Genomic DNA, 57,671 nt, shown 5'->3' with positions numbered 1-57,671 from the left:
GATTCGCAAAGGCGGTAAAGGCAGTCCGTTAGAACGGGTGAGCTGGGAGGAAGCCATTCAATATACGGCGGAGCGCTTACAGGCCATCATCAAGGAATACGGACCGGATACAGTGATGGGCGCCGGTTCGGCGCGCGGTCCCGGAAATGAAGCAGGGTATATTACACAGAAATTTATGCGTGCCTGCATCGGCACGAACAATGTGGATCACTGCGCACGCATTTGTCATGCCGCTTCCGTAACGGGCTTGCGCGCTTCCATTGGTGAAGGAGCCATGTCCGTCAGTGTACCGGAAATTGAAGATGCAGAGGTTATTTTTAACATTGGCTATAATGCGGCGACATCGCATCCCATTGTGGCCAGACGCGTGGTGAAAGCCAAGGCTAAGGGGGCAAAAATTATTTGTGTGGATCCGCAGATTACGGAAACGGCACGCATTGCAGACATTCATTTGCAAATTAAAGGCGGTACGAATTTGGCGCTCCTCAATGCCATGGCGTACACGATGATTGAAGAAGGCTTAGTGGACGAAGCGTTTGTAAAGGCGCACACGGAAGGCTTTGAAGACTATGCGAATGCGCTCGGTGGCTATGCGCCGGAAGCGATGGCAGACATTATCGGCGTACCGGCAGAGTTGATACGCCGGGCAGCACGGTTATTTGCATCATCAAAGCACACCGTTACGTTGTGGGGTATGGGCATTACGCAATTTGCTCAAGGTGTGGACAGCGTGATTGCCTGCTCCAATTTATCACTACTTACCGGTAACTACGGCCATCGAGCTACCGGCGTAGGTCCGGTGCGAGGACAAAATAATGTGCAAGGCACCTGCGATATGGGCGTATTGCCGGATGTGTATCCCGGATATCAACGGGTAGACGATCCGAAGGCACGGGCTAAATTTGAAAAGGCCTGGGGTGTTACCTTGCCGACCACACCGGGGTTGCCGTTGACGTTGGTGCCGGAGAAAATTCTTCGTGAAACCGATCCGAAAAAGCAAATTCATGCCTATTATATTGTAGGCGAAGACCCGGCCCAGTCGGATCCGGATTTAACGGAGATTCGCGAAGCACTCAGCGCCTGCGATTTCGTGGTGGTTCAAGATATTTTTATGAATAAGACGGCGGAGTTTGCCGATGTAGTGCTGCCGGCGACGGCTTGGGGCGAACATGATGCGGTATATAGTAGTTGTGACCGTGGCTTTCAGCGGGTGCGCAAAGCAATCGAACCGGTAGGTGAAGCTTGGCCGGATTGGAAAATTCAGTGCGCCATAGCTACTGCGATGGGCTACCCGATGAGCTATGATTCGACGAAGGAAATTTGGGATGAAATGCGCAGCCTGTCACCTAAATTCTACGGTGCAACCTATGAAAAAATGGACGCCCTCGGCGGCGTGCAGTGGCCTTGCGTTGATCCTTCCATGGAGGATAGGGGCACGGAATATCTTCATGAAGGCGGCACTTTTGCTACCGAAAACGGCAAGGGACGCTTGCTCTTTGCGCCGTATAAACCGGTGCATGAAGAGGTGGACAGCGAGTACCCGCTATCCCTGTGTACCGTTCGCGAGGTAGGTCATTATTCGGTGCGCACCATGACGGGGAACTGTCGTATGCTGAGCAAGCTGGAGGATGAACCGGGATGGATTGCCATGAACCCCGCAGATTGTAAGCGACTGGGCATTACGACCGGCGATTTAGTGTATGTGCATTCACGGCGCGGCAAAACCATCACACGGTGTTTAGCTACCGAGCGTGCCAAGGAAGGGGCTACTTATATGACCTATCAATGGTGGGTCGGTGCGTGTAATGAATTGACTATCGGCATGTTGGACCCGAAGAGCCGCACGCCGGAATATAAATATTGTGCCGTTCGTGTGGAAGCCATCGCCGATCAAGCGGCCGCGGAAGCCAAGGTAAGCGAGTACTATGAACGCTTGCGGACGCGCATGGGGATTACCGTAAACGACAAAAACGCAAAGGCGACTGCGAAAACAGACACCGCCGGAGCAGCCAATGGTACCATGGCAACAGCACATGCAAAAGCAGCCATGGCAACAACACAGGCAAAGGCAGCTATGGCAACAGCAGTGACAATGAATCCGGCGAAAGAAAGGGAGGTACGTTCGTTATGAATTATTTTGTAAAGGGAAATCCCATGCTATGCATCGGTTGTCGCACCTGCATGGTAGCTTGTGTAGTCGCGCATGAAGGCCCGTCTATCTTTACTGTGCATCCCGATGAGGCAAGCTTTCAACCGCGCATTAAGGTAGTGAAAACGAAAACGATGACAAAGACGGTGCAATGCCATCAATGTGAAAATGCGCCATGTGCTGCGGTTTGTCCGACAGGGGCGTTACATAAGGATGCGCACCATATTGCCTTTGAAAGCGAGCAGTGTATCGGCTGCAAGCAATGTGTGATGGCCTGTCCTTTTGGCGCCATTACTATGGCAGCGCCTGATGAAAAGGGACGGCGTGTGGCGCATAAGTGTGATTTGTGCACGTCAACGGCAGAAGAAGCACCGGCCTGTGTGTCGCATTGCCCTACAGAGGCCCTTACCTTTTATACGGAGGACGTACAGCAGCAGAGCCTAACGGACAAACAAGTTCGCTCCGTACGAGCGGCTTCTCGGGTTGCCGGAAAGGAGGGAGTCTAATGAACGCCTTTGTATACTGTGATACATCGCTTTGCATTGGCTGCGGTATGTGTGAACGGCGGTGTATTATGAGTCATGAACAGCTGAGCATCAAGGAAGTTACGTTAGATGAACCGACGCAGCGGCAGCGGTGCAAGAGCTTTCGCCGAGAGGATGTGAAGGGTGTCCTTCACTGTCGTCACTGTGAAAATGCGCCGTGCATGGCAGCGTGTCCGGTAGGAGCTATCGAGCGACGTACCTGGAACGAAGATGAGAAGGGGCATGGGCAAAGCGGCATCATCGTCAATGAAGACACATGCATCGGCTGCAAGGAGTGCGTGTTGGCCTGTCCTTTCGGTGCCGTATGGATGGCACCTACGAAGGCGCAGCGCATGGTGGCAACGAAATGTGATTTGTGTGTCACCACCGAAGAAGGAACGCCGGCCTGTGTGAGCGGCTGTCCTAAGAAAGCATTGCGAGTAGTAAGCCTCCGTTGATGGTTGCCGGTGTCACTATATTTTCATGGGCACTAATGATATACTGAATTTATAGGAAGACATGCCACCGATAGTGCGGTGACCAAGGAGGTCTATTGTGAACGGTATAACAGTAGAAGCAGTTCGTCAACGATTATTGGCGGAAGCGGCAACATACAAAAAGAAGAGTGAAGAATGCACGCTTGATGAAGCGTTGGGGCGAGTACTGGCGGAAACGGTGACGGCCCCCGAAGCCATCCCGGCGTTTCCAAAATCGCCGTATGACGGCTTTGCTTTGCCCTACGAAGAAGGGCGGCAACACTTTACGGTAGTGGCCACGATCGGCGCGGGACAGGTGTATGACGGCGTGGTGAGAAAAGGCGAAGCGGTGCGCATCATGACCGGGGCACCATTGCCGGACGGCTGCGATACTATTGTTATGCAAGAACGTTGTGAGCTGGATGGCCATGCACTTACCGTGCGGGGGACGATTACCCAAGGAGATAACATCATCCCTCGTGGTGAAGAATGCGAAGCCGGTACTATACTGATGCAGCCAGGCATTCCCATAGGAGCAGGTCAGCTGGCGGTGGCTGCCGGTGTAGGTCGAGCGTCTTTAACCGTGTACCGCAGGCCAAAGGTGCTGTTGTTAACATCGGGCCGTGAAATCATTGCGCCGGGAACGGCGATGACTAAGGGGAAGGTGTATAATTCCAATCTGTATATGCTGAAAGGCCTATTGCGCGAGCATGGGCTTACGCCGTATGCGACGTACCATATCAGTGACGATCCGGCGCGACTGGATGAAGAAACGACTATGGTGAAAGAGTTAGCTGCCGAGGCGGATGTCATTATCAGTACCGGCGGCGTGTCCGTAGGTCTTTTTGATTCGATGCCGGCCATCTATGAAGCATTGGGAGCGGAAGCCTTGTATGGACGCATCCAAATGCGACCGGGCGCCGCTTCGTATGGTGGCATTATTCGCCGCGATGAAGGTAATCCCGTATTTTGTCTGGGCTTATCAGGCAATCCGACGGCAGCATACAACTCGTTTCAGCTTTTTGTAGTACCGCTGCTGCGAATGCTGTCCGGCTATGCGGAAGCGTTGCGACCACCGCTACGCGTGCGCCTTGGCGTAGACATTCACAAAAAAAATCCCTTCGATCGCTATGTGCAAGGCGTTATTGTCAGCGAACAAGGGGAAGGCGTATTCTATCCCAATGAACTATATACCTCCAGTGCCTTACTGGGCATGGCTAAGACGAATGGGTTGGCCAAACTATTGCAAGGACATACAGACTATGATAAGGGTGACTATGTGGACGTATTGCCCGTAGCTAATATCACCCTGTAATCGTCACGAATTGATTGTCACAACATGAGCATCACAAATTGATTGTTAGAAAATGATTATTACAAATTGAATACGATGTAACATATAAATGAAAACTAGCACTTCTATACTGTGTAGGGGTGCTAGTTATTTTATTATGTATTCATTGTTTATTAATTACATATTTACTATTTATAGATTACATTGTTTATTAACCGTTTACTAACTATGTATTAATTGCGTATCGGCTATGATGCGCTCCGGATGAGCAAAGACTAAAAACTCTGTAGGACGCAGCTTATTGACGAGTGTAATTCCGTAAGCATCGGCCAAGGTAATACCCAGCTCTGTGGGCATGGCACGCGAACAGAGAATAGGACAGCCTATGCGGTGAACCTTACGAATCACCGAGTCCGGTACGCGACCGCTAAAGATGAGTAAGGTATCCGTCGTGTCGATATGCTTCTTGGTGACAATGCCCAGCAGTCGGTCCAATACATTGTGACGGCCCACATCCTCCGCATAGGCTAAGACGCGACCGGCTTTGACGATGGCTCCTTCATGAACGCCATGCGATATGTGATGCGCTTTCGTGATCGAGTCCAGTAGTGTACCATAGGAACAAATTTCCTCAGAGGTAACAGACCAATGCGATGAGGACTTAGTGGTTCCATTGATGTTTGAAGCGGACCGGAGAGTCGTACTGCCAATCGAAACGGACTTGGCAGTTGTATCGACGATTGAAGACGAGTTCCGGCGTTGCATCGTTGCCGTAGCGATAGACGTGCGACGAAGTGTGATGCGATGACTCGTGGCATCTACATCAATAGCGGCGACTTCATCAGGCGATTGGATATAGCCTTCCGCCAGACAATAGCCGAGACCCAATTCATCTAAGTGATGCGGTGACGCAATTACATGTCCCAACGATTGATGATCCAAATACAATTCATAACGCACTTCCCGTGAAATCGAAGTGGCTGCCGACGTGCTCAGTCCGGCATCGTAATGCCAGCACGGATATATATTGGTTTCGGATAACTCGTACATAATAGACCTCCTGCGAGACAATCGGATAGTCCGGAGATGGCTTCATTGATGATAGAAATACTGGTTCATATACATATAGTAATAGATTATAAGATTATAATCCATTGCTATATATGCATGGTCAATGAAAGATGACATAATCCCAAATGGTATGCGTAGTGGTAATACAATGAAGATAATAGGCTGTCCACATTGAAAGCTAGCAGTAACAGAAGCCTCCCCTATGGTGAAAGCGTGTGTGTGTTATCTATGAAGAAAGTGGGAGGCGTATTTGAATTATCATTGGGAAGGTAAAACTTGATTGTGCGCATACAAAATACAAGAGTGTATTGAAAGTAGTAGACAGCATTAGTTGGATATGATACGATGGAATCAAGAAAAGTGTTATTTTATTTCTTTTTGACACATAATGTTGGATGTCTTATCACGGCAGGTGTTAAATGGTAGATAACATATTATTTAATGTGTGAGAGTATTAAAAGAAGGCGATCATTGTTAAAATCACGAGGCGATGAAAGGAGAGTACAATGAAAGTAAGTGGGAAACGAACAAAACAATTAACTGCGTCTATAATGGCGACGTTTGTGTTTGGGGGGGGGACTCTTCTAGGAACTAGTACCGTAAGTGCGGCAGATGTTATAAAGACAGATGTAATAAAAAAAGTGGCAACTGGCGAGGCCTTAACAGCAGATGAAAAAGCTTGGTTCAATGGGTTCTTCGATGGAAAAACGCTACAGACAAATGAGTTAGCTATAAGTAAAAATAATGGAAATGTAATCTACTTTCAAAAGAATTCTGGAGCAAAGTCAAGGGTTGTTGAAGATGGAGGAACGAATCAAGCGTATATTGTCATTGGTGATGGTTCTAAAGGATTTATTGGCCGAGGTGGTCAAGAAGGTGCTATTTCACCAACAGGTAAGGTTGAGGATGCCGCCGGTGCCATTGCTATCGGCAACCAGACTTATGCACGCAGTGGCAGCATCATGATTGGAAGCCACAACTTTAAAGGCAACATGGGGGATGTAACAGAGATTGATTCTTCTAAGCTTGAAACGGAAGGGGAACACGGGGTTTATGGGCATACTGTAGCGACCATGACGGTAGGGACTAATAGCTTTACAAAAGGGTTCCTTGCTACTACATTAGGAAATTATAATATCCAGACCAGTCGAAATGCTGGCTATGGATTTCTCAATAAATATAATCTGGAAAACTTTGGTGCCACTGTTGTAGGTACGCTGAACAGTAATGAATCATATACTTCTACGAAAGAATATGGTGGTTTTTTTGGAAAATCTCATTCCGGAATTGCAAACAGTATTGTAGGTGTAGCGAATCGGGTCAATAATTCAAATGGTGCCCTTGTGTACGGTGCGGGGAATGAGATTACAAATTCTATTACTGATATTAAAGGTATATTGGAGTCACCAAGTCTAAAAGATGTAACAGCTCAGTCTAATACTCTTAGAGATGCTATAAGAAAATCTAACAGTGGCGGTGCTACCATGGCCTTCGGTGGCGGTAACGTAGCCAACTATACAAATCTCACCATGATTACAGGCGTTAATAACACTGTTAAGGGAACAGCAGATAACATTATTAAGCTTGATTCTATCATTGGGTACAATAACACTGTAACAGGTGCTAGAGACATCAAGCTCATAGGGAACAATAATATCATAGAAGAAAAAGCCAATAACAATATCATCTTCGGCGATAACTATACTCTTAAGAGCGGAAAGACGAACAATGTTATCCTTGGTTCTGCAAAAGAAGAAAAAAGAGAACTTAACATTTCTAATGCCACCATCCTTGGATACAATGCGAATGCGCAGGTTGACGGCGGCGTAGCCCTCGGTAGCGAGAGTGTAGCCAGTGTAGATAAAGAAACCCCCGGCTATGATCCTCTTACAGGAACGGCGTATGCATTGTCTGATTCCAATAAGGATTCAGCATATATTTGGCAGAGCACTCGTGCGGCTGTATCGGTAGGGGATCTTGTAGGGGATACGAAGATTACCCGTCAAATCACCGGAGTCGCTGCCGGTAAGAATGACACCGATGCGGTCAATGTAGCGCAGTTGAAGAAAGTAACAGAGTTAGTAAATTCTAAAGCCTCTACAGATACGAATACGTATATGACCAGTGGTGCATATGATAAAAATAAAAAGCAGTTGACCTTAACGCAGAATGACAACTCATCTGTGACGGTTGATTTATCGGGCGTTGATACCGATACAAATACTATTACAAGTAGTGGTAGTTATGATAATCAAAGCAAAGACATTACATTTACTCGCAGCGATGGATCAACTTTTGCTGTTAATCTAGCCGGTATTGACACTAATACAGATACGAATACGTATGTAACAGGTGGTGCGTACAATGAAAATAACAAGCAGCTAACCTTAACTCGCAACGATAACCAATCAGTGACGGTGGACTTGTCGAATGTTGATACAAATACATTTATAACAGGCATTAATTATAATAGAAATAACAATCAACTAACTATAACTCGTAATGATGGTGAAAATTTAACTGCAGATTTATCAGATCTTGTAGCGAAAGTTGGAGAAGTAGCTGGGGATACAACTTTACATCTCGCAGGAGATAATACGGATAAAAATGTTAGTGTGAAAAATAATGAAACGTTGTCAATTACCGGTGGAGCAACAGGTAAGTTAACCAATAATAATATTGGTGTAACGGCTACGGATAAAGGATTATCTGTCAAGCTTGCGGAAAAGATTGATTTAGGAAAAGATGGCTCCTTAACGATAGGAGATACAGTAGTTAATGGTACGTCCATTACAGTAGGTAATACGGTAGTAGAAGATAACTCTGTTAAAGTAGGGGACAAAACAGAAGTAACGAATGAACATGTTAAGGTAGGTAATACGGTAGTAGAAGATAACTCTGTTAAAGTAGGCGACAAAACGGAAGTAACCAATGAATATGTTAAGGTTGGTACTACTGAAGTAAAAGATAAGCTTATCACAATGGATAAAGAAGGCATATTCACAGTAGGCAACACAACGATACAGGACAACTCCATCCATATGGGTGACAAAGGCTCGCTTACTATTGGAAATTCTACAAATACTACTACGGTAAATGCTAATGGTCTTACCATTACGAACGGCCCATCCATTACGACTAACGGTATTGATGCAGGCGGAAAGAAAATTTCTAATGTAGCTGGCAGTGAGTTAACAGCTGATTCTACATATGCTGTGAACGGCGGGCAGCTGTATACGGTTAGAGAAGATCTTAATAATCGCATTGATGGCGTGGATAAGCACGTAAATGCATTGGATAATCGCATTCGTGAAACCAATCGCCGTGTAGATAAGGTGGGGGCCGGTGCTGCGGCACTCGCTGCATTACATCCTCTCGACTTTGATGCGGATGACAAGTGGAACATTGCTGCCGGGGTAGGTGCGTATAAGGGAACTTCGGCAATGGCCTTAGGTGCTTTCTATCGTCCGAACGAAGTAACGCAGCTTTCCATAGGCGGTGCTTTCGGTAACGGTGAAAACATGTGGAACATGGGTATTAGCTGGCGTACAGGCAGCGGTGAATCGTACAGCGGCAAGTCTAAGGCAGAACTTGTTCGCATGGTAAATGCTATGGAAGCACGCGATGCACAGCAAGATGCTATTATTAAACAGCAACAAGTAGATATTCAGAAACAACAAGAAGGTTTGGCTAAACAAGAAGCTGAAATTAATGAATTGAAGGCAATGGTACAGCAGTTGTTGGCTAAGTAACTTTCATCGGTTTCTAGTAATAGGCTTAGAGGGTATCATAGCCGCTAGGAGAGCAGGTCTTACGAATGCTCTCTGCGCGGCTATGATACCCTCTTTCGCTGTATAATAGTAAATTGCCGATGATAGTTAATAGCCAAGCAAGATTAAGGGGAGACAGGTCTTGCGAATGCTCTCTGCGCAGCTATGATACCCTCTTTCGCTGTATATATAGTAAATTACCGATGATAGTTAATAGACAGAGTACTTCCTTATGGCAATGTTTCTTTAAAAATATCTTCCAAGGATATAATGTGGGTGAATGCATAGTAGATAGTTTTTAATAATTGTACCATTAACGCCGCGCCGGATCCTTCGCCGAGGGCCATGGAAGCATGAAGCATGACTGACTCCGGTGGTTGGTGGGCAAAGGCAAGTGCCGCTGTCATGCCGGTTTCACGCGATTGGTGTGATGGCAATGCATAGTCGGCGACCTTAGGATCAATGGCATAGGCAGTCGCTAAGGCAACGGCAGTGATGAACCCATCGATGACAAAGGGGAGCTGTTGCTCCATGCAGGCGAGCATGGACGAGGTCAATGCGACGAGGTCAAAGCCACCGACGCAACGGAGAATGTCCTGTGGTGATGTCATCGCATCGTGATGCAAAGCGAGTCCTCGTCTGACTACATCGCGCTTGATGCGATACGTTTCTTCACTGGCTCCGGATCCGTAGCCTACCGTTTCTTCCGGTGGCAATCCTGTTAAGGCACTCAATACGGCTGCCGAGGTTGTAGTGTTACCGATTCCCATTTCACCGAAGGAAATCAGATTGTAACCGGCTTCTTTTTGGTTAGCAATAAGCTGAGTGGCTTTGTTCCACACGTGGGTATATTCTTCTTTTGACATGGACGGTTCTTTGGTAAAGTTCTTTGTTCCGGTAGTTGCTTTCAAATTGAGCCCTACCGGTTCAGGATGATTAATTCCCACATCGGCAATGACTAAAGGAATCGTGTTGAAGCGGCAAAAGGCACTGATGGTAGCACCGCCGTGAAGCATGTTCGCCGTATGATGATAGGTGATGGACTGGGGATACTGAATATGTGGCTCTTCCGTGATGCCATTGTCGGCACTGTACACGATGTGGACGGGGTTGATGCTATCTTCAATGCGCCCCCAAGCCATACATAGTTTGGTGAAAGCCCTTTCCCACTGGGGTAAACTGCCGGGAATGGTGCAACGACTGCTGAGTAAGGCTTCAATGTCAGCGTGTAGTGCGTCCGGTGTTTTCTGTTGTAGTGTTGATGCGGTTATAGTTTGATCTGTTTCTTTCATTTAAATCCCTTTTTCACATAAAATAATTAATCTATTACTGATGTATCATGAATTTTTTTATAAAATCACTATGTACGGTAGAGGTATGTGTATATTGTAAAAGATAAAACAGTTTTTTTACAAGCGATGTCCATATATCTCAGAGGTCAGGTCTTGCGAAGGAATATATAAAAGAAGGAGACTATCAGCAGCGAAAGCTCGGTCTATCGAAGAGCGTTTCTTATGCTGATAGTCTCCTTTCTTTTCCTCGCTGGAAGAAAAAGTATCCTACGATAGCTATGCAGAATGCCCTTCGTAAGACCGAGCTTCAAAGAGCTATCGTAGGATACTTTTTTATCTATTTCATTTCATTCGTAAGACTTAACTACCAAGACATGAGTTGTCCTCTTAGTTATACGGGTTATAGTAAATTGTGTTCTTTGGCGAGGGCGAGAATTTCTTGTTCGGATAGAGAGGTACATTTAACAATTACATTGAGAGGTATTTGTTCCCGTAACATAGATAAGGCAATTTTTTGCGCACGAATATTACTTCCCTCTTCGCGTCCAATGGCGATTCCTTCACGAATACCATCATTATGTCGCACCAGTAACTCCATTTCGTAGGTCATATAGGCCACCTCCTGTGTTTCACTGAATTTTATATTAGTTAATTCTTCATCAATTTCTTTTACAAAGTCACCATGAATTACATGGGTATGTATATATTGTAAAAGATAAAAGAGGTCTTTATCAACCTCCGGATATTGATCCGGTGTAGCATCGGCAGTTCCTACCGTACTATTTAGAAAAATTTTAGTTGATTTGTCTTGAATAATATCTCGTGATTTCTTTGTCCAGCACGTTTTGCATTCATACAAAGGCTCACTATGACCAAGAAAATCAAAGGTACATATAAAAATGATATACGTCGTGCGAAGATTTCGGTAGTCGCTGCCCTTGCTGAACGTATCAGCATCAATCATGCTTTGGTAGTAACGTGTTCGTCCGCCTAATGCTTCCGGTCCTTCATTGGTACATTGCATCTCAATGTCATAAATGTTTCCATCCATATCGGTTACATACACATCCAGTCGTACCCCTTTGCTGTCACGACGCATGTCGATAACTTTCTCCGACTCGGGAAAGCTGATGTCCGCGATAGTCAGGCCAAGAATTTTTTCTATCAGACGTTTACAAATCCGCTTATTGCGCATTACTTTTTCAAAAAGAAAATTATCTGTAATGGTTAGATTCTTCCATTTTTCGCGTAAGGCTAGTTGCGTTTCGTAATCGATTACATCTTCATGGACTAATAAAGATCCAGTAAGTGACGCGTAAGAAAAATGGGTATTAGTGTTGGTAGCTTCACCTGCGGATATGTTTGTTATATTTGATGTAGTGTTTACCGTATCAGATAGAATGCTATCCGCTTTAAAAGAAAGTTGTTTGGTAATCATATAATCCCTCCTTACTATTAAAAGTACGAGGAGGAAGTGTTGTTGTCCTGTGTAACTTTTGAACTGTTCATTATTCTACGCTCAGTGCTACTACGTACTCTCGGTGTTGGTCAACACAAGTGTTCCTTCCTTCTCCTCGCTAGAAAAAAGTATCCTACGATAGCTATGCAGAATGCCCTTCGTAAGACCGGGCTTCAAAGAGCTATCGTAGGATACTTTTATATTTATCTATCCATTTTCCAGATGTGACCAATCAATCTATATGTGGGACTTTTTAGCTTTTGCGTCATTGATTACACGTTGGATAGGATTAATTACATATTCGGTGGTATTAAATGAATGTTCGATGATATTAATTTCTTTTGTTTGTACATATCCATCGATCGGAGCAGTACGCATAGAGTTTTTATAATTTTTATTTCTTGATGAAAGAAGCGTTCAATGCAGATGTATGCTGGGTTTATTAGCTTTGATGCAAAATTAAAATAATAGTATAATAAAAAAGTATGGGAAATTATGTTTAAAAAAGGGGTCGTTTTTGCCTGTTATAAGTGAAGGGGTAATTTTCCCCGGTAGATTTTAGGGAGGTACGACTCATGAATTACATCGAAGAAATGAACGCGTTTAATGTTTGGATCACATTGCATCCGGAGGTGTCGACATCGGCGCAAGTGCTCTGGTATGTGTTGATGCATTATAACAATACATGTTCTTGGAAAAAACAATTTTCCGTTCCCATGTCGATGCTGATGACAAGTACGCGATTGAGCGAATCCTCAGTGAAACGAGCAAGGCTTGCGTTACAGAAAGCAGGGCGCATTCGATACAGTGTACGTCCGGGTAAGAAAGCGACAGTCTATGAAATGATTTCTATGGAAGAGGAAGGGATTGTGACCAGCTTTTTATCAGGCAACAGTGCTGCGATTGCTGTGGACATGAGTGATAGCGAAGAAATTCTTAGTGAAGAAATTGGTAGCGAAGAAATTGATAGTGCGGGCGTAATTAATTTGGCTGAAGAAAAAGATGATAAAGATGCTGTTAGTGAAGAAGTTGTTAGCGAAGAAGATGTTAGCGAAAAAGTTGTTAGCGAAAAAGTTGTTAGTGAAGACGTTGCTATTGCGGATGCAGGTAATGCTGATCAGTGTATTTTGCAAAACAAAAATCAATGTGATATGCCAAAGGAAGATCAATGTGATTTGCAAAACAACGATCAAACTATTTCACAAAATGAAGGGAAACATATTTCTAAAAATGAAGGTCAAAGCGACTGCTTAGGTGAACGCCTACCCGAACGCCTACCCGAACGCCTAGCCGAACGCCTACCCGAACGCATACTTAAACTAAACGAAACTAGACTAAACATCTCTAAAGAAAGTACAAAGAAAGGTAGCGAAGCTATCCTTGTAGAGCCCCAAGAGAATACATTTGAAAATGCAGAAGAGGATATGTCGCAATCAATATCCGAATCTAAATCAAAATCTACAGCGAAGCCTATAGCGAAGTCTACATCAAAGTCTGTAGCGAAGTCTGTACCGAAGTCTGTATTGGATTCTACATCAAAGTCTGTACCAAAGTCTGCATCGAAGTCTTGTACGGATGACGAAGAGGCACCGTTTGTTCCGCCAACGCTGGAGATGGTGCAGGCGTATTGTAAAGAGAAGGGCTACCACATTGATCCGGAAGCATTCATGGCGTACTACGATGCGGTAGGTTGGTCTGTGGGCAAAAAGACGATGAAGAGTTGGAAACGAGCGGCTGCTTACTGGGAACGAAATGAAAAGAAGTGGAAAGCGGAAGCGAAGGAACGGCGGGATGCCTATCGCTCACAAGGGTACGGATCTCGGTCACAAGGGTATGGTTCTCGGTCACAAAGGGATGGATCTCGCACTACGGGATATGCTAATGGCAACGGTAACAGAGACGGCTCCACAAATTACAGCGGAACGGGAGAATCCACAACCTCTAGCAGAACAGGCTGCGCTAGACGCTTCTACTACCACGTGGCAGGAGTCGGGTTAACAACAGTGGAAAGGAAACCGGCACCGCGTCGCACTTTTCACTATCACCGAGCAGGAGGCGATGACTAATGGCAGGGATGCAGTCCATGGAAAGCCTACCGGCGTTAGCGGCATTGGCGCAGCGTATGAAGTCGTCTTCGGAAATGAATACTAAGGCAAGTGCAACCGATGGAACAACAGTAACACCGACAAATGGTATAACAGGTGGACCGGCAGAAGGTAGAACAGCAGCACCGGCAGAAGGTAGAACAGTAGCACCGACAGAAGGGGCAACAGCAATCATTATGGCCAAGAACATAACGGAGATAGACGACATGTTCAGGGAAGATCGAAAGCGCATTGCCGCTGCTTTGAAGCGGGAGCATGTGATACTGGACGAAGCGGTGGCGAAGAACGACAACTACTTTTTGCGCCTTTTGGAATTTACTCGCAGCAACGAACACTGCACCTTTCATTGTCCGGGGCGGGAGAAGTGCGACAGTACCATCAAAGGCTACACGGCAAAGATGGATGCCCACGGCTATCTTTCCTATTGCAAATGCAAGGCCGGCGATACGTACTGGGATATTTTATCTACTGCTCAAACTAAGGCAGCAGCCCATATCCCGGCGTTGTACAAGACGATGACCTTTGCTAATTACAAGAAGACGAAGGAGAATGAGGATGCCCTTGCCTATGCGAAACAAATGGTAACCGAAGAGAGTCCGGCAAAGGGACTCTTCCTAACCGGACCTACGGGGATTGGCAAGACGCATTTGGCAGTAGCTACCTTGCAAGCGTGTCTTGAAAAAGGACGAAGCGGTGCATTCTGTACGGTGCCGGTATTGATGGAACGACTGCGTGACTGCATGGCGACGAATGAAAGAAAATCCGTGTACCTCGATCGATTGGCACAGGTGGATCTTTTGGTGCTTGACGACTTCGGGGCGGAGCACGATACGGACTGGGTGCGCGAACAGCTGTTACTTATCATCAACACCCGTTATATGGAAGGACGTCCTATGGTGATTACGTCTAATTTGATGATGGAAGACTTTGAAGCGAGCGGTGATATTGCGAGCCAACGCATTTGTAGTCGCATCGCCGGTAGTTGCGAAGCCTTTGTATTGAAAGGGTCGGATAAACGGATGGAGATGTTGTTTTAAGGGGATAATTTCCTCTGTATGCCGTTTAAATTATCGCCAACGATAATCTATGGGGGACGGCCCATTAAACCCATACAGCGCAAATAAACGCAATTACAATTCAATTTGTGGTAAGCTAGCACGTTAAAAAAGACAGCCTGATGGCTGTCTTTTTTGTGTGCAATATTTTTTGTTGTGTCAAAATAAATCCGAATGGGACCCTGTGTGCTTCAAATCTTTTCGAAATCGGTTTGAAGCAATACTATCAAGCTTCATTGTCTATATCCCTTACTAAAGAAGCAAAGCTATCATATCGTTTATAGTTCTCCGGATGAGCTTTCATTTCCTTATATTCTTCTAGTGCTTCTCGGGTGTTAGCGTTGAGAGGATTGCGACGGACATCAAAAGGAATTCCATCACAGCGTACTGCACTCTTTAGGAACATAGTGATGGCAATTGTAAGCAACCATGTACTTTCATTTTTAAGTAGCTATTTACTTTCAAGAAGTTATAATTATAAATAAAAATGACAATAATATACAGCTGAATTGAAGGACAGTCGGACACAATCGAAAGAATTTCATAATTAGGTAGATCTAATAATGGAGTTCTTTTTTTGTGCTCTAAGTAAGAAATGCTTTCAATAACTTGATAAAAATAAATCATATTTCATATTTTTTTAGGAATTTGGAAAAAAATTAAAAATTCATGTTTAAAATCACTCGATTTTTTGCCTGTATATAGTGAAGGGGTTTTTAAGAGAGAAGAAAATAGTAAGCAATGTTGATTGTAGATTGAAAGGAGATACATATAAAATACAAAATGTATAAATTTAAATATTTTTTTAAAGTTGTAGTTTTAAGGAGAGTATTAATAGGCAATGGAATGTAAACAAACAAGAAAACAGAGTCATAAGAATGGTAAATGTGTACAGGCTAATAAAAAGAATCGCAAGAAATGGGAGAAAATTAACGAGAGGGATAATTGCTTGGTGACACTGGCGCAGCAAGGCAACAACAACGCATTTAATGCTTTGGTTTGCTTGTACATGCCGTTGGTATATAAAACAGATACCTACCAAGATGTGGGCGGTGTTAATGATGACATGTTTGACTTGCTTCTTATTGATATGGTAGATGCCATTAAGACGTACGATGTGGGTGGCAAGTATTCCTTTACACAACATATGTGTCATTCGTTGAAAACAAGTCGTAAAAAAGCGGTTCGTGCTATTAAAGCACTGGCTGATGTAGAGGCGCTATTTGATGAGGGCACAGCGGATCCGGCGGCCATACCGGTTGGTCATGAGGAGGCCGATGATACGAATCCGGAATCTATTTTATATGATGGCCTGATAGCCAAGACTCTGGCCGATCTGGTCGAACAGCTGCCACCTCACGACAAAGAGTTTATTTGTAAGTATTATTACGACGACATTCCTGTATCTATTATTGCTCATCAGTTTGGTGTATCGCCGCAAGCGGTGTACCAGCAACGGCAACGATGCTTGGATAAGCTGGGAGTGTTGATGAATGAACACAAGTGCTTACAGTATATGAAAACGTGGCTTTACAAACGAGGCTATTGTCAATTGTAAGTCTAGGCAAAAGACGGAGTAGTGAAAGGAGGTGAGTGCCATGAAGCCATTGCGTAACATCGGTCACAAAAGGAGGTGCGTAGTCATCAAGGATGTATTTTAAGTTTAGTATTGTACATCTATTTTGAGTTTAGTATTGCAAATGTATTGTGAAAGTAAAGTATTGTGCGTGTATTGCGATGACGGTTTCGACGCGTTGTGATACAAGGATGAAAAGGAGATTATAGTTATGATTAGTACACACCATAAAATTACCGACGTGATTAAAATGAATTTTACCGATGATACGACGAAGATGTCTTTAAGCGTGCCCATTAGTATGCCGCGAGACGGGCTTACTATTGAAGAAGTGGATGAAGTAGGTCGCTTCATTGCTATGGGCGGTTTCTTCGTTGACTCTGCAGGACTCGTGGCTACGCGTTATATTTGCGCGCATAAGGAACATACAACCGTGGAAGAGATGAAATAGTTCATTCGGTTCTACCTTTCGTCAAATTCTGTAGTAGAAAAGACGGGTGATGACATGTCGATAAAAGAATTTGTCAAGCTGCTGGTAGAGGTGATAGCAGCGGTGATTTTGAAAAAATTATAAGGAAAGATACCATGCGATGATGTGAGTGAATTTGTATAAGGAGCGATAGATATGAGTGAAAAATTAAATGATGTTAACGAAAAAGTTATGGAAAGCGCAGTTACGAACGGTGTGATGCGTGAAATGAATAGTGATGGTAGCGATGTTGAACGTGACGATGCTATGGCGATTGGCGCGGACGGTAGTGACGGCGTTACCTCAGAGTCCGGTACAGTTCGTGCGCACGCAGAGGCTGAAGCAGGTGCGTCCCCGCGTGAAGATGGCAATGTAATTGATCATGCATCTAATGATGAATCTAACGATGGTGCTAATGATGAGTCGGAGGATGCGTTCGATGATGAAACGGAAGAACGTGGTCCGTCTTGGGATGTAGTGGTAGCGGCCACTAAGGTGCAGCTTCGTTTAAATATGGAAAGTGAAGGGGCATCAAAGGTAAAATTAGTGGCTTTTAATAACATTAGTCCGAAGAAGACGGATGAAGAGTTAAATATTCTTTGCGATAAGTTGGCGTCGCTCTTTGCGTATCCTTCTGTTGGGTTCGTGCGGATCAATACGATTACATATAAACCGCAGAGTGTGTTGTTTAAATAATAGCGTGATGCCCGCTTATCTTCGCGGTCAGGTCTTGCGAATGACGCGCTTCCGATAAGCGGGCATCACTTCTTCTGGGAGGGAGAAAGGTTGGTATGAAGCGTTTCTTATATTGATGAGCCGCTGTTTTTCTCGGTGCTTCCGATAAGCGGGCAGCACTTTTATTTGGTGAGGGGGTGAGGAATGGAAGGTTTGATGTAATTTTTGTGAATGTTTGGTTAATATAAGTTTGGTTATATAGTTATAGGAATTCTCGAAGCTTAACAGATAAAATTTAAAGCGATGCTCATATATCTAAGAGGTCAGGTCTTACGAATGAACACATAAAAGAAGGAGACTATCAGCAGCGAAAGCTCGGTCTATCGAAGAGCGTTTCTTATGCTGATAGTCTCCTTTCTTCTCCTTACTAGAAGAAAGAGGAAAGAGGGGCACTCAGGTATCAACATGAGTGCCCCTCTTAGTTATATGGGTTACAGTAAATCATGTTCTTTGGCGAGGGAACGGATTTCTTGTTCTGATAAGCCGGTGTATTTGCTAATTAAAGCTATGGAGGCTTTGTCCTCCAACATGGATATGGCCATTTTTTGCGCGCGCAATTGACTGCCGGCAGCTTGTCCTTGCTTTAGCCCTTGACTCAGTCTCTCTTTGCGTCCAGCAGCTAATCCTTCCTTACGTCCAATGGCAATTCCTTCACGAATACCATCATTATGTTGCACCAGTAATTCCATTTCGTAGTCTATTATATCTTCATGGATTAATAACGATCCAGTAGGTAACGCGTAAGAAAAATAAGTATCGGTGTTGGTGGCTTCATCTGCGGATATATTTCTTCTCTTAGACACGGTGTCTATTCTATCAGACGTAATGCTATCCACATTAGAAGAAAGTCGTTTGGTAATCATATAATCCCTCCTTACTATTAAAAGTACGAGGAGGAAGTGTTGTTATCCTATGTAACTTTTGAACTGTTCATTATTCTACTCTCGGTGCTAGTGCGTACTCTCAGTATTGATTTATAAAAGTCCTATATATGAATGCTATACGTCATGACTTACGGAGACTATTTTATTTTTACAAAAATTTATTATAATTTTATAAAATATATTTACAGAATAACATACTCTTTAGTATAATACTACCAGGTAATTATTTTATCTCCTCGCTATGTCATTTTCACAATACGATGACATAACCCTATATATAATTCCCACACATGATACGACACTCTAATTATATATAGAATAGAATAATTACTACACACAGCGGAAGGCACCTATGTCAGATTCAATGACCCCTTGACATAGGTGTCTTCCGCTGTGTTTCTTTATGATTTGTATGAAAAGATATATGATTAAAATAAGGAAGTTGATAGATAGGTAAATAATAGTACATGAATTGTATAAACGTTATAACAAATAATAAATATAATTTATAAAAAATACTTTACATATATATGCATTCTTTAGTATAATGACTGTGGTAGTTATTTGAAGCACTGTATTGTGTCATCTTCACAACCTCGTGACATGCTATAGTTCTATATATTTTTCCCAACAACCTAAATATATAGGCTTAAGTAATTACCGTACAGAGAGAGTACCTATGCTATATCCAACACTCTTGTCCCCACTGCATAGGTGCTCTTTTTTATTTAAGTATCATATAGTATATGGACATGGATGCTATATGTATCTTGTTAATGTATTTCCTCGATATTTGTGTATGTGAGGAGTTATACGGAAAAAAGAAGAGCTTTATATAGAGTGCAGTTGGCACAAGTAGTAGAAGAAGAGAACGGCGGTAATCACAAGTATTTCCGCTGTTCTTTTTCGCTATATTACGCTGAATAACGTCATAAATAAGTAAAATATTTAATTATCTATGGAAATCAAAAAAATACCTAGAAATACCTAGAAATATCTTTACAAAAACCAATGAGTGTAGTTATAATATGAAACGGAAATATACTATGGTTTATATATACTTTAAATTGGCTATAGTGTAGTGAGTTGTGCTTTGTATTTTTTTGTTTTGGGGACATGTAAGGAGATGACGATGAGAAAGGGTAAAAATAAGTTAACTCTTATCTTACGACAGCTTTTCGGAATGGGTCATCCGAAAAGAAAGAATTGTTAACGAAAAGCGTATTATCAGCATTGGTAATAGGGACGGCCTTTACGGCTGTATTAGGTGCAACCTCTACGGTAAGTGCAGTTGAACAGGAGCACAAAGTAGCTGATGTTAATAACCGCATCGCTATGTACATGACCGGCAGTGACGAGGTAGATGCGACGGCGACGAATACGGATGCCATTGCTATCGGTAATGGCGCGGCTGTAACTACGTACGGTACCATTGCTATCGGTGCCAATACCGGTGGTATATCTACAGATAATGAAGAAAAACAGGCGAGTACAGCAACAAATGCTATCTATATTGGTCATGAAGCCGGTAAGAGCACATCCGGGGAGTCAGTGGTAGCGATTGGTTCTACGGCAGGTGGCAGTGCAGCCGAGGCAGACTATCTGATCGCTATTGGTTGGCAAGCCGGTTATACGCAGCAAGGTGCTAAGAACATACATATCGGTGGAAATACCGGTTATGAGCAGAAGGGTACAAGAAATATCAACCTAGGCAATCAAAGCGGTATGGAGACGGAAGGCGATGACAATTTCTTTGTCGGCTCCGAAGCAGGGTACCAAGCACAAGGCAGCGGTAATATTATGATCGGTAAACGGGCCGGTACAAGATGGGATGATGTCAATGATGAGGTATCTGAAGGCGTACTGCCAGTAAGGGGAAATAATAATATTTTCCTAGGTGAAATTAGTGGTCGATCTGCCTTAGGCGATGATAATGTTGCTATTGGTCGAAATGCCGGTGAGGCAGTAGTTGGTAATAATAATTCGGCATTAGGTCATGATGCGCTTAACTTGGGCAAAGGCGAAGCCAATACTGCGGTTGGTCATAAGTCGATGTATCAGTCCAGTACGGCGCGAAGCGTAGGTATAGGGGACCAAGCCGGTTATATGATGGAAAACTTAACAACCCAAGGAACAAGTAATACCGGTTACACCTATACGGCACTTGATGGTAGTGCGCAGGCCAATGCTATCGGCAATGTGGCCGTTGGTTATAAGGCAGGCCGTTTGGTGAAAGGCGAAGGCAATACCTTTATCGGTGACGGCGCCGGTGTAGGCAATCAAACTGCGGATGCTATCGAGAGTCGTCAGAAAGAAGTGAACTATGCGGTAGCCATCGGAGCGAATGCTACTACCGTAGGCAATGAAATGATTGCGATCGGTAGAGAAACCGGTGTAGGCTCTGATAAGAATGCCAAGTCGGTATTTATTGGTTCCGGTGCCGGTGCAAATAGTCATGGCAATGATAACGACACTCGTAATGTGTACATTGGTGAACAGGCCGGTAAAGAAGTGACCGGTGCTTTAAATACAATGACCGGCGTTGAAAGCGGTATGAACAGTACCGGTAATCGAAATGCTTTCTACGGATACCAGGCCGGACAAAGCAATAGCGGCGGCAACAACGTAGCTGTCGGTGAACGGGCCGGACTCAATACGTTATCTTCCAACATGGTAGCTATCGGTAACGGTGCCGGTGTCATGATGGATAATTTAAAAAACACCGGTTCATTACAAGCTCTTGATGGCGGTAGTATGTTGACGGCAGTCGGCAATATTGCTATCGGTGATAAGGCGGGTCGTTTGGCTAAAGGTCAAGGCAATGTGTTCTTAGGAAGCGAGGCCGGTGTAGGTCAGCAGGATGCCAGCAGCAAGATGGAACAGAAAGAAGTAAATAATGCTATCGTGGTGGGTACCAAAGCAAAATCTACCTCGGATGATACTATTGTGTTGGGGCGTGAAAGTGGGATAGCTGACGATGCGGAAAACTCTATTGCGATTGGTAGTGAAAATACTATTACGAATGCTCAGGTAGTTGCATTGGGGAATGGCATTACTACTACGGCAGCTAACTCTGTATTTTTAGGCTCCGGCAGTGCGTAGGTTGCCGATGATGTAGACCGTACGAAAGGCACGGCTAATGATTACACTTCTATGGGCAATGGTGAACACAATTATACATTTGCCGGTGGCGATCAAGTTGTTGGTGTAGTCAGCGTGGGTTCCGGCACAGCTACACGTCGTATTCAGAATGTGGCCCCGGGCTTTATCGGTGTACATAGCACAGATGCTATTAACGGTAGCCAGTTGTATGCGGCTATGAATGCGCCGGTATATATTTATAATTCTGGTACGAAACAGGATACTTATAAACCGGGAGCGGCCGTAAATAAATTTACCTTAAGCAATATGCGCATCGATTTTGGCGATGGCTTGAAGGCGGAACCTATAACTGCTAATGGTAATGAAATTGTGTATGTAAGCCTTGATAAAGATGCGTTAGCTAACGATGATCGGTTCAAAGGACCGCAAGGTGAAACCGGAGCTACAGGACCACAAGGACCGCAGGGTGAAACCGGAGCCACAGGACCACAAGGACCGCAGGGTGAAACTGGTAAATCTGCTTATGAGGTATGGCAGGCTGCAGGTAATCAGGGAGATGAAAAGGATTTTATTGATTCCTTAAAAGGTAAAGACGGCATTGACGGTAAGGACGGCTTCGGTGGTTCCACCTTTATTACCGGAGATGGTACAGCTATTACCAAGGTAGGCGATGGTATTTACAAAGCATCTGATGTTAATCCTGATGGTACGGTTAAGAATGGTGCGGTGAAGCTTGATACGCAATCACTTGGTGATAAACCATCGCAAGCATTGACAGATATTAACGGTTCTACGAATACTCCTGTAAAATTAACCAATGTAGCTGATGGTGAAAAAACTAAGGATTCCACCGATGCAGTGAACGGTGGTCAGCTCTATGCTGTTGAGCAGAAAGTAGATACTAATACGGAGCGCATCGGACAGGTAGCACAGCAGGTTGGTAACAATACACAAGCTATTCGCGATCTTCGTAAAGAAAGTCGTAAGGGCGATGCGATGAATGCGGCTCTTGCTGCTCTCAAGCCGGTAGCCTATAACCCGGCAGAACCGACACAGATTATGGCCGGCGTAGGTACATATCGCGGTGAACAAGCAGTTGCTGTTGGTGCGGCACATTATGTAAATGGTCGTACTATGCTTAACGGTGGTATTGCTTATGCAGGTAACTCTCATGTTATGGCCAATTTAGGTGTAACATGGCGCATCGGTAGTGGAGAGGTGCCGAAAGCTACTTCTGAATTTGAAGATGAAGTGAAAGAGTTACGTGCTATGGTAGCTGAGTTGAGAGAACGTTTAGCTGCTATCGAAAAGGGTAAATAGTAGCTATCTATTACAACTGTGAGTGGGATCACGTTGTAAAAGAAGATTGGGTATATATAATAAATAAAATAAACTCCTGGAGGATGAGTTGTAATAGTAAACTTGTCCTACAGGAGTTTTGTTTATATGATTCACAGTAGATTATGTTCTTTGGCGAGGTCACGGATTTCTTGTTCGGATAGAGAAGTACACTCACTGATCAATTGAATAGGTAGACCTTATGTCGCACCAGTAATTCTATTTCGTAGGTCATATAGGCCACCTCCTGTGTTTCACTGAATTTTATATTGGTTAATTCTTCGTCAATCTCTTTTACAAAGTCACCATGTACAGTATGGGTATGTATATATTGTGAAAGATAAAAGAGATTTTTTACAAGCGATGTCCATATATCTCAGAGGTAAGGTCTGACGGATGACACTCTTTCGATATATGGACACCGCTTTCTTTCCTCTGGAGGGAGAGAAGGAAGTAGACTATCAGTATAAGAAATGCTCTTCGATAGACCGAGCTTTCGTTACTGATGGTTTACTTCCTTTTGCTTACTACATTCTCGTATCAATGGTGTACCAAACAAATTTTTTGGTGGATTTTCAAAACAAACCTAACGAATTGTTAGGTAAAAGTTATAAATCAAAATAATTTTTATGTTAGTGATGATTAAAAGACATAGCATATGCAAGAAGTGAAATTAGGATAGAGAGAACAGAAGAGATAAAAGAAAAATCGCATAATCACTGACTTTGTTGAATTTTATTGATAAATTAATAATGTATATCCTATAGAAATTCGATTAAATTCTTTACTGTGATGAAGAAAATTTTCTAATAAACATATAAAGTGTGTTTAATTATAACCAAACAGCAATTGTTGTATGCCAAACTGTATGTTATGATGTGGCCATAGGGAAACCTAAAAAATTGTTAGATTGATTACCAAAAACAATAGGTAAACCAAAAAGATTGTTAGGGAGGGCCTATGCAATATGGTTTAAAGCAACTGGAGCAAATCGCTCATGGGCTTGCGATGCAATTTGGTAGCTCGTGTGAAGTGGTTATCCATGATGCGAGAACAAAAGGCATGGAAGGCACCATTGTTTGCATAGAAAACGGCGAGATATCCAATCGTCGCGTAGGTGATGGACCTTCCCATGCAGTACTGGAAGCCATTAAAAGTGGCGACAAAGAGTTGGCTGATCGGTATGGATATTTAACAAGAACCAAGGACGGTCGCGTGTTTCGGTCCAGCACCATTTATATCAGAGATGAAGACGGCAACATTCATTATGTATTCTGTATCAACTCGGATATTACGGATTTGTTGAATCTGCAAAAAGCGGTAGCCGGTATTACCGGTAGCACGGGGCTTACGGAAGGTCCCGCGGAAAAGCCGGATGCGGAACGAATTACCACTAGCGTAGCGGACTTACTGGACGATTTAATTGCGCAGGCGGTGGCCTTGGTGGGTGTACCGGCTGGTGAAATGACGAAAGCCCAACGGTGTCAGGCGATTAAATATCTCAATGATGCCGGAGTGTTCTTAATATCTAAGGCAGCCGATAAAATTACTGATTACTTTGGTATTTCAAAATTCACGTTATACAGCGATCTTAATTCGGTAAAGGAAAAAGACGCCGCATTATAAAGGAGGAGTACAACGGAATGGATGCAATGAAATGGGTAGTTAACACGATGACGAAGTCGGAGGATACGAATCTGGCGATTATGTCCATCGAAGAAGGGGAAAAAGCGAGAGCCTTTCATCAAAGCTTCCCGCAGTATGAGGTAACTCCGTTGACGGAGCTGCCGCTGATGGCGGATCATCTCGGTCTCGGTACCTTGTTTGTAAAGGATGAGTCCTATCGTTTTGGTTTGAACGCCTTTAAGGTGTTGGGCGGATCCTACTCCATGGCTAAGTATGTAGCTCAGAAATTGGGTAAGGACGTATCGGAATTAACCTACGATGTATTCACTTCCGAAGCGCTCCGCAAGGAATTCGGACAGGCGACCTTCTTTACTGCCACTGACGGCAACCATGGTCGCGGTGTAGCGTGGGCAGCTAAACGGTTAGGTCAAAAGGCAGTTATCTTTATGCCGAAGGGCACCACCGAGACGCGCTTAAAGAATATTGAAAAAGAAGGCGCTACGGTTACTATCGAAGAGTTAAACTATGACGATTGCGTACGTAAGGCAGTAGCGGAAGCCGCTAAAGTTGATAACGGCGTAGTGGTTCAAGATACGGCTTGGGACGGCTATGAAGAAATTCCGAGTTGGATTATGCAGGGCTACGGTACGATGGCATTGGAAGCCGGCGATCAGCTTAAAGAAAAGGGCGTTATGCCGACACACATCTTTGTTCAGGCCGGGGTTGGTTCCTTAGCTGGCGCGGTTACCGGATATTTCACTAATCTTTATAAGGATGCACCGGTAAAACCGAAGATTATCGTTGTGGAAGCACAGGCAGCCGATTGCTTGTATCAAGGCGCTTTGGCCGGCGATGGCAAACCGCGTATCGTAGGCGGTGACCTTCAGACGATTCAGGCCGGGCTTGCTTGCGGTGAACCGAACACGATTTCTTGGGATATCCTGCGTAACCATGTGGATGTATTCGTATCTGCTCCTGACTGGGTAGCGGAATTGGGTATGCGCATGACGGCAGCACCGCTTAAAGGCGACAAACCTATCGTATCCGGTGAATCCGGTGCGGTTCCGTTCGGTACGGTAGCGGCAATTATGACGATGGATGCGTATAAAGAGCTGCGTGATGAATTAGGTCTTGGCAAAGATTCTAAGGTGCTTTGCTTCTCCACCGAAGGCGACACGGATCCGATTCGCTACAAAGAAATCGTATGGGAAGGTAAAAACTTCTAAGACAATAGCGACACAATTACCGTTACGTTATGGATAGTAACGGTAGCCTCAACTAAGTAATACGAATGAGTAGTGCAGGACTTGATATACACTTTTAATACATAGAACACATGTAAAGTAGGTTGGACACAGAGGAGGAATTTTACAATGGATTTTGAAGCAATTAAAAAAGCGGCACAGGGATATGAAGGCGCTATGACTAAGTTCTTACGCGACTTGGTTCGCATTCCGGGCGAAAGCTGCGATGAAAAAGGTCATATCGACCGCATCGCCGAAGAAATGCGTGCCGTTGGCTTTGATGAAGTTGTCATCGATAAACAGGGGAATGTACTTGGTTACATGGGTACCGGTAAAACATTGATTGGCTATGATGCTCACATCGATACAGTAGGTATCGGTAACCGCGATAACTGGGAATTCGATCCGTATGAAGGCTATGAAACAGAAACCGAAATCGGTGGTCGTGGCGTATCCGACCAGATGGGCGGTATCGTATCCGCTGTGTACGGTGCTAAGATTATGAAGGACTTAGGTCTTTTAAATGATAAATATAAAGTGCTCGTTACCGGTACGGTACAGGAAGAAGACTGCGACGGTCTTTGCTGGGAATATATTATCAAGGAAGACGGTGTTCGTCCTGAATTCGTAGTATCCACGGAACCGACGGACGGCGGTATCTATCGCGGTCAGCGCGGTCGTATGGAAATCCGCATTGACGTTAAAGGCGTATCCTGCCATGGTTCGGCTCCGGAACGCGGCGATAATGCGATTTACAAAATGGCCGATATTCTTCAAAACATTCGGGATCTTAACGAAAATGATGCCGAAGAAGGTACGGAAATTAAAGGTCTCGTAAAAATGCTCGACCCGAAATATAACGATCAGTGGGAAGAAGCTCGCTTCTTGGGTCGCGGTACGGTAACGACCTCCGAAATTTTCTTCACGTCCCCGAGCCGTTGCGCCGTAGCCGACTCCTGTGCAGTATCTCTTGACCGCCGCATGACGGCCGGTGAAACTTGGGAAAGCTGCCTCGATGAAATTCGTGCATTGCCGGCTGTTAAAAAATATGGCGACGATGTAAAAGTATCCATGTACCAGTATGATCGTCCGTCCTACACCGGTCTTGTATATCCTATCGAATGCTACTTCCCGACCTGGGTTATTCCGAAGGATCACAAAGTAACGGTAGCTTTGGAAGAAGCGTATAAAGCATTGTACGGTGAAGAACGCATCGGTGACTCCACGACTATCGAAATGCGTAAAGCTCGTCCGCTTACCGATAAATGGACCTTCTCTACAAACGGTGTATCCATCATGGGCCGTAACGGTATTCCGTGCATCGGCTTTGGACCGGGTGCGGAAGCACAGGCACATGCGCCTAACGAAAAAACTTGGAAAGAAGACCTTGTACATTGCGCCGCTGTATACGCAACCTTACCGGGCATGTACTGCAAATAAAATCCTATACATACCGACGGCGACCTTGTGTCGCCGAGGCGGTGTGACTAAGCAGATATAATTCAGCAGATATGATAATAACTATACATTGAAAAGAGGATACAACAATGACTGATTTCAACAAAGCAATTAAAGATTTAGAAAAATTGGATTTCAAAGGCATGTTCGGTGATGATTTCTTCCTGACTTGGGAAAAATCCGAAGATGAATTAAAAGCTGTTTGGGCTGTAGCCGATGCTCTTCGCGCTCTTCGCGAACGCAACATTTCTACGAAAGTGTTCGACAGCGGTCTCGGTATCTCCTTGTTCCGCGATAACTCTACTCGTACTCGTTTCTCCTTTGCTTCGGCTTGTAACTTGTTAGGTCTTGAAGTACAGGATCTCGACGAAGGTAAATCGCAGATTGCTCATGGCGAAACCGTACGTGAAACGGCTAATATGATTTCCTTCATGGCTGATGTTATCGGTATCCGCGATGATATGTATATCGGAAAAGGGAATGCCTACATGCATGCTGTAGCTGATGCAGTTAAGGAAGGTAACGAAGACGGCGTATTGGAACAGCGTCCGAACCTTGTTAACCTCCAGTGCGATATCGATCATCCTACACAGTGCATGGCCGATGCAGCACATATCATCAACGAATTCGGCGGTCTTGAAAACCTTAAAGGCAAAAAAATTGCTATGACTTGGGCATACTCCCCGTCGTACGGTAAACCGCTTTCCGTACCGCAAGGGGTAATCGGTCTCTTCACTCGCCTTGGCATGGAAGTTGTATTGGCGCATCCGGAAGGCTATGAAGTAATGCCGGAAGTAGAAGAAGTAGCTAAGAAAAATGCACAGGCATCCGGCGGTTCTTTCCGTCGTACGAACAGCATGGAAGATGCTTTCAAAGATGCAGACATCGTATATCCGAAGAGCTGGGCACCGTTTGCTGCTATGGAAAAACGTACCAACTTGTACGGTGAAGGCGACATGGAAGGCATTAAAAAGCTGGAAAAAGAATTATTGGAACAGAATGCACAGCACAAGGATTGGGCTTGCACCGAAGATATGATGAAATTAACGAAAGATGGCAAAGCATTATACTTACACTGCTTGCCGGCAGATATTACGGGGGTAAGTTGCGACGAAGGTGAAGTAGATGCTACTGTATTCGATCGTTATCGCGTACCGCTTTACAAAGAAGCAAGCTACAAACCGTATGTTATTGCGGCTATGATTTTCTTGAGCAAATTCCAGGATCCGGTAGGTCTCTTAAAAGAATTAGAAGAAAAGGGAACTAAACGGGTTCTCCGCTAAGAGAGACGAGAGCTACTTGGGGTTCCCAGGTAGCTCTTTATGTTTACAAAAAAATGAAGCTTATAGATATAGAAGCACAGGTATTAATTGAGGTGGAATTATGAAAAAACGTGCTGTTATCGCCTTAGGCGGTAATGCTTTGGGAAATACATTGCCGGAACAGATGATTGCCGTAAAGGGAACATCTAAGGTTATCGTCGATTTAGTGGAAGCCGGCTATGATGTGGTAGTTACGCATGGTAACGGTCCGCAGGTAGGCATGATTAATAACGCTATGGCAGCATTGTCTAGGGAAAATCCGAAGCAGCCGAATACGCCGTTATCCGTATGTGTGGCCATGAGCCAAGCATACATCGGGTATGATTTGCAAAATGCTATTCGCGAAGAGCTGCTCAATCGAAACATCAAGGATTTGGCAGTGTCGACTATGGTAACGCAGGTACGCGTGGATGAAGAAGATCCAGCGTTTCAGCATCCTACAAAACCAATCGGTCATTTCATGACGGAAGAAGAAGCTAAGTATGCGGAAGAACATTACGACTACAAATGCGTAGAAGATTCCGGTCGCGGCTGGCGCCGTGTCGTAGCTTCGCCGGCACCGGTAGAAATTGTGGAATTGGAAGCAATTAAACAGCTCGTTGGCAAACAATTGGTGATTTGCTGCGGCGGTGGCGGTATTCCGGTTGTACATAACGGGAACCATTTAACCGGTGCTTCGGCGGTTATCGACAAGGATTGGACCAGTAGCTTGTTGGCATCGGAAATTGATGCGGATGTTTTCATCATTTTGACGGCCATAGAAAAAGTAGCTGTAAACTTTGGCAAACCCAATCAGCAATGGCTGGATGATATTACCGTAGAAGAAGCGCGTCAATATGCGGCAGAAGGTCAGTTTGCCGCCGGCTCCATGCTGCCTAAGGTGGATGCAGCGATTAAATTTGCGGAAAGTAAAAAAGGTCGTACGGCTATTATTACACTTCTCGAAAAAGCCCGTGAAGGTATTGAAGGTAAAACGGGGACTCGAATTCACTTATAAGCCGTTACAGGAAGGAGTTACCTATGATTTTGCTTGGTGAAGGCACAGTAATTACACGGGATCCTGCCAATCCTATCATCACCCGCGGGGCAGTGGTAATGGATAAGGGAGCCATTGTGGAAGTCGGTGCGTATGATACATTGAAAAGTAAGTATGCGGATGCGACCGTTGTAAACGCGCACGGTAAATTGATTATGCCCGGATTTATTAACGCGCATCATCATATTTATTCGGCTCTTGCGCGCGGGCTTAGCATCCCCGGTAATAATCCAACCAATTTTAATGAAATATTAGAAGGCTTATGGTTTTTCCTCGATCGCCATTTAAAGAAAGAGGACGTGTGGGCCAGTGCGGTGGCTACCTATCTGGCGTGCATTGAAAACGGCGTGACATCTATTTTTGATCATCACGCCAGTTATGGGGAAACGGAAGGGTCCCTTAGCGTGATTGCCGATGTAGCGCGTCAATTCGGCGTGCGTTCCTGTCTTTGCTATGAAGTAAGCGATCGCAACGGCCATGAAGAAATGGAAAAAGCGGTAGCGGAAAACGTACGCTTTGGCAAGGAAGCGGCTAAGGATCCGGCGCATTTAGGTGCCATGTTTGGTTTACATGCATCGTTTACATTAAGCGATGATACGTTGGCGTATGTAAGGGAACAAAATATAGATAAGTTAGGCTATCACATTCATGTAGCGGAAGGTATGGCCGATGTGGATGACAGCTTGGCCAAGTACGGTGTACGGACGGTGGAACGGTTGTATCGCCAGGGCATTTTGGGCGATCGCACGATTGCCGGTCATTGCATTCACGTCGATGCGGAAGAAATTAAATGCTTACAAGAGACAAAGACGACGGTGGTACATAATCCGGAAAGCAATATGGGCAACGCTGTGGGGGCACCGGACATCCTGGCACTATACAAAGCCGGTGTACGACTTGGTCTCGGTACGGACGGCTATACCAGTGATATGCTGGAATCGTATAAGGTAGCCAATTGCTTGGTAAAACACAGAAGCGGATTACCGAATCAAGGGTGGACGGAAATTCCTACCATGCTCTTTGACAATAACAGAGACATTGCCGGTGATTTCCTCAATGCCCGGGTAGGCATACTGAAGGCGGGAGCGGCAGCGGATGTTATCGTAATGGATTACACGGCACCGACGCGATTAGATGCAACAAATATAAACGGACATTTGTTGTTTGGCGCCAACGGTATGAATGTAATCACCACGATTAGTGACGGTGTTGTGCGCATGCAGGATCGTCAGTTGGTGGGTATGGATAAAGAAAAGCTGATGGAAGAGGTACGCCGCGTGGCGGACGGACTTTGGAAGCGGCTGTTGGCGTAAGACGGATGAGTATCCGGTATCTAATTAGACAAAGGAGAGTGTCCTTATGAGCGACATTATGTATCCCGTATGTTTTGATACCTTAATGAATCATATTTTTAAGGAATATGCGTTGCATAACCGTATTTTTAATGTGGAGTCAATACATCGCTATGAAGGAAGCGATACCTTATCGGCTTTCGGCGTAACGATGGAGAATCCCTTGGGACCGGCTGCCGGTCCTCACACACAGCTGGCGCAGAATATTGTGGCAGCCTATGTGGGCGGGGCGCGTTTTATCGAGTTGAAAACCGTACAGACCATGTACGGCGAAGAACTGGGCATTCCTCGTCCGTGCATTAACTCTAACGATGAAGCATATAATGTGGAATGGTCATCGGAATATCGCGCTGATGAAGCCATGAACGAATATATCAAAGCATGGTTTGCGGTAAAGCTTATCAGCAAGGAATTCGGCTTTGGCGATCCGAACGGCTTTATCTTTAATATGAGCGTAGGCTATAACCTCGCCGGTATCAAGGATCCGTTGATCGATGGTTTTATCGAAAATCTAAAAAAAGCAGGGGCTACCGAATGCTGGCAGAGCTGCAAGGCGTGGGCGTTACAAAATCTTCATCGCTTCACCAATGTTGATGCAGCTTATGTGGAAAGCATTAGCGATGAAATTTGCCAGTCTATTACGTTATCAACCATGCACGGTTGTCCGGCCAATGAAATTGAATCTATTTGCGAATATCTCATTACGGAAAAGAAACTGAACGTATATCTGAAATGTAATCCAACGCTGCTCGGGTATGACACGGTACGCGAGCTACTTGATGCAACGGGCTTTGATTATGTTACCTTTGATAAGCATCAGTTCGAAGTCGATCCGGGAATGAATGATGCAGTGCCGATGATTCAGCGTCTTCAGAAAGTGGCGGAGGGCATTGGCAAACAGTTTGGCGTGAAGCTGACGAATACCTTCCCGGTGACGATTGGACACGGTGAATTGCCGGGCGAGCAGATGTACATGTCCGGTAAGTCCTTGTTCCCGTTGACGATTTCTGTAGCCGCAGCGTTGGCCAAGGCTTGTGACGGTAAATTGGCCATTTCTTACAGCGGTGGCGCGGATCGCAAGACGATTAAACGCATTTTTGCTGCCGGCATTTGGCCGGTAACCGTATGTACGACGCTTCTTCAGGGGGCCGGCTACAATCAGCTGGATGCCTTGGCGAAGGAAGTGGAAGCCGTAGACTATGGCACGGTGGGAACACTTGATGTAGCCGCTATTGAAGCATTGGCAGAGGAAGCCAAGAGCAACCAAGCCTTACATAAAACAGCGGCTATGCGCAAAAAGCGCGATGCCAAACCGGGCTTCCAAGATGCGCGTTCCACGGACTATGCTTGCAAGATTACTTGTGGCAACTGTGTTCGCGTATGCCCGAACAGAACTAACGAAATGATTACCGTAGATGGTAAAAAATTGATTATACATATTGATGAATCGTGTAACGAATGCGGCAACTGTGCTTGTAATTGTATCGAGCCGTGCCAACCGTATAAGGATCGCTTGACGCTCTTCCTTGATGAAGCGCGGATGGAAGCCAGCACGAATGATGGTTTCTATAAAGAGGGAGATCGGTGGGGCTTCCGCTTTAAAGGGCAGCGTGGCGTAGCGCCGTTAGCGGATGTACCGGCGGAGCTGCAACCGATTATTGCAACGTTTGAAGAAACGATGCCGTATTATTTCTAGCCTATGTGCATAATGTAGATAAATATTACAGGTCTGCGGTACTGGTTGGTATCGCAGTGCCTGTAATAGTGATAACTAACGAAGGGAGGTTCCTTGTATATGTTTCGTTTTCAGGTAAATGGTGAGTGGCGCGAGTCCGAAAAAGACATGAAGCTACTTGATTACTTGCGTGATGAATTGCATTTAACGGGAACTAAAGACGGCTGTGGTGCCGGTGCATGCGGTGCTTGTACGGTAATCGTAGACGGTAAAAAAGTAAAATCCTGCGTGTTTAAGTTGTCCATGTTGGAAGGTAAGCACGTAGTTACTATAGAAGGTTTGACTGAACGGGAACGCGAGGTCTATGCGTACGCATTCGGCGAGTGCGGTGCTGTACAGTGTGGTTTCTGTATTCCCGGTATGGTCATCAGTGCGAAAGCGTTATTGGATGAAAACCTCAATCCTACGCGCGATGATGTGAAGCTGGCCATTAACGGTAATATTTGCCGTTGTACGGGGTATGTAAAAATTGAAGATGCCATCTTGATGGCTGCTAAATTTTTCCGCGAAGATTTACCCATTCCGCAAAGTGATCGGTCCGGTAAAATCGGTACGCTGCTTCACCGGGTGGATGCGAAGGAAAAAACCTTGGGCACCGGTCGTTATGTAGATGATATGGTATTGCCGGGTATGATTTATGCCAAGGCAGTACGCTCTAAATATCCGCGGGCCATCGTAAATAAAATCGATATTTCAAAAGCAAAGGCACATCCGGACTGCGTAGAAGTATTGGTGGCAAAGGATGTTCCTTTTAATAAGACCGGTCATATCATTCCGGATTGGGACGTACTTATTGCAGAAGGCGATACGACGCGCTATGTAGGCGATGCTATTGCTTTAGTGGCGACGACCCATAAAGAAACGCTTGATGAAGTATGCGGGTTAGTCGATGTAGATTATACGGAATTGGAACCGATTACTTCGCCGGCGCAGGCATTGGCGGAGGGCGCTCCGAAGCTACATCCGAAAGGGAATGTACTGGCCCATGAAGTGTTGTCTCGCGGCAATGCGGAGGAAGCCATTGCTAATGCTAAATATGTGGTGACGCGTCATTATTCGACTCCGCAAACGGATCATGCGTTTATGGAACCGGAATGTGCGATTGCCGTAAAACGCGATAATGGCGAACTCGATTTATATACAGGCGGACAAAGCGTATACGATGAACAGCATGAAGTATCGCGGATGTTGGAAATTCCGGCAGAGGCCGTACATGTACACAGCATGCTCGTCGGCGGCGGCTTCGGCGGTAAAGAGGACATGAGCGTACAGCACCATGCGGCGCTTATGGCGTGGAAAACGGGTAAACCGGTAAAGGTTAAATTCTCTCGTCAGGAAAGTCTGGACATTCACGTAAAACGTCATGCCATGGAAATGGATATTACCACCGCTTGCGACGAAGAAGGCAACATCGTTGGCAGCAAGGTAATTATCGTATCCGACTGCGGTGCCTATGCATCCTTGGGCGGACCGGTATTACAGCGTGCCTGCACGCACTCCGGCGGTCCGTACCATTACGATAACTTTTATGTGGAAGGCACCTGCGTATATACCAACAATGTACCGGGCGGCGCGTTCCGTGGTTTCGGGGTAACACAAAGTTGCTTCGGGCAAGAGGTAAATATCGACTTGCTCGCAGAGATGGTAGGCATGGATCCGTGGGAATTCCGTTATAAAAATGCGATTCGCCCTGGGGAATCGTTACCGAACGGGCAGTTAGCCGGACCGGAAACGGGTCTGGTGGAATGCCTTGAAGCCGTTAAGGATGCTTACTATGCCGGTGAACGTACGGGGCTGGCGGTATGCATGAAGAACAGTGGTATCGGCGTAGGTTTGCCGGACGTAGGTCGAGTACGTCTTGTGGTTATCGATGGCAAGGTACATATTCGTACGTCGGCCGCTTGTATCGGTCAGGGCATTGGTACTGTGGCTACGCAGATTCTATGCGAAACGGCAGGTATTTCGGCAGATGATGTAGTTATGGAAGCGCCGGATACGGATTTAACGCCGGATTCCGGTACTACGACGGCATCAAGACAGACCGTCTTTACCGGTGAGGCTACCCGCAAAGCAGCTGCCGATCTTAAAGAAGCGTTGGCAGGTAAGACGCTTGCCGATTTGGAAGGTATGGAATTCTACCAGGAATATCACGGTATTACCGATAAGATGGGATCGCCGAAACCGCATCCGGTCAGCCATGTGGCATATGGTTACGGTGCCTGTGTGGCAACCATCGATGAAAAGAATTTTGTGTCCCAAATGGACGTGGCTTTCGATGTAGGTCGCGTCATCAATCCGAAGGCCTGCGAAGGTCAGGTGGAAGGCGGTACACTCATGGGCATGGGGTACGGCGTTTCGGAAGATTTCCTTATGGATAAGGGACAAGTAAAAAGTAAATACGGCACCCTTGGTCTTCTTAGAGCCAAGCAGCGCCCTCAAATTCATGTAAGCTTTATTGAAAAGGGAACGCCGGATCAAATGGCGTACGGTGCTAAAGGAATTGGTGAAATCAGTAGCATCCCGATGGCTCCGGCTATTTCAAATGCGTATCGTCGTATTGATGGTGAGGAAAGACGTTCCCTTCCACTCAAACATACGGGGTATAAGAAATAGTCAGGAGTTGAAGAAGAATGAAACAAGGCGAAACAACAGTAAGTCCGGTAGACCAAATTCTGCCGGTAGGCCATATGTTTGCCTATGGATTACAGCATGTATTGGCCATGTATGCCGGTGCGGTAGCCGTGCCGATCATCGTGGCCCAGTCATTGGGGCTCAGTACGGAGCAGCTTACATATTTAATTAATGCCGACCTTATGGCTGCCGGCGTAGCTACGTTGATTCAAACATTGGGCTTTTGGAATGTAGGGGCTAAAATTCCGATGATTCAAGGGGTAAGCTTTGCATCGGTAGCGCCGATGCTCGTCATCGGTCACGAACAAGGATTGCCGGGCATTTTCGGAGCGGTTATGGTAGCCGGGGCGGTAGCGTTTTTCCTATCGCCGTATTTCAGCCGCTTAATTCGATTCTTCCCGCCGGTTGTTACGGGGACAATCATTACTCTTATCGGTATTTCTTTGTTGCCGGTAGCCGTGCGCTGGGCCGGCGGCGGTAATCCGGCAGCTCCGGATTTTGCAAGCATGCATAATTTGTTATTGTCGCTCATTACCTTGGGTATTGTTGTGATTGTATATCGTTGCTTTAAAGGGTTTATCAGCAATTTGTCCATTCTCATTGGCTTGGTAGGAGGTACCTTAATCGCCTACTTTATGGGCTATGCTAATTTCTCGGCTGTGGAACATGCAGCTTGGGTGGGCATTGTACCGCCATTGTTCTTTGGTGTACCTACCTTTGAACTATCCGGTATTATCTCCATGATTGTAGTTATGTTGGTTATTATGGTGGAAACGACCGGTGACTGCATTGCTATCGGTGAAATCGTTGGTCGCCGCATTGACAAACCACGTTTGGCTGCATGTTTACGCGCCGATGGGTTATCTACGTTTATCGCATCAATCTTAAACAGCTTCCCGCATTCCGCTTTTGCCCAGAATGTAGGCCTCGTGGCGGTAACGGGGATTAAGAGTCGTTTCGTGGTAAGTTGTTCCGGTATTATCTTATTGGCCTTGGGCTTATTCCCTAAAATGGGCGCACTTATCGCGTCGATTCCGAGTGCCGTTCTCGGCGGAGCAGGGCTTGCCATGTTCGGCATGATTATTGCCAGCGGTATTCGTGCATTGGGTAAGGTATCCTTTGACGGCAACTACAACCTGATGATCGTAGCAGTCAGCTTGAGCCTTGGGATGATTACATTGGCAGAGCCGCACTTCTTCAGCAAATTCCCGTCTTGGGCACAGATTGTTATGCACAGTGGGATTACCTTCGGTAGCTTAGTAGCGGTTGCTATGAATTTGCTTCTTAACGGCAGTGAAGGACATCCGTCAGATCGTCCGGATAAAATAAAGTAGTTTATGTGCGTCAGTACAACATTGTACATCAGCACAACATCATACAACATCATACATCAGCCTAACGTCGCACACCGGCACAAAGCGTCATGTATCAGCACAGGGTATGTCGGTGTATTAATAATAGAGCTAATGTATGTAAGTTTATTGATAAGAAAAAAGGAATTTTGCTTACATTTGTCGAAATATGTGTAACAGGTATGCCATCAAAGCGGGACCACAAAGGGATGCAAGAACAGGTCGTAGTATCAAGTTTCACGATTAGCGTATAACTAACGCAGAATTTAGAGGTGAACCATGAACGATAACGTAAAAGACCGCGACATCCATCCGGTCGATGAGATGCTACCGGTGACGCAGCTGTTTGCGTATGGCCTTCAGCACGTGTTGGCCATGTATGCCGGTGCAGTAGCAGTACCTATTATTGTCGCCCAGGCGATGCACTTGTCGCCTGAAGAACTGATTCGTTTGATCAACGCGGACTTATTCACGTGCGGGATTGCTACGTTGATTCAAACCATCGGCTTTTGGAAAGTAGGGGCTAAGATTCCTATGATTCAAGGCGTAACCTTTGCTTCCGTAACTCCGATGATACTCATCGGGGTTGAACACGGCATGACGGCGATTTACGGAGCCATCATTGCGGCAGGTTTGTTCACCTTCCTCATTGCGCCGTATTTCAGTCGTTTAATTCGTCTGTTCCCACCGGTAGTAACCGGTACCATTATTACCATTATCGGTATTACATTATTGCCGGTATCGGTACGTTGGATTGGTGGGGGCGGAAATCCGAATTCCCCGGATTTTGCAAGTCCCATGCATCTTATGCTAGCCTTTATTACCTTATGTATCGTTATCATTGTATATCGTTATTGTAAAGGCTTCTTAAGTAATATCGCTGTTTTGATTGGTCTTATCGGTGGCACGGTGATTGCTATGCTGCTGGGACAGGCTAATTTTAGCGAAGTAGGGCGTGCCAACTGGTTTGATATCGTAACTCCCTTGGCCTTCGGTGTGCCGGTCTTTGATATAGGCTCTATCATTTCGATGTGTATCGTAATGCTCGTCGTTATGGTAGAAACGACCGGTGACTGCATTGCTATCGGCGAGATTGTAGGACGACCTATCGGACGCAAAAACTTGGCTAAGTGTTTGCGCGCGGATGGTCTTTCTACCTTGCTGGGCGGTATTCTTAACAGCTTTCCGTACACGGCATTTGCACAGAATGTAGGCCTTGTAGCGGTCACTCGCGTTAAGAGTCGTTTTGTAGTGGCTGCGTCGGGCATCATCTTGGTGGCCTTAGGGTTGTTCCCGAAAATGGCGGCTATCGTAGCCTGCATTCCTAACTCCGTATTGGGCGGAGCCGGTCTTGCCATGTTCGGTATGATTATTGCCAGCGGTATTCGCGCATTGTCTAAAGTTAACTTCGAAGGCAATTACAACCTGATGTTGGTAGCTATCAGTATCGGTATCAGTATGATTACATTGACTGTGCCGAACTTCTACCATAATTTCCCGGGTTGGGCAAAGATTGTGCTTCATAGTGGGATTACATTGGGCAGCTTGACAGCGGTGATTCTTAACCTGATTCTGAACGGATTCGGCGAGGAATATCATGTAGACGAGGATTAGTTTTGCAAATCAAGGTTCCCGCTTGGATACTAAAAAAGTCTGTAAGCTATATTTCATCGGAATGTAGCTTACAGGCTTTTTCTTATGGTTGCGTGGGCAACGGTCAGGGACAGTCGGGTTTAAGTACAATACAAGTGGTACAGATGTAATTATAGTACCTCATGGAAGTTGGATGGTTATGTTATAATAAAAAACAGGTGTAGGCGATCATGAGGTAGTTGATTTTATAATAATGTGTAAGCCGACGGTGATGCCGTCGCACAGTATAGGAGTATATATGAAAGACATGACAACTGCTAAGGTAATCGCTATTTCTATTAGTGAAAAGAAGGGGCAAAAAAAACATAATATTCCGGAAGCGGAGCTGATTGCCGATTTTGGTATGAAGGGAGATGCCCATGCCGGTAAATGGCATCGTCAAATTAGTTTGCTCGGCATTAAGAGTATTGATCTCATGCGGGCTAAGGGAGCCGATGTAGCGCCTGGTGATTTTGCAGAAAACATTACCGTAGAAGGGGTAACCCTGTACGAATTGCCGGTAGGTACGGTTATGCATATCGGTGATAGTGTGGTGTTGGAAGTTACGCAGATTGGCAAGGAATGCCATTCCGGTTGTGAAATTTTTAAACAGGTTGGTTCTTGCATTATGCCGACACAGGGCATTTTTGCAAAGGTAGTAACGGGTGGTATCATCCGTGTCGGTGATGCGCTTCGCATTGAAACAGTAGTGTAGCTGCGAAGAGAAAGGTAGCAATATGGTAACGGATTCATGGGGGCGAACAATTGAATATGTACGTATCTCCTTGACAGAGGCTTGCAATTTTTGTTGCCCCTACTGCAGGCCGGAAGAGATTACTCCGGAAAGCCAACATAATTTAGTCAATGCTGATGAGTGGATGGTTATTCTCGAAGCCTATCATCGCCTTGGGGTGCGTGCTTTACGGCTTACCGGCGGTGAACCTTTGCTGTATCCCCAGTTGGAAGAGCTTTTGCAGCGCGTAGCAGCTACGGGATGGTTTGAAGATATTTCAATGACTACCAACGGTAGCTTGCTGGCACCAAAGGCAAAACGGCTTCGTCAGCTCGGCTTGAGTCGCGTTAATATCAGCTTGGATGCGGTGGATGAAACGACCTTTGATACGCGCACAGGTCGGCGCGGACAAATGGCAAATGTGTTGGCCGGTATCGAAGCCGCCCTGCAGGCAGGCTTTGTGAATGTAAAAATCAACACCGTTCTTATGGAGTCCTTGTCCGATGATTCGGTGCGAGCGCTGCTGGCGTATATCGATAGATGGCCTGTTATTTGGCGTTTTATCGAATACATGCCCTTCCAAGGCGATACGTTTAAGGGCCCGTCGTTTGAAGAATGGCGGGCACAATTGGAGCGACTTACCGGTGGTGAGCTTCGTGAAGTGCGTCACGTACATGGCTTTGGGCCGGCATCCTATTATGCGTTGCCGAACGGTCGCGAGGTAGGATTTATTTTTCCCATGAGTCATAGCTATTGTGATTCCTGCAATCGTGTACGCATGACGGCGGATGGCAAGTTGCGGCTTTGCCTGTTGCGGGATGACGAAGCGGACATTGCCCGACAGGTGCGCCAAGGACTGGATAGTGAGGCACTGGCTATGTATATTGCGGAGGCCTTACAGCTGCGCAAGGAAAAGCATGATGGTATAAGTATGGACACACCACAGCGAGAAATGTGGCGCATCGGTGGGTAAATCAATACCTTGGCAACCAAGTAAGCGATCAGTGATAATGTAGGGCGTTTCATGGAATGAGGCACGGTGATGTTACGGATGGGCAGCAGGCATTGTGTAGTGTTCCATTCGTGCGGACAAAGGGAGGAATGAAATGCGGCAATACATATATGGTGTTGATGAAACCGGTCGGACGGTGCAGGGCTATGAACTGAGCAATGAAGAGATAATGGTGCGCTTCATTGATTACGGCGCGCGACTGACGGATTTTATTGTAAGGCCCTTAGTCCGTAATATTGTACTGGGCTTTCCTTCGCTAACAGGCTATTTGGCCGATACGGCATCGCTAGGAGCCACCGTAGGACGCGTGGCCAATCGCATAGCGGATGCGTGTTTTACGATTAACGGCAAGACCTATTCCTTTCCTCCCAATGATGGGACGCATCTTTTGCACAGCGGAGCTGCCGGACTGGGAACGGCATTATGGCATCAAGGTGAATTGCCTGCTGAATTTTCTACGGCTATGGATGGTGCCGATGACAGTGTATGTCTCACGGTGACTATGCCCGGTGAGGTAGATGGCTTTCCCGGCGATGTAAAGGTCTATATGGTAGCCGGTCTTTACGATAAAGAGCTGCGGTTAACCTATTATTATCGGACTACCGAGGATTCGGTGGTGAATATAACCAACCATAGTTATTTTAATCTCAACGGCACCGGCGATATATTGGATCATAAGGTGCGGCTGTATGCGGCGCACTATGCGCCGTTCGGACGACCACAGATTCCCGACGGTACCGTAGTTGCGGTGAAGGGAAGTCCCTTTGATTTTACGGCGTGGCAGCAGATGGGCCGGCAGCTTCATCGGTACAAGGAGGCGTTAGCCCTGTATCGCGGTTACGATCATCATTATGTGACGCAGTCTTTGATGATGGACATGCCGTGCGTTATGCCTGATGGGACTGAACAAGGCATCGTAGCTGATAAGATGCTGTTGATACACGAAAATGATGAGGTAAAGGGCAGTGAAGAGGCGACACATATGCTATGTGGATCCTTTCGTACGTGTGATATCATGCTGACCATAAGCTCCGATGCGCCAGGCTTTCAGTTGTATACGGGAAACTGGTTGGATGATGCGGCAGGCCGTGAAGCGTATGGACCTTATGCGGGCATATGCATTGAGCCGCAGTTTATTCCCAATGATGTCAATTTACCTGCATTTCGTCAATCGCTAACGAAGAAGGATTGCTGGTATAGACGCACCATTGCGTATACGGTGGATACGTCTATGACGGAGTAAGTAATTATGGAATAGTTAATTGCAGAAAAAGAAATATCGATGAATACATGCGTATCAAGTACATATATATAGCGAAACGAACAAGTACATGCAAATGTGTCTTGTATAGCGATAGGTGTATAAAAAGGATTGTTACAGAGATTGATATAAAAAGGACGGTTGACCGATTAGGTTGGCTGTCCTTATTTATTTTTCTTAAACTGGATATACACATAGATACAAAAGTAAGGTACTATGTACCTACAGGAATTGAGAAAAAGGAGCGATGTATATGTCACAGTTAGTAGAAAAATTAGATACTCATACAGGGGCATCGTCATTACACACCACAAAGCGGTTAACCGTAGCCGCCGTCTTCATGGCTATGAATATTGCCCTTAGTTCGGTGAGCGTACCGGTACCGGGCGGTCATTTATATGTAAACGATATTGTCATTTGCTTGGCAGCGTTGCTGTTTACGCCGCGGGAAGCATTTTTTATCGGCGGTGTAGGTGCATTCTTAGGTGACTTTTTCTTTTATCCGGCACCTATGTTTGTTTCCCTCGTTACGCATGGCCTGGAAGCCTATGCGGTATCGTCGTTGGTAGCGCGTACCGGTTGGACACGATCAAAGCTGTGGGTTGCCTTTGCATTATTGGTGGGGGCCGTTATCATGGTTACCGGCTATTCCTTGGGACGTGCTTTCGTGTACAGCACACCGGAGTATGCGTGGATTAAGCTGCCTTTTGAAATACTCCAAGCCGGTATCGGTGTAGTGGTGGCGTACTTCGTTTATTTCTTTACCGGATTTTACGGATTATGGCAATCGTACTGGAAACGATAATACAGAGAGCGATTTCTTTTTACAGAGAAATATTTCTTTTTATAGAGCGCGGTTTCTTTTTATAGGGAGCTATTTCTTTTTAGAAACCTTGTATTTCCATTTACCCCCTAATTTATTCCATTCAGCGTAAAAGCGTTTACGACCTCCTCCGATATAGAGTAGAATGCGTACAGGTAGAAAAACTACTACGGAATCATACGTAACTACATGTATTGGAGGAGGTTTTTTAGACATGGAAATGAATGGCTTGTATCTAGTTATCGTTTCAGCCTGTGTCTTGATGATTGCCTATCGTCTGTATGGTGCTTTCATCGCAGCAAAAGTTTTAACTGTTAATAAGTATCGGGTTACCCCGGCCGTTGCCATCAATGATGGTGTTGACTATGTGCCGACGAATAAATGGGTAACCTTTGGTCAGCACTTTGCGGCTATTGCCGGTGCCGGTCCGTTGGTGGGTCCTGTTATTGCGGCTCAGTTTGGTTACTTGCCGGGCGTGTTGTGGATTTTGATTGGCTCTGTATTGGCCGGTGCGGTTCACGATTTTGTATTGTTGTTTGCCTCTGTGCGCTATAACGGTAAATCGATTGCCGATATTGCGAAGGGTGAAATTTCTAGTGTAGCCGGTATCGGCACGATGCTTGCTACGTTGTTCTTGCTCATCATCACGATGGCAGGGATGGCAGCGGTAGTGGCCAACTCGTTGGAAAATTCTCCGTGGGGTTTCTTCACGGTAAGCATGACGATTCCTATTGCCGTATTCATCGGTATTTACCTTCGTTGGTTGCGCCCCGGTAAAATCAGAGAAGCTACGATTATCGGTGTAGCTATGATTTTGGCGGCTGTCTTCTATGGCCCTGATGTGGCTGCTTCTTCGTGGGCACCGTACTTCACCTACGATCGTCAGTCCATCGAAGTTATGCTTGCTGTATATAGCTTCTTTGCAGCTGCATTGCCGGTATGGCTCTTGTTAGCACCGCGCGGTTATTTATCTACGTACATGAAAGTAGGTACCATCGGTGCGTTGGCATTGGGAATTATTGTTGTAATGCCGGTGATTCATATGCCTGCCTTCTCTGACTATGTATGGGGCGGCGGTCCGGTATTGAGCGGTTCCGCGATTCCGTTTGTATTTATCACCATTGCTTGTGGTGCGTTGTCCGGTTTCCATGCTACGGTATCCACCGGTACAACTCCTAAAATGATTACGAATGAAAAAGAAATGCTTCCTATCGGTTACGGCGCTATGCTTACTGAAGCGTTCATCGCTATGATGGCGTTAATCGCAGCTACCAGCCTTAACCCGAATGATTATTTTGCCATTAACTCTACGGCAGAAACCTTCTCTGCCTTGGGCTTATCCGTTCATGAATTACCGCAGTTGTCCCAGATGGTAGGCGAAGACTTGATGCACCGTCCGGGTGGTGCCGTTTCCTTGGCGGTAGGTATGGCTCATATCTTCTCGAAGATTCCGAGCATGGCACAGCTCATGGGTTACTGGTATCATTTCTGCATCATGTTCGAAGCATTGTTCATCTTGACATTGATCGACACCGGTACTCGTGTAAGTCGTTACATGGTACAGGAACTCTTAGGTTTTGCGTTCCCGAAAATGCGCGATGCCCATTGGACTCCGGGTGTATATATCGCTTCCTTCTTGGTATGCGTAACGTGGGGTTACTTGGTATTGCAGGGTAACATCGGCACGATTTGGCCGCTCTTCGGCGTATCCAATCAGCTGCTTGCTACAATGGGTCTTGCCATTGGTACAACGGTTATCATGCGTCTCGGTCACCAGCGCTATGCATGGGTAACGGCTATCCCGTGTGTGTTCATCGCTGTAATTACCGTTATGGCTGACTATCAGAACGTATTCGGCAGCTACATGCCGCAAGGTAAATACATGCTCGTAGTAGTAAGTATTATCATGTTTGCTCTTGTAGCCTTAGTAATGGTAGAAGCTGTTCGCAGCTGGATTCGTTTGGCAAAAGAAAAACCGGACTATCGTACGTCGAAAGAAATCGAAGAGGAAACGCTGGAATCCATGGATCCCGGTATGGTAGCGAATATGGAAGTAGGTCGCGACTAAGATCGGATTGTGACCAAGACTGAATTGTGACTTGGTTTGATAAAGACGGACGAGATTGTCCATCTATACAGTAAGAGCTGTAGCCAGTGAGGTAGAGAACTCATGGGCTACAGCTCTTTTATGTGTAAGTTATGTAATTGTTGTAGATATATAAGGGATACAGCCATCGACCGCCGCTGTTGACCACAGTCATCGAAGGGTGAAGATAGAATACGACGTTGACTTAGCCGATGCCTAAAATTTCTTTAATTAATTTTACCTGCGCTTTGCTTACGGGAATGTCGATAAGCTCTTCGCCTTTGGCCGTCTTATTGGGAAGTCGTAACCAATAGGTACCTTTAAACCAAGGCACTACTTCGTGCACACGGTTTAGATTGACAATGTAACTGCGGTGCACGCGGTACAGAGTAGTTCCTTTGACCCGTTCTTGAATATCGGCTAATGTCTTGTTGGAGCTGTAAATACCGGTGGTAGTATGTACTTCTAAGCGACCGGATTCGCCGGTAATAAAGTAGATGCTGTCCAGATCGACTAAAAGAATATGGGCGCCGTTATCTACGGCCAGTTTGTTAGGACGCGGCATGAGGGAATCATCGGCATCATCGCGCAAGACTTGATGCGCGCGTTGGATGGCCTTGGTCAGTCGCTCTTCTTCTATGGGCTTTACCACGTAGTCCAAGGCCTGTAGCTCGAAGGCTTGCAGGGCATATTCGTCATAGGCTGTGGCAAAAATAATAATACTGTTTGGTGATATATCGTGAATGACCGATGCGATTTCAAGGCCGGATAGGCCCGGCATATGAATGTCGAGAAAGATAAGATCCGGTTGAGATTTCGTTATGAGCGAAATTGCTTTGGTTGCCGTATCGGCTTCACCGATGATATGAATAGCATCGGCGTGATTGGTTTCCAACATGTAGCGCAGCTCATCGCGGGCCGGCTTTTCATCGTCTACGAGAATGGTGCGTAGCATAGTAAACCTCCTTTTCGTTTAAATGGTAGAGATGTGACGACGGGTGGCTTCCTCCGGTAATTCGCGGGGAAGGCGAATGGTAATTTGTGTACCTTCCTCCGGTTCGGAGGTAATAGACAGGCCGTATTTTTTGCCATAGATTCCTTGCAGGCGTTTATGCACATTACTGATGCCGATATGCCCTTCCGGAGGATGCTCCAAATAATAGGTAGGATCGTTGTCAAAGCCTACGCCGTCATCGATAACGGTTATGACCATGTCATCGCCGTCAACAGCACCGAGAATAGATATGGAGCCGCCTTCCTCACGGGGCTGAAGGCCGTGTTTAATGGCGTTTTCGATAATGGGTTGCAGCGTTAGCGAGGGAATGCCGTAGGAGAATAACGCCGGATCGATGGTATGTGTTACAAATAAGCGATCCCCGTGACGAGCCACGGCAATTTCCAAAAAGGCGGACACCTGTTCCCATTCCTTTTGAAAGGAAATGATGCGTCCCGTATACTGCAAGGTGAAGCGGAACAGCTGAGAAAATTTAATCAACAGTCGCCGTGCTGCTTCGGGATTGGTGCGGATAAGGGACGAAATAGTGTTCAAGGTGTTGAATAAAAAATGAGGATTAATCTGGGTGTGCAAGGCCTGCATTTTTGCCTCTTCCGTAAGCTTGGCTTGGCGATCGATTTCAGTTAACTCCAGCTGTGTGGAGAACAGGTCTGCCAGTCCTTGGGCAAAGGCGATGTCCGATGCATCGGGAATGCGGGACGGCTCGGTGTAGTACAGCTTTAAAGAGCCGATGATGGTATCCTTAATGGTCAAGGGCACGACAAGGGCACTTTGTAAGGTACAATGGGGGACGTTACAACCGATTTCATCGTGGTTATAGGCAATGTGAATTTTACCGGTGCGCAAGGATTCTACAGTTACACTGGTTAATGGATGCGGACGCTCCGGGCCGTGATGATTGGCTTCGGCTCCGATATAGGCAAGGACGCGCTCTGTGTCCGTAACGGACACGGCGGCGTAGGCGGTGTGCTTTTTGATGATCTTAACCACAGCGGTGGCCGTGTCCGGCGTTAAGCCTTGGCGCAGATAGCTTACGCTTTGTCGGGCAATAGCCAATAAGCTTTGGCTTTGACTGGCCTTTAAAATTTCTCGGCGGTGCATACTGTCCTTGATGATTTTTATGAAAAGTGATAAGCCGATGGAGTTGGCAATCGTCATGGGCAGAGCGATTTCGCTGACCAAATGATAGGCCAGGGCAAATGGCGTGGCAACGAGCAAAATAATTGTCATCTGCAACAGTTCGCCTATGCAGCCGATGAGTAAGGCCCAACCGGCGGGAATGGGTGTACGCGGCGAGTAGCGGTAAATAATTCCGGCCAATAACCCTTCCAGAATGGATGAGATGGCGCAGGCCAAGGCGGTAAAGCCGCCCAGGGAATAGCGATGTATACCTGCTAACAGCCCGACGATACCGCCGATGCGCGGCCCGGCGATGAGGCCGGCGGCCATAATGCCCACCATACGCGAATTGGCTAAGGCATCATCAATGGGAATGCCAGCGTAGGTACCGGCGATAGCAATGCCGGCAAAGATGATAATAAAGATGGTACTGTCCTTAGTTGACAGCTTGTGAGCAATCAGTCGATCGAAGAAGCGCATCTGTGATACAATAAGGCCTAATACAACGGCAATGCTGATACGCTTTATCATTTCAAAAAGTAATACTTCTACAGTCATAATGAGATATCCCTCGTGAATATACGAAATACAACATCAAGATGAAACCCGCATAATGTGGATATGCCTTGTAAGGTAAGGCATGGTTTGGTATCAGTATATCATATGAGAAAAGCGTATATCTAATATAAATTATAACTTGAGTTAAATTATCAAAATGTAGTACCATAAAGGTAATGAAATATGTCGTAGACAATACCGTACTTGTCATACCGCCGGAGCACAGACAAAATAATTGTGGGCGGTGCATGCTTGAGAGGTAATGATGGGGATACACAACTATATGCGGAGGTGACACTATGTGTTATTTTGAACTTATTAATAAAACGGGGCTTACTCGTTTTGGACAAGGCATGGAAGGGACGCTTCACTTTTTGGGGAGCCTCGTTATCCTGTTAAGTTTATTGCGATTAGGCGTATTCTGGTTGCTTGGCGTGTAAAAAAATAAAAGCCTTTAGGTTGTCTAAAAGTGAACTGCCCCCCGGTCGTTAGATGTTAGGTCTAACAATCGGGGGGCAGTGTATTAACGACAAATCCAAAGGCTTTTTTTATTTGGTTAACGACTTAGCGTCCTACCGGATTTTCAAGGGTACCGATATCGCTGATGGTAATGGATACTTTATCATCGTCTGCCAGGAAGCGAGGCGGTGTAAAGCCCATGCCTACACCGGCAGGGGTACCGGTGGCAATTACGTCACCGGGCTCGAGAGTAATGGAGCGACTTAACGTAGATACCAAGGTGGGGATGTCAAAAATTAAATCCGCCGTTGAACCGGTTTGGCGTAACTCGTCATTAACGTACGTATGAATTTCAAATGTTTTCGGCTGCTTATCGCCGATGAGAATGGCCGGTCCCATGGGACAGAAGGTATCCAGGCTCTTGCCCAACAGCCATTGACTGTGACGCTTTTGCAAATCTCGCGCCGTTACATCGTTGACGATGGTATAGCCGAAGATGTGATCGTACACTTCGTCCGCCGGAATGTGGGAGGCGCGTTTACCGATGATGATAGCCAACTCGCCTTCGTAGTCTACCTGTGAGGTAGTATCTTCGTGCAGGCGAATCGTTTTGCCCGGGCCGATAACGCTGGTCGGCAGCTTGGAGAAGAAAATGGGATGCTCCGGTACGGCTGCCTTTTCACAATCGAATTCGGCAATGTGTTCATCGTAATTTTTGCCGACGCAAATTACATTTTTATTCATAGTCAGCGGGGCTTCCAAGGTGACCTCGCTTAGGCGATACGGCTCGGCCATCGGCGTTTCGCGATGCTTTTGCAAGGTGGACGCCAATTGCAGAATCCCTTCGTCGCCTTCACGGATAAGTTCATCCAAGGTTTCCGGGAGAAACGAGAAATACGCTTCCTCTAAATCGGCGGCCCCCAAAATCGTCTGTGTTTCGTCGTCGATAACGCCCCACTGACGAAAGCCGTTTGCGGTTGTAAAGGTAGCAACCTTCATACTTGTCAACTCCTCTTATTTTTCCAAAAGTTTAATTTTTTTCAGCAGCCATTTTTCACAGCTTTTACGGTCGTTGAAGAAGCGCAAATCGCGTTCGTTCTTATAGTTAATGTAGAGGCCGTAAATAAAAGGTACTACCGTATCCGGAGCCATGTTAAATTTATCAATGGCCAAATAGGTACCCGGTTCGGTGACCGTTTCTAATTCTTCGAATGGGATTTCTCTGATGCTGAATGCTTCTCCGTTGGCACGGCGTCTTGTTCTCTTAGGCACAAGACTGAAGGTCTTTTTCAGACCGTGTTCGTCAATGGTCAAGAAAACAGGAAGATCCGGGTCATAGTCAGCAATCAGCTTTACGAGTATGCTCTTTGCCTCCCGTAGGGTGATTTCTTTCTCATCGATTTGTTCTAATACTGACATAGTCCAATCCTTCTCTTTCTTTAAGATACATGTTTCTTTTGTACTGTTTATACTAGTGGATAAGGAAATTACATACCTAGCGGTATTATATTTCATATCATTAGTATAGCAGATGAGCGCGGTTAAACAAAGTATATTCAGTATATAAGTATATAAATTTTATAGGCAAACGTAGCCTAAGAAGAGTGAATATGTGTTATAATAGTACATCATATATCGTATATGGCCACCGGCTGTAGACGATACCAAATGAAAAAACAGAGAGTTACGATTGGAGGGATTACCATGGGAAAACCGTTGGTTGTTGTACCGGGGTTGGTGCGTAAGGATGCCATTGCCTACTTGAGTGAACATGTAGAGGTGAGACAGTGGACGGAAAAGACGCCGATGCCACGGGAAACATTAAAGGAATGGCTCCGTGAAGCAGATGGGCTTTGGAGTATTAATAATGTGTCCGTTGATGCGGACTTAGTGGCGGATGCGCCGAAGCTGAAGGTGATAGCCCAAGCTTCTGTTGGCTATGATAATGTTAAGGTGGATGATCTTACGGCTAAGGGAATTCCCTATGGCAATACACCGCATGTGTTGACGGAAACGGTGGCTGAGTTAGCCTTTACCTTAGTGGCGACAGCGCGTCGTCGCATACTGGAAAATATGGATTTTGTTACATCCGGCCAGTGGGCACAGCGTCCGTCGAATATTAAGGGGCGCGATTTGAGTCGCACCACGTTAGGGATTATCGGTATGGGAAATATCGGTTTATCGATTTCCCGCCGGGCTCGTGCCTTCGGTATGACTGTTATTTACCATAATCGCCATCCTCGTAAGGACGATCATTTGTATATGATTGAATATCGTGATATGGACAGCCTGCTTCGGGACAGTGATGTGGTGCTGGTTGTGACGCCGCTTACGGAAGAAACGTATCACATGATGAATAGGGAAGCGTTCAAAAAAATGAAAAAGGATGCCTTGTTTGTTAATGTGGGACGCGGTAAAATTGTAGATACCGATGCATTGGTGGATGCCTTGAATGAAGGTGACATCGATTATGCTGCATTGGATGTAACCGATCCGGAGCCGTTGCCGCCGGACCATCCTCTGCTGAAGACCGGTAAGGTGTTGGTAGTACCGCACATCGGATCCTTTACGGACAGAACTCGCAAGGACATGGCCTTTTTAACGGCGGATAATATTATAAACGGCGTGCAGCAAAAACCGCTGAAAACATGTGTGAACGAAGAAATCAATTATAAGGAGTAAGGGCTTCGCCAAGGCGTGGCCGCATATAGGAGGAGATTACGGTTGGAAACGACAAATGAGGCAGTAAATTTTATTGAAGCCATCATCAACAAAGACAATGAAGAGGGGACGTACGGCAAGCGTGTACACACTCGTTTTCCGCCGGAGCCGAACGGCTATTTGCATATCGGCCATGCCAAATCGATTTGCTTGAACTTCGGTCTCGGTGTGACATATGGCGGGAAAACCAATTTGCGCTTTGATGATACCAATCCGGTGAAAGAAGATGTAGAATACGTACAGTCTATTGAAGAAGATGTAAAATGGTTGGGCTTCCAGTGGGATAAGGAGCCGTACTATGCATCCGATTATTTCGATAAGCTCTATGACTATGCGTGTGTGTTGATTAAAAAAGGCAAAGCCTATGTCGACGATCAGACACCGGAACAGATTAAGGCCAACCGCGGTGATTTTGCTACGCCGGGGACGGACAGCCCTTACCGTAATCGTTCGGTAGAGGAAAATCTCCGGTTGTTTGAAGAAATGAAGGCCGGCAAATATAAAGATGGCGAAAAGGTGTTGCGTGCTAAAATCGACATGGCATCACCGAATATTGTTATGCGCGATCCTGTATTATATCGTATTTTACATACCGAACATCATCGTACGGGGAATAAATGGTGCATTTATCCGATGTACGATTATGCGCATCCTGTAAGTGATGCTATCGAACGCATTACGCATTCTATCTGCACCTTGGAGTTTGAAGTGCATCGCCCGCTGTATAATTGGGTATTGGAAGATTGGGACGATACGGAAAAACCACAGCAGATTGAATTCGCTCGTTTGAATATCACCAATATGGTTATGAGTAAGCGCAAGCTGCGTCAGTTGGTAGAGCTCAAGCTGGTCAGCGGCTGGGATGATCCTCGTATGCCTACCATTTCTGGCTTGCGTCGTCGTGGCTATACGCCGGCGGCAATTCGTGATTTTTGTCAGCGTATCGGCGTGGCTAAAGCGGATAGCATCGTAGATGTAGCCCTTCTCGAATTCTGCATTCGCGAAGATTTAAAAATGAAAGCGCCGCGTCAGATGGTAGTTCTCGATCCGGTGAAGGTTGTTATTACCAACTATCCGGAAGGTCAGCAGGAAATGTTGACATTGGAAAACAATCCTGAAAATGAAGCTATGGGTAGTCGTGAAGTAAGCTTTAGCCGAGAAATATACATTGAACGGGCAGATTTTATGGAAGAACCGGTGAAGAAATTCTTCCGCCTGGCTCCGGGCAAGGAAGTCCGCTTGAAGGGTGCGTATATTATTAAGTGCGAAGATGTAGTGAAGGACGCAAATGGTGTCATCACGGAAATCCATTGCACGTATGATCCGGAAAGTCGCAGCGGTTCCGGTTGTCAGCGTAAAGTAAAAGGTACTTTACATTGGGTTGATGCCGCTACGGCAGTGGATATGGAAGTACGTCTATATGATTACTTGCTTACGAAGAGCGACGATGAAACGCCGGATAAAGACTTCTTAAAACAAATCAATCCAAATTCGCTTACGATTTGTCAGGCAAAAGGCGAACAGGCATTTGCTGCGACAAAGCCGGAAGACCACTTCCAGTTCTTGCGTCAAGGTTATTTTGTAACGGATAAGGACAGTACGGAAAATCATATTGTAATGAATCGTATTGTCGGTCTTCGCGATTCGTGGGCTAAGATGCAGAAAAAAGGATAAAAGGCGGGGAGTACATGATGAATTACAAAGCGTGGTGTTGTGCCGTGTTGTTGGCGGGAGCACTTACGGCAAGCAGTGTCCAGGCTGCGGGCTTGCGCACTGTGGAGTTATCGGCGAAGGACGTACCTGCCGGTTTTACAGCGGGATCTACGGAAGGCAAGGCGTTATTTGTAGGTCGTACAGATATGACGGCAAGAGCAGCCTTTATGGATATGGGGCTGTTGAGTGCCCATTCGTTTCTGCTGAATTACAAGGATAATGATGTCGTTAAGTATGCGTGGATTGGCGATGTACGCCTTGGCGAGCAGGGCTTGCAACGGCTTGGGGTTAACGGATCGATGCCGGTAATTTCAGCACAGGGCAAAGATTTGGAGGCTAGCTCTTTGCCTGAAGTAGCGGCGGTAATAAATAGCGGCCGTGCCAATATTTTGGCGCCGTATACTGTAGTTGAACCGTTAAAGGAAATAAAAAAGGGGCTATATACAGGTACCTTACAAGTGGCGACCAACGAAAAAGGGGTTACCTATAAAGAGGTATTGCATATGGTGGTATATGATAATATTTACTTCGGTCCAACCTTGCGTATCTTGGCGATTGCCGGTGACGATGATGCTCTGTTATGGCCTAAACTGAAACAGATGATGAATGTAACCAAGTGAGCGGCTACAAAGCGTCTCTAATAATATAAGAAAAGCGATAGCGCAGATAATGCGGTATCGCTTTTTATATAGACTGACATGTATCAAAAATGCATACCTCTATGCGATTAAGTAAATGAAAATAAATATCAATTATATTGACATAATTATGGTTTGGTTGTATGATTAAGCCAGAAGATGATTAGAAAATAATTGTTTTCCTAAAAATCTCATATGATAACAATGTGAGATTTACTATCAGATAAATCCGGATTTACTAGTATGACAGGCCATGAGAGCAAGTGTTCTCCGAATATATGACGAAGGCAGGTAGATCATATGATAAACTTGGTAGAATATATTATCGGTTATCATTGTGCACCGGCAATACGGGGAATAAAGGTAGCAAACCTTGTGGCGATACCACGTAATGTAGATACAATGGTGGCATCTGTATTGTCTGACTATAATACACAATTTAATCCGAAGGGCTTGCATTTTTACGAGCTTTGTCATTGCAAAGAGAGGCGGTTACTCTTAGTGTATCGCAAGAAGATGTTGGATGACTACTTGCGACAACCCGGTCATATGGCGTTTTTGAAGCGCTATGGCTATGATGCGAGGGAATCGCTAGAGGCATGGTTAGTGCGTTTGCGACGGCGCGTGGAAACAGAGGTTGATTTTCCTCACGAAATCGGCTTGTTTCTCGGCTATCCGTTGGTAGATGTAAAAGCCTTTATCGCCTCGAAAGGAAACGGCTATAAGCTGTGCGGTGAATGGAAAGTGTATGAAAATCAGGTGTCGGCAATGCGTTCGTTTTACTGCTTTCGCGTATGTCGCGAGTTCTGTCATACAGAACTGTTAAATGGAAAGGCATTAGGCGCATTAGTTGCGGCCACTGCGTGCTAGTAATAAGGAGGTAACAACAATGATTGGTGTAATTTATTGGTCCGGTACAGGTAATACGGCTGCTATGGCGGAAGCGGTAGGCAAAGGAATTGCTGCAGCCGGTCAAGATGTAGTTGTAAAATCTGTTAGCGATGTAACGGTGGATGAAGCAGCCGCTTTTGATAAACTCGCATTAGGTTGTGCCGATATGGGTGCAGAGCAGTTGGAAGATATGGAATTCGAACCGTTCTACAACGAATTGGAAGGTAAACTTAGTGGTAAGAAGGTTGTGCTCTTCGGCTCCTATGGCTGGGGCGGTACATGGCTTGATGATTGGGCAGAACGCGTAAAAGCAGCCGGCGGTGAAATTGTTGCCGATAATGTAGCTATTTTAGGCGCACCTGATGACGATGGCAATGCGCAGTGCGAAGCTCAGGGCAAAGCATTGGCTGAAGCATAAAAGCATCGGACGCTGATATAAGAATAAACTGCAATGTGGATATATCATTAGCCATCGTATCGAGTTATTAATGATAGAGTAATTACATTGTGTACATGTGTAAAACAGTATTAACTGTACAAGCACAATACAAAAATAAAACATACATATAAAATATAAAACCCCTGCAATGTGTGGAGATGGGATATACCGTAACCATACTTCGCAGGGGTTTTGTTTATCGTTATGTATTAAAGAATATATTTCGTGTACTATGACGCGATATATTCCAAGCAGCTTATGTTAAGGGGAGTAGCTGATTATATAGGCAGTTTATTCTAAGGAGAGTAGCCCAATACATATATGGTGTAATATGTTTTATTTACTATGCTCCGCTACGAATTCACCGATGCGCTGTAAAGCGATGGCGATTGTTTCACGGGATGATGCGTAGGAGCAACGAATCCGATTCTTACCGCATGCACCGAAAGCCGAACCGGGGACAACGGCTACATGCTTGGTGAGGAGTAGTTGTTCGGCAAATTCTTCATCACTAAGTCCGGTAGAAGAAATATCGGGGAACACGTAGAAGGCACCTTGCGGCACGGCTACCGGTAATCCCATTTTTTGGAAGCCGGTGACGATGAGTTCGCGGCGGGCTTTGTATTCATTGCGCATATCAATTACCGCATCATCACATTCGGTTAAGGCTGTAATGGCTCCGTGTTGAATTGGGGTAGCCGGTGCAACAATGCTGTACTGATGAATTTTAATGGCCGCATCGATGACTTCGTGAGGGGCACACATAAAGCCGATACGTAATCCCGTCATAGCATAGGCTTTGGAGAAGCCGTTAAGGATAACGGTGCGTTCTTTCATACCGGGAAGAGACGCAATACTTACATGGGTGGTGTCATAGGTGAGTTCGGAATAAATTTCATCGCTTACAACAATAAGGTCGTGTTTTTTTACTACTTCCGCAATACCTTCTAAATCCTGACGCGTTAAAATAGCACCGGTAGGATTGCTGGGGTAGCCCATGAGAAGAACACGCGTTTTCGGTGTAATGTGTTTTTCCAATGCCGCCGGTGTTAGTTTGAAGCCTTCCTCCAGAGTCGTGGGAACCATAATAGGATTGGCTTGCATGAGATGAACCTCTGCCGGGTAGGCCACATAGGACGGATCGGGAATGAGTACATCGTCGCCGGGATTCACCAAGACGCGAAGTGCTAAATCGATGGCTTCGCTGGCACCGATGGTGAGCATCATTTCGTTTTCGATGTAGTCAACGCCGTAACGACTGTGGTACCAATGACGAATAGCCGTGCGCAACGGCAACAAACCGGCGTTGGCGGTATAATTCGTTTCCCGCCGTTCCAAGCTGGCAATACAACTGTCGATGACTTTAGCCGGTGGTGCATAGTCGGGTTCGCCGACGCAAAGAGAAATTACGTTATCAATGGACATAGCCATTTCCCAGAATTTGCGAATTCCCGAAGGGGGTAATGTTTGTGCTGTTGTTGAAAGTTTTGTAGTCCAATCCATGAAATTCACCTCGTTGTTTGTATTCGTTGACAGTGAGCACTGTCAACGGGGTAAAAATAGTTCTGTGTACAACAGTGTACCATAAAAAAACAATTACGGATAGAATTTCATTAGTCGCCGTGATGGACCGGAAAGTGTGATATAATAATGAATCATACCGCCGGAGATGTGGGCGGTCATAAGGAGTGATACCATGGATGCACTGGATACAGAGCGATTTACGGTTACATATCAAATAGAGGCGGATACCTATGAAGAGGCCAAGCAAATTGCGTGGAGCGTGCAGGTGGAACAGACCATCGAGTTTCCGTACGAGCGTTTGCAATCGGAATATATTCGCGACCATGTAGTGGGACGGCTCGTTTCTTTGGATGCGGTCGACAGCGGAGGGTATCGTGCGGTAATTTCCTATGCCGATGCGTTGACTGCCTATGAAGCGACACAATTTTTAAATGTAGTGTTCGGGAATTCTTCATTGCAGCCTCATATATGGGTAGTAGATATACATATATCGGAAGGATTGGCAAAGGCTTTTGGAGGTCCTCGCTTTGGCTTGGACGGACTGCGTAGGTTGTGCCATACGCCGCGACGGGCTTTGATGCAGGCGGTTATCAAACCGATGGGGACACCAACGGATGAGTTGGCCTCTATGTGTCGGGCGTATGCATTGGGCGGAGCCGATGTGATTAAGGATGATCATGGAATTACCAATCAAAGCTTTGCGCCTTTCAAGGAACGGGTGAAGCGTTGCGCAGCGGTAGTGCATGAAGCCAATGCCAAGTCTGGAGGTCATACATTATATGCGGCGAATGTATCGGCTGATGGCGAAGCCGTATTGGAGCGTGCGCATTTTGCTAAGGAAGCCGGCGCAACGGCGTTGATGGTGGCACCGGCCCTGACGGGATTCGGTTGGCTGCAACGATTGGCGAAGGATGAAAGCTTAGGATTGCCGTTGATTGTGCATCCGGCGATGATGGGGGGCTTTGCATTGCCCGGTACGTCAGGCATTGCGGATTATTTGTGGATTGGATTTTTGCCGCGTCTCTTCGGTGGTGATATGCCCATTTTTGTATCGTACGGCGGACGCTTTACTTTTACGTCAGAGCAGTGTAAACGAATTCATGAATATATAAGCCGACCGATGCCGAGTTTGCGGGCCGCGTGTCCTTCCCCGGGAGGCGGCGTGACGGAAGCACGTTTGCCGGAGCTGCTGAAACTATACGGTAACGATACCATGTTTTTAGTAGGCGGCGATATGTTTCGACGAGGCAATGATTTGGAAAGCAACATGCGCTTCTTTGTGGATATGTTGGAACAACTCAGTGTGTGATGTGATGTATCTCATACAAATAGTTTAGACGTGTAAAGCCAATACATGAGTAAAGCGAATACATAAGTAAGGCAAATACATAAGCAAAGCAGATACAAGAGTTGTTAAGGAAAAACATAAAAATACATAATTAGTATTGAAGGATGGATGAGAGAAGGAGAAGATATGACGGAAGAATTGGAGGCTAAAGTAGCAAAACTGCTGGACAGCTTACGTTCCATGGGAAGCGCTGTGGTCGCTTTTTCCGGTGGTGTAGATAGTACATTTTTAGCGGCTACAGCCAAACGGGCATTGGGGGATAAGGCCCGCGCATTTACTGTTAGCTCGCCGACGTTGCCGAGACGAGAAATCGAGGACGCCAAGCGGTTTGCAGCGAGGATTGGAATTGACCATACCATTGTGGAAATTGATGAACTGGCTATGCCGGATTTTGTACGCAATGATTCACAGCGTTGCTATTATTGTAAAAAGAACCGATTTTCACAACTGATTGATTGGGCACATCATGAGGGAATCAATGAAGTACTGGATGGTGGCAACCTCGATGACACCAAAGACTACCGACCGGGTATGCGAGCCCTGGAAGAACTCAAGGTGGTGCGAAGTCCGCTTCTTGAGGCCGGCTTTACCAAAGCGGATATCAGAGAGGCCGCCAAGGCGTGGGGACTCGAGGTATGGGATAA

At 45.7% G+C, this 57,671-nt stretch carries 43 protein-coding genes and 1 pseudogene (2 of these 44 running past the window's edge); 35 read left to right on the top strand and 9 right to left on the bottom strand.

The features are described 5' to 3' along the window. From fdhF to Q5873_RS00740, 4 genes and pseudogenes are all read left to right on the top strand, one after another. A pseudogene (fdhF, locus tag Q5873_RS00755) lies at positions 1 to 1,948 on the top strand (formate dehydrogenase subunit alpha) (its annotated part extends 215 nt beyond the left edge of the window); the annotation flags it as partial. A 179-nt stretch (positions 1,949 to 2,127) separates the two neighbouring features. Beyond that, positions 2,128 to 2,655: a 4Fe-4S dicluster domain-containing protein gene (locus Q5873_RS00750; protein ID WP_303058917.1), complete on the top strand. Its 528-nt coding sequence runs from the start codon at positions 2,128 to 2,130 to the stop codon at positions 2,653 to 2,655. Continuing rightward, positions 2,655 to 3,131 carry a 4Fe-4S dicluster domain-containing protein gene (locus Q5873_RS00745; protein WP_303058916.1) on the top strand — a complete coding sequence of 159 codons (477 nt, stop codon included), beginning with the start codon at positions 2,655 to 2,657 and terminating at the stop codon, positions 3,129 to 3,131. The genes Q5873_RS00750 and Q5873_RS00745 overlap by 1 nt, the downstream gene beginning before the upstream one ends. Positions 3,132 to 3,228: 97 nt before the next feature. Next, positions 3,229 to 4,464 (top strand): molybdopterin molybdotransferase MoeA, encoded by a 1,236-nt coding sequence (locus Q5873_RS00740; RefSeq protein WP_303058915.1) that lies wholly within the window; start codon positions 3,229 to 3,231, stop codon positions 4,462 to 4,464. A 201-nt stretch (positions 4,465 to 4,665) separates the two neighbouring features. Here Q5873_RS00740 and Q5873_RS00735 read toward each other — a convergent pair whose 3' ends face one another. After that, positions 4,666 to 5,493, bottom strand: a complete 828-nt coding sequence (locus Q5873_RS00735) for a formate dehydrogenase accessory sulfurtransferase FdhD (RefSeq protein WP_303058914.1) — start codon at positions 5,491 to 5,493, stop codon at positions 4,666 to 4,668. Positions 5,494 to 6,020: 527 nt separating this feature from the next. On the opposite strand from Q5873_RS00735, the gene Q5873_RS00730 reads away from it, so the two are divergent. Next, entirely contained in the window at positions 6,021 to 9,266 is a 3,246-nt protein-coding gene (locus Q5873_RS00730) for a YadA-like family protein (protein WP_303058913.1), read from the top strand. A gap of 248 nt (positions 9,267 to 9,514) precedes the next feature. Here Q5873_RS00730 and Q5873_RS00725 read toward each other — a convergent pair whose 3' ends face one another. Together Q5873_RS00725 and Q5873_RS00720 are read right to left on the bottom strand one after the other, a co-directional pair. Then, positions 9,515 to 10,576 (bottom strand): nicotinate-nucleotide--dimethylbenzimidazole phosphoribosyltransferase, encoded by a 1,062-nt coding sequence (locus Q5873_RS00725; RefSeq protein WP_303058911.1) that lies wholly within the window; start codon positions 10,574 to 10,576, stop codon positions 9,515 to 9,517. 400 nt (positions 10,577 to 10,976) lie between these two features. Beyond that, complete coding sequence (locus Q5873_RS00720; RefSeq protein ID WP_303058910.1) at positions 10,977 to 12,014, bottom strand: Rpn family recombination-promoting nuclease/putative transposase; 1,038 nt, start codon at positions 12,012 to 12,014, stop codon at positions 10,977 to 10,979. Positions 12,015 to 12,610: 596 nt separating this feature from the next. Between Q5873_RS00720 and Q5873_RS00715 the strand changes: the two genes are divergently transcribed. The 5 genes from Q5873_RS00715 to Q5873_RS00695 all read left to right on the top strand — a co-directional run bounded on the left by Q5873_RS00715 (position 12,611) and on the right by Q5873_RS00695 (position 17,936). Beyond that, the gene (locus Q5873_RS00715; RefSeq protein WP_303058908.1) at positions 12,611 to 14,101 is read left to right on the top strand and encodes a ring-infected erythrocyte surface antigen domain-containing protein; all 1,491 of its coding nucleotides are present in this window, start codon (positions 12,611 to 12,613) and stop codon (positions 14,099 to 14,101) included. Then, a complete protein-coding gene (locus tag Q5873_RS00710) occupies positions 14,101 to 15,177 on the top strand; it encodes an ATP-binding protein (protein WP_303058907.1) in 1,077 nt (358 codons plus the stop codon). The genes Q5873_RS00715 and Q5873_RS00710 overlap by 1 nt, the downstream gene beginning before the upstream one ends. Positions 15,178 to 16,036: 859 nt before the next feature. Then, complete coding sequence (locus tag Q5873_RS00705) at positions 16,037 to 16,753, top strand: RNA polymerase sigma factor (RefSeq protein WP_303058905.1); 717 nt, start codon at positions 16,037 to 16,039, stop codon at positions 16,751 to 16,753. Positions 16,754 to 16,982: 229 nt separating this feature from the next. Next, positions 16,983 to 17,222 (top strand): hypothetical protein, encoded by a 240-nt coding sequence (locus tag Q5873_RS00700; protein ID WP_276624827.1) that lies wholly within the window; start codon positions 16,983 to 16,985, stop codon positions 17,220 to 17,222. 174 nt (positions 17,223 to 17,396) lie between these two features. After that, positions 17,397 to 17,936, top strand: coding sequence for a DUF1659 domain-containing protein (locus tag Q5873_RS00695; RefSeq protein ID WP_303058903.1), 540 nt, complete (start codon positions 17,397 to 17,399; stop codon positions 17,934 to 17,936). Between the two features lie 470 nt (positions 17,937 to 18,406). On the opposite strand, the gene Q5873_RS00690 is transcribed toward Q5873_RS00695, so the two are convergent. After that, positions 18,407 to 18,838, bottom strand: a complete 432-nt coding sequence (locus Q5873_RS00690) for a FliH/SctL family protein (RefSeq protein WP_303058902.1) — start codon at positions 18,836 to 18,838, stop codon at positions 18,407 to 18,409. A gap of 1,227 nt (positions 18,839 to 20,065) precedes the next feature. Between Q5873_RS00690 and Q5873_RS00685 the strand changes: the two genes are divergently transcribed. The 17 genes from Q5873_RS00685 (at position 20,066) to Q5873_RS00605 (ending at position 44,584) form a co-directional block, all read left to right on the top strand. Further along, positions 20,066 to 21,961 carry a hypothetical protein gene (locus Q5873_RS00685; RefSeq protein ID WP_303058900.1) on the top strand — a complete coding sequence of 632 codons (1,896 nt, stop codon included), beginning with the start codon at positions 20,066 to 20,068 and terminating at the stop codon, positions 21,959 to 21,961. 51 nt (positions 21,962 to 22,012) lie between these two features. After that, positions 22,013 to 23,281 (top strand): YadA-like family protein, encoded by a 1,269-nt coding sequence (locus Q5873_RS00680; RefSeq protein ID WP_303058899.1) that lies wholly within the window; start codon positions 22,013 to 22,015, stop codon positions 23,279 to 23,281. 978 nt (positions 23,282 to 24,259) lie between these two features. Next, positions 24,260 to 24,925 (top strand): helix-turn-helix transcriptional regulator, encoded by a 666-nt coding sequence (locus tag Q5873_RS00675; RefSeq protein WP_303058897.1) that lies wholly within the window; start codon positions 24,260 to 24,262, stop codon positions 24,923 to 24,925. Between the two features lie 17 nt (positions 24,926 to 24,942). Then, the gene (dpaL, locus tag Q5873_RS00670; protein ID WP_303058895.1) at positions 24,943 to 26,151 is read left to right on the top strand and encodes a diaminopropionate ammonia-lyase; all 1,209 of its coding nucleotides are present in this window, start codon (positions 24,943 to 24,945) and stop codon (positions 26,149 to 26,151) included. Between the two features lie 147 nt (positions 26,152 to 26,298). After that, on the top strand, positions 26,299 to 27,609 hold the full coding sequence (locus Q5873_RS00665; protein WP_028255324.1) for a YgeY family selenium metabolism-linked hydrolase: 1,311 nt from the start codon (positions 26,299 to 26,301) through the stop codon (positions 27,607 to 27,609). A 107-nt stretch (positions 27,610 to 27,716) separates the two neighbouring features. Next, a complete protein-coding gene (ygeW, locus tag Q5873_RS00660) occupies positions 27,717 to 28,910 on the top strand; it encodes a knotted carbamoyltransferase YgeW (protein WP_028255323.1) in 1,194 nt (397 codons plus the stop codon). A 100-nt stretch (positions 28,911 to 29,010) separates the two neighbouring features. Then, positions 29,011 to 29,946 carry a carbamate kinase gene (arcC, locus tag Q5873_RS00655; RefSeq protein ID WP_303058893.1) on the top strand — a complete coding sequence of 312 codons (936 nt, stop codon included), beginning with the start codon at positions 29,011 to 29,013 and terminating at the stop codon, positions 29,944 to 29,946. A 23-nt stretch (positions 29,947 to 29,969) separates the two neighbouring features. Further along, positions 29,970 to 31,298, top strand: a complete 1,329-nt coding sequence (ssnA, locus tag Q5873_RS00650) for a putative aminohydrolase SsnA (protein WP_303058891.1) — start codon at positions 29,970 to 29,972, stop codon at positions 31,296 to 31,298. A 46-nt stretch (positions 31,299 to 31,344) separates the two neighbouring features. Beyond that, positions 31,345 to 33,033, top strand: coding sequence for a selenate reductase (locus Q5873_RS00645; protein ID WP_303058890.1), 1,689 nt, complete (start codon positions 31,345 to 31,347; stop codon positions 33,031 to 33,033). Positions 33,034 to 33,132: 99 nt separating this feature from the next. Next, positions 33,133 to 35,685 (top strand): selenium-dependent xanthine dehydrogenase, encoded by a 2,553-nt coding sequence (gene xdh / locus Q5873_RS00640; protein ID WP_276789111.1) that lies wholly within the window; start codon positions 33,133 to 33,135, stop codon positions 35,683 to 35,685. A 17-nt stretch (positions 35,686 to 35,702) separates the two neighbouring features. Further along, complete coding sequence (locus Q5873_RS00635) at positions 35,703 to 37,037, top strand: nucleobase:cation symporter-2 family protein (RefSeq protein WP_303058889.1); 1,335 nt, start codon at positions 35,703 to 35,705, stop codon at positions 37,035 to 37,037. A gap of 342 nt (positions 37,038 to 37,379) precedes the next feature. Continuing rightward, on the top strand, positions 37,380 to 38,669 hold the full coding sequence (locus Q5873_RS00630) for a nucleobase:cation symporter-2 family protein (protein ID WP_438364086.1): 1,290 nt from the start codon (positions 37,380 to 37,382) through the stop codon (positions 38,667 to 38,669). 286 nt (positions 38,670 to 38,955) lie between these two features. Continuing rightward, complete coding sequence (locus Q5873_RS00625; protein ID WP_367997311.1) at positions 38,956 to 39,402, top strand: MOSC domain-containing protein; 447 nt, start codon at positions 38,956 to 38,958, stop codon at positions 39,400 to 39,402. 22 nt (positions 39,403 to 39,424) lie between these two features. Continuing rightward, the gene (moaA, locus tag Q5873_RS00620) at positions 39,425 to 40,393 is read left to right on the top strand and encodes a GTP 3',8-cyclase MoaA (protein ID WP_303058884.1); all 969 of its coding nucleotides are present in this window, start codon (positions 39,425 to 39,427) and stop codon (positions 40,391 to 40,393) included. A 133-nt stretch (positions 40,394 to 40,526) separates the two neighbouring features. Continuing rightward, complete coding sequence (locus Q5873_RS00615; protein WP_303058882.1) at positions 40,527 to 41,675, top strand: aldose epimerase family protein; 1,149 nt, start codon at positions 40,527 to 40,529, stop codon at positions 41,673 to 41,675. A 271-nt stretch (positions 41,676 to 41,946) separates the two neighbouring features. After that, complete coding sequence (locus Q5873_RS00610) at positions 41,947 to 42,498, top strand: ECF transporter S component (RefSeq protein ID WP_303058880.1); 552 nt, start codon at positions 41,947 to 41,949, stop codon at positions 42,496 to 42,498. A 232-nt stretch (positions 42,499 to 42,730) separates the two neighbouring features. After that, on the top strand, positions 42,731 to 44,584 hold the full coding sequence (locus tag Q5873_RS00605; protein WP_275114250.1) for a carbon starvation CstA family protein: 1,854 nt from the start codon (positions 42,731 to 42,733) through the stop codon (positions 44,582 to 44,584). Positions 44,585 to 44,807: 223 nt separating this feature from the next. Here Q5873_RS00605 and Q5873_RS00600 read toward each other — a convergent pair whose 3' ends face one another. Both Q5873_RS00600 and Q5873_RS00595 read right to left on the bottom strand, forming a co-directional pair. Then, positions 44,808 to 45,557 (bottom strand): LytR/AlgR family response regulator transcription factor, encoded by a 750-nt coding sequence (locus Q5873_RS00600; protein WP_303058877.1) that lies wholly within the window; start codon positions 45,555 to 45,557, stop codon positions 44,808 to 44,810. Positions 45,558 to 45,575: 18 nt separating this feature from the next. After that, positions 45,576 to 47,294 (bottom strand): LytS/YhcK type 5TM receptor domain-containing protein, encoded by a 1,719-nt coding sequence (locus tag Q5873_RS00595; protein ID WP_288190386.1) that lies wholly within the window; start codon positions 47,292 to 47,294, stop codon positions 45,576 to 45,578. A 299-nt stretch (positions 47,295 to 47,593) separates the two neighbouring features. Between Q5873_RS00595 and Q5873_RS00590 the strand changes: the two genes are divergently transcribed. Continuing rightward, positions 47,594 to 47,734, top strand: a complete 141-nt coding sequence (locus Q5873_RS00590; protein WP_169718812.1) for a hypothetical protein — start codon at positions 47,594 to 47,596, stop codon at positions 47,732 to 47,734. 124 nt (positions 47,735 to 47,858) lie between these two features. Here the strand turns inward: Q5873_RS00590 and Q5873_RS00585 are convergent, their stop codons facing one another. Together Q5873_RS00585 and Q5873_RS00580 are read right to left on the bottom strand one after the other, a co-directional pair. Beyond that, positions 47,859 to 48,752, bottom strand: coding sequence for a fumarylacetoacetate hydrolase family protein (locus Q5873_RS00585; RefSeq protein ID WP_288190388.1), 894 nt, complete (start codon positions 48,750 to 48,752; stop codon positions 47,859 to 47,861). A 15-nt stretch (positions 48,753 to 48,767) separates the two neighbouring features. Next, positions 48,768 to 49,172: a hypothetical protein gene (locus Q5873_RS00580; RefSeq protein WP_028255310.1), complete on the bottom strand. Its 405-nt coding sequence runs from the start codon at positions 49,170 to 49,172 to the stop codon at positions 48,768 to 48,770. A gap of 249 nt (positions 49,173 to 49,421) precedes the next feature. Between Q5873_RS00580 and Q5873_RS00575 the strand changes: the two genes are divergently transcribed. The 5 genes from Q5873_RS00575 to Q5873_RS00555 all read left to right on the top strand — a co-directional run bounded on the left by Q5873_RS00575 (position 49,422) and on the right by Q5873_RS00555 (position 54,134). Beyond that, positions 49,422 to 50,435 carry a 2-hydroxyacid dehydrogenase gene (locus Q5873_RS00575; RefSeq protein WP_288301567.1) on the top strand — a complete coding sequence of 338 codons (1,014 nt, stop codon included), beginning with the start codon at positions 49,422 to 49,424 and terminating at the stop codon, positions 50,433 to 50,435. A gap of 42 nt (positions 50,436 to 50,477) precedes the next feature. After that, positions 50,478 to 52,148 carry a glutamine--tRNA ligase/YqeY domain fusion protein gene (locus tag Q5873_RS00570; RefSeq protein ID WP_303058875.1) on the top strand — a complete coding sequence of 557 codons (1,671 nt, stop codon included), beginning with the start codon at positions 50,478 to 50,480 and terminating at the stop codon, positions 52,146 to 52,148. A gap of 14 nt (positions 52,149 to 52,162) precedes the next feature. Next, the gene (locus tag Q5873_RS00565; RefSeq protein ID WP_288190391.1) at positions 52,163 to 52,807 is read left to right on the top strand and encodes a hypothetical protein; all 645 of its coding nucleotides are present in this window, start codon (positions 52,163 to 52,165) and stop codon (positions 52,805 to 52,807) included. Between the two features lie 318 nt (positions 52,808 to 53,125). After that, positions 53,126 to 53,695: a DUF3793 family protein gene (locus Q5873_RS00560; RefSeq protein WP_028255306.1), complete on the top strand. Its 570-nt coding sequence runs from the start codon at positions 53,126 to 53,128 to the stop codon at positions 53,693 to 53,695. A gap of 19 nt (positions 53,696 to 53,714) precedes the next feature. Next, positions 53,715 to 54,134 carry a flavodoxin gene (locus Q5873_RS00555; RefSeq protein WP_028255305.1) on the top strand — a complete coding sequence of 140 codons (420 nt, stop codon included), beginning with the start codon at positions 53,715 to 53,717 and terminating at the stop codon, positions 54,132 to 54,134. Between the two features lie 357 nt (positions 54,135 to 54,491). Here the strand turns inward: Q5873_RS00555 and Q5873_RS00550 are convergent, their stop codons facing one another. After that, positions 54,492 to 55,658, bottom strand: a complete 1,167-nt coding sequence (locus Q5873_RS00550) for a pyridoxal phosphate-dependent aminotransferase (RefSeq protein ID WP_303058873.1) — start codon at positions 55,656 to 55,658, stop codon at positions 54,492 to 54,494. Between the two features lie 193 nt (positions 55,659 to 55,851). Between Q5873_RS00550 and Q5873_RS00545 the strand changes: the two genes are divergently transcribed. Both Q5873_RS00545 and larE read left to right on the top strand, forming a co-directional pair. After that, positions 55,852 to 56,988, top strand: coding sequence for a RuBisCO large subunit C-terminal-like domain-containing protein (locus Q5873_RS00545; RefSeq protein ID WP_438364085.1), 1,137 nt, complete (start codon positions 55,852 to 55,854; stop codon positions 56,986 to 56,988). A 165-nt stretch (positions 56,989 to 57,153) separates the two neighbouring features. Then, positions 57,154 to 57,671, top strand: the 5' portion of a protein-coding gene (gene larE / locus Q5873_RS00540; RefSeq protein ID WP_303058871.1) for an ATP-dependent sacrificial sulfur transferase LarE. Its footprint extends 301 nt past the window's final position; only the first 518 of its 819 coding nucleotides appear in the window; its start codon is at positions 57,154 to 57,156; its stop codon lies off the right edge, out of view.

The organism is Veillonella magna (genome assembly GCF_959600285.1).
Classification (GTDB): domain Bacteria; phylum Bacillota; class Negativicutes; order Veillonellales; family Veillonellaceae; genus Veillonella_A; species Veillonella_A magna.
Note: the sequence above shows the minus strand (reverse complement) of the source record. Positions and strands in the feature narration are given on the sequence as shown.

Coding starts and splice junctions, on each gene's coding strand:
- Q5873_RS00600 (WP_303058877.1), bottom strand. CDS start 45,557: ATGCTACGCACCATTCTCGTAGACGATGAAAAGCCGGCCCGCGATGAG.
- Q5873_RS00695 (WP_303058903.1), top strand. CDS start 17,397: ATGAGTGAAAAATTAAATGATGTTAACGAAAAAGTTATGGAAAGCGCA.
- Q5873_RS00725 (WP_303058911.1), bottom strand. CDS start 10,576: ATGAAAGAAACAGATCAAACTATAACCGCATCAACACTACAACAGAAA.
- Q5873_RS00550 (WP_303058873.1), bottom strand. CDS start 55,658: ATGGATTGGACTACAAAACTTTCAACAACAGCACAAACATTACCCCCT.
- Q5873_RS00565 (WP_288190391.1), top strand. CDS start 52,163: ATGATGAATTACAAAGCGTGGTGTTGTGCCGTGTTGTTGGCGGGAGCA.
- Q5873_RS00705 (WP_303058905.1), top strand. CDS start 16,037: ATGGAATGTAAACAAACAAGAAAACAGAGTCATAAGAATGGTAAATGT.
- Q5873_RS00560 (WP_028255306.1), top strand. CDS start 53,126: ATGATAAACTTGGTAGAATATATTATCGGTTATCATTGTGCACCGGCA.
- xdh (WP_276789111.1), top strand. CDS start 33,133: ATGTTTCGTTTTCAGGTAAATGGTGAGTGGCGCGAGTCCGAAAAAGAC.
- Q5873_RS00645 (WP_303058890.1), top strand. CDS start 31,345: ATGAGCGACATTATGTATCCCGTATGTTTTGATACCTTAATGAATCAT.
- Q5873_RS00710 (WP_303058907.1), top strand. CDS start 14,101: ATGGCAGGGATGCAGTCCATGGAAAGCCTACCGGCGTTAGCGGCATTG.
- Q5873_RS00610 (WP_303058880.1), top strand. CDS start 41,947: ATGTCACAGTTAGTAGAAAAATTAGATACTCATACAGGGGCATCGTCA.
- Q5873_RS00665 (WP_028255324.1), top strand. CDS start 26,299: ATGGATTTTGAAGCAATTAAAAAAGCGGCACAGGGATATGAAGGCGCT.
- Q5873_RS00580 (WP_028255310.1), bottom strand. CDS start 49,172: ATGTCAGTATTAGAACAAATCGATGAGAAAGAAATCACCCTACGGGAG.
- Q5873_RS00545 (WP_438364085.1), top strand. CDS start 55,852: ATGGATGCACTGGATACAGAGCGATTTACGGTTACATATCAAATAGAG.
- arcC (WP_303058893.1), top strand. CDS start 29,011: ATGAAAAAACGTGCTGTTATCGCCTTAGGCGGTAATGCTTTGGGAAAT.
- ssnA (WP_303058891.1), top strand. CDS start 29,970: ATGATTTTGCTTGGTGAAGGCACAGTAATTACACGGGATCCTGCCAAT.
- Q5873_RS00585 (WP_288190388.1), bottom strand. CDS start 48,752: ATGAAGGTTGCTACCTTTACAACCGCAAACGGCTTTCGTCAGTGGGGC.
- Q5873_RS00700 (WP_276624827.1), top strand. CDS start 16,983: ATGATTAGTACACACCATAAAATTACCGACGTGATTAAAATGAATTTT.
- Q5873_RS00595 (WP_288190386.1), bottom strand. CDS start 47,294: ATGACTGTAGAAGTATTACTTTTTGAAATGATAAAGCGTATCAGCATT.
- Q5873_RS00605 (WP_275114250.1), top strand. CDS start 42,731: ATGGAAATGAATGGCTTGTATCTAGTTATCGTTTCAGCCTGTGTCTTG.
- Q5873_RS00630 (WP_438364086.1), top strand. CDS start 37,380: ATGCTACCGGTGACGCAGCTGTTTGCGTATGGCCTTCAGCACGTGTTG.
- Q5873_RS00730 (WP_303058913.1), top strand. CDS start 6,021: ATGAAAGTAAGTGGGAAACGAACAAAACAATTAACTGCGTCTATAATG.
- Q5873_RS00615 (WP_303058882.1), top strand. CDS start 40,527: ATGCGGCAATACATATATGGTGTTGATGAAACCGGTCGGACGGTGCAG.
- Q5873_RS00625 (WP_367997311.1), top strand. CDS start 38,956: ATGACAACTGCTAAGGTAATCGCTATTTCTATTAGTGAAAAGAAGGGG.
- Q5873_RS00675 (WP_303058897.1), top strand. CDS start 24,260: ATGCAATATGGTTTAAAGCAACTGGAGCAAATCGCTCATGGGCTTGCG.
- Q5873_RS00745 (WP_303058916.1), top strand. CDS start 2,655: ATGAACGCCTTTGTATACTGTGATACATCGCTTTGCATTGGCTGCGGT.
- Q5873_RS00590 (WP_169718812.1), top strand. CDS start 47,594: ATGTGTTATTTTGAACTTATTAATAAAACGGGGCTTACTCGTTTTGGA.
- Q5873_RS00690 (WP_303058902.1), bottom strand. CDS start 18,838: ATGATTACCAAACGACTTTCTTCTAATGTGGATAGCATTACGTCTGAT.
- Q5873_RS00715 (WP_303058908.1), top strand. CDS start 12,611: ATGAATTACATCGAAGAAATGAACGCGTTTAATGTTTGGATCACATTG.
- dpaL (WP_303058895.1), top strand. CDS start 24,943: ATGGATGCAATGAAATGGGTAGTTAACACGATGACGAAGTCGGAGGAT.
- Q5873_RS00575 (WP_288301567.1), top strand. CDS start 49,422: ATGAAAAAACAGAGAGTTACGATTGGAGGGATTACCATGGGAAAACCG.
- Q5873_RS00555 (WP_028255305.1), top strand. CDS start 53,715: ATGATTGGTGTAATTTATTGGTCCGGTACAGGTAATACGGCTGCTATG.
- Q5873_RS00635 (WP_303058889.1), top strand. CDS start 35,703: ATGAAACAAGGCGAAACAACAGTAAGTCCGGTAGACCAAATTCTGCCG.
- Q5873_RS00735 (WP_303058914.1), bottom strand. CDS start 5,493: ATGTACGAGTTATCCGAAACCAATATATATCCGTGCTGGCATTACGAT.
- Q5873_RS00680 (WP_303058899.1), top strand. CDS start 22,013: ATGGGCAATGGTGAACACAATTATACATTTGCCGGTGGCGATCAAGTT.
- ygeW (WP_028255323.1), top strand. CDS start 27,717: ATGACTGATTTCAACAAAGCAATTAAAGATTTAGAAAAATTGGATTTC.
- Q5873_RS00750 (WP_303058917.1), top strand. CDS start 2,128: ATGAATTATTTTGTAAAGGGAAATCCCATGCTATGCATCGGTTGTCGC.
- Q5873_RS00720 (WP_303058910.1), bottom strand. CDS start 12,014: ATGATTACCAAACAACTTTCTTTTAAAGCGGATAGCATTCTATCTGAT.
- moaA (WP_303058884.1), top strand. CDS start 39,425: ATGGTAACGGATTCATGGGGGCGAACAATTGAATATGTACGTATCTCC.